Origin of the sequence: Burkholderia sp. BCC1996, from assembly GCF_905339955.1 — a bacterium.
Lineage (GTDB): Bacteria > Pseudomonadota > Gammaproteobacteria > Burkholderiales > Burkholderiaceae > Burkholderia.
Genome location: NZ_CAJPHM010000036.1, coordinates 1 through 57,671 on the forward strand (window position 1 = coordinate 1; position 57,671 = coordinate 57,671).

Annotated in this window: 50 protein-coding genes (1 of these 50 running past the window's edge); 36 read left to right on the forward strand and 14 right to left on the reverse strand. The window is 64.3% G+C overall.

Annotation, left to right across the window (positions count from 1 at the left end; all coding sequences use genetic code 11):
• The 5 genes from U4Z64_RS33385 to U4Z64_RS33405 form a co-directional block, all read right to left on the reverse strand.
• Positions 1-363: acetyl-coenzyme A synthetase N-terminal domain-containing protein (locus U4Z64_RS33385; protein WP_415750617.1), on the reverse strand; the 363-nt coding region annotated here is incomplete at its 3' end.
• Between the two features lie 207 nt (positions 364-570).
• Complete coding sequence (locus U4Z64_RS33390) at positions 571-2,460, reverse strand: sigma-70 family RNA polymerase sigma factor (protein WP_415750618.1); 1,890 nt, start codon at positions 2,458-2,460, stop codon at positions 571-573.
• Complete coding sequence (locus U4Z64_RS33395) at positions 2,444-2,761, reverse strand: high-potential iron-sulfur protein (RefSeq protein WP_321803630.1); 318 nt, start codon at positions 2,759-2,761, stop codon at positions 2,444-2,446. Before U4Z64_RS33395 ends, U4Z64_RS33390 begins: the two co-directional genes overlap by 17 nt.
• Before the next feature lie 75 nt (positions 2,762-2,836).
• Positions 2,837-4,093 carry a c-type cytochrome gene (locus U4Z64_RS33400; RefSeq protein WP_321822226.1) on the reverse strand — a complete coding sequence of 419 codons (1,257 nt, stop codon included), beginning with the start codon at positions 4,091-4,093 and terminating at the stop codon, positions 2,837-2,839.
• Between the two features lie 82 nt (positions 4,094-4,175).
• Positions 4,176-5,903, reverse strand: coding sequence for a methanol/ethanol family PQQ-dependent dehydrogenase (locus U4Z64_RS33405; protein WP_321822227.1), 1,728 nt, complete (start codon positions 5,901-5,903; stop codon positions 4,176-4,178).
• 652 nt (positions 5,904-6,555) lie between these two features.
• Between U4Z64_RS33405 and U4Z64_RS33410 the strand changes: the two genes are divergently transcribed.
• From U4Z64_RS33410 to U4Z64_RS33425, 4 genes are all read left to right on the forward strand, one after another.
• Entirely contained in the window at positions 6,556-7,437 is an 882-nt protein-coding gene (locus tag U4Z64_RS33410) for an energy transducer TonB (protein WP_321822228.1), read from the forward strand.
• Positions 7,438-7,447: 10 nt separating this feature from the next.
• Positions 7,448-8,161: a MotA/TolQ/ExbB proton channel family protein gene (locus U4Z64_RS33415; RefSeq protein WP_321822229.1), complete on the forward strand. Its 714-nt coding sequence runs from the start codon at positions 7,448-7,450 to the stop codon at positions 8,159-8,161.
• The gene (locus U4Z64_RS33420; RefSeq protein ID WP_321822230.1) at positions 8,158-8,586 is read left to right on the forward strand and encodes a biopolymer transporter ExbD; all 429 of its coding nucleotides are present in this window, start codon (positions 8,158-8,160) and stop codon (positions 8,584-8,586) included. Before U4Z64_RS33415 ends, U4Z64_RS33420 begins: the two co-directional genes overlap by 4 nt.
• A gap of 89 nt (positions 8,587-8,675) precedes the next feature.
• Positions 8,676-10,976: a TonB-dependent receptor gene (locus U4Z64_RS33425; RefSeq protein ID WP_321822231.1), complete on the forward strand. Its 2,301-nt coding sequence runs from the start codon at positions 8,676-8,678 to the stop codon at positions 10,974-10,976.
• Here U4Z64_RS33425 and U4Z64_RS33430 read toward each other — a convergent pair.
• On the reverse strand, positions 10,961-11,956 hold the full coding sequence (locus U4Z64_RS33430) for an alpha/beta fold hydrolase (protein ID WP_321822232.1): 996 nt from the start codon (positions 11,954-11,956) through the stop codon (positions 10,961-10,963). The genes U4Z64_RS33425 and U4Z64_RS33430 overlap by 16 nt on opposite strands.
• 323 nt (positions 11,957-12,279) lie before the next feature.
• On the opposite strand from U4Z64_RS33430, the gene U4Z64_RS33435 reads away from it, so the two are divergent.
• The 6 genes from U4Z64_RS33435 (at position 12,280) to pqqE (ending at position 17,779) form a co-directional block, all read left to right on the forward strand.
• Positions 12,280-14,298 (forward strand): sigma-54-dependent Fis family transcriptional regulator, encoded by a 2,019-nt coding sequence (locus U4Z64_RS33435; protein ID WP_321822233.1) that lies wholly within the window; start codon positions 12,280-12,282, stop codon positions 14,296-14,298.
• A gap of 292 nt (positions 14,299-14,590) precedes the next feature.
• Positions 14,591-14,665 carry a pyrroloquinoline quinone precursor peptide PqqA gene (pqqA, locus tag U4Z64_RS33440; protein WP_006410019.1) on the forward strand — a complete coding sequence of 25 codons (75 nt, stop codon included), beginning with the start codon at positions 14,591-14,593 and terminating at the stop codon, positions 14,663-14,665.
• A 64-nt stretch (positions 14,666-14,729) separates the two neighbouring features.
• Positions 14,730-15,653, forward strand: coding sequence for a pyrroloquinoline quinone biosynthesis protein PqqB (gene pqqB / locus U4Z64_RS33445; RefSeq protein WP_321822234.1), 924 nt, complete (start codon positions 14,730-14,732; stop codon positions 15,651-15,653).
• A gap of 2 nt (positions 15,654-15,655) precedes the next feature.
• Complete coding sequence (pqqC, locus tag U4Z64_RS33450; RefSeq protein WP_124523765.1) at positions 15,656-16,375, forward strand: pyrroloquinoline-quinone synthase PqqC; 720 nt, start codon at positions 15,656-15,658, stop codon at positions 16,373-16,375.
• Complete coding sequence (gene pqqD / locus U4Z64_RS33455) at positions 16,372-16,653, forward strand: pyrroloquinoline quinone biosynthesis peptide chaperone PqqD (RefSeq protein WP_044849078.1); 282 nt, start codon at positions 16,372-16,374, stop codon at positions 16,651-16,653. The genes pqqC and pqqD overlap by 4 nt, the downstream gene beginning before the upstream one ends.
• Positions 16,654-16,660: 7 nt before the next feature.
• Positions 16,661-17,779 (forward strand): pyrroloquinoline quinone biosynthesis protein PqqE, encoded by a 1,119-nt coding sequence (gene pqqE, locus U4Z64_RS33460; protein ID WP_321822235.1) that lies wholly within the window; start codon positions 16,661-16,663, stop codon positions 17,777-17,779.
• A gap of 28 nt (positions 17,780-17,807) precedes the next feature.
• On the opposite strand, the gene U4Z64_RS33465 is transcribed toward pqqE, so the two are convergent.
• Positions 17,808-18,872 (reverse strand): DNA topoisomerase IB, encoded by a 1,065-nt coding sequence (locus U4Z64_RS33465; RefSeq protein ID WP_321822270.1) that lies wholly within the window; start codon positions 18,870-18,872, stop codon positions 17,808-17,810.
• A 475-nt stretch (positions 18,873-19,347) separates the two neighbouring features.
• Here U4Z64_RS33465 and U4Z64_RS33470 point away from each other — a divergent pair, with 475 nt between their 5' ends.
• From U4Z64_RS33470 to yjfF, 4 genes are all read left to right on the forward strand, one after another.
• A complete protein-coding gene (locus U4Z64_RS33470) occupies positions 19,348-20,310 on the forward strand; it encodes an ABC transporter substrate-binding protein (RefSeq protein WP_321822236.1) in 963 nt (320 codons plus the stop codon).
• Positions 20,311-20,378: 68 nt separating this feature from the next.
• A complete protein-coding gene (locus tag U4Z64_RS33475) occupies positions 20,379-21,893 on the forward strand; it encodes a sugar ABC transporter ATP-binding protein (protein WP_321822237.1) in 1,515 nt (504 codons plus the stop codon).
• Positions 21,890-22,930 carry an ABC transporter permease gene (locus U4Z64_RS33480; protein WP_321822238.1) on the forward strand — a complete coding sequence of 347 codons (1,041 nt, stop codon included), beginning with the start codon at positions 21,890-21,892 and terminating at the stop codon, positions 22,928-22,930. The genes U4Z64_RS33475 and U4Z64_RS33480 overlap by 4 nt, the downstream gene beginning before the upstream one ends.
• Positions 22,927-24,054 carry a galactofuranose ABC transporter, permease protein YjfF gene (gene yjfF, locus U4Z64_RS33485; protein WP_321822239.1) on the forward strand — a complete coding sequence of 376 codons (1,128 nt, stop codon included), beginning with the start codon at positions 22,927-22,929 and terminating at the stop codon, positions 24,052-24,054. The genes U4Z64_RS33480 and yjfF overlap by 4 nt, the downstream gene beginning before the upstream one ends.
• A gap of 3 nt (positions 24,055-24,057) precedes the next feature.
• On the opposite strand, the gene U4Z64_RS33490 is transcribed toward yjfF, so the two are convergent.
• On the reverse strand, positions 24,058-24,222 hold the full coding sequence (locus U4Z64_RS33490; protein ID WP_321822240.1) for a hypothetical protein: 165 nt from the start codon (positions 24,220-24,222) through the stop codon (positions 24,058-24,060).
• 133 nt (positions 24,223-24,355) lie between these two features.
• Positions 24,356-25,504, reverse strand: a complete 1,149-nt coding sequence (locus U4Z64_RS33495) for a porin (protein WP_415750620.1) — start codon at positions 25,502-25,504, stop codon at positions 24,356-24,358.
• Between the two features lie 1,773 nt (positions 25,505-27,277).
• Between U4Z64_RS33495 and U4Z64_RS33500 the strand changes: the two genes are divergently transcribed.
• Positions 27,278-28,321, forward strand: a complete 1,044-nt coding sequence (locus tag U4Z64_RS33500) for a GlxA family transcriptional regulator (RefSeq protein ID WP_321822242.1) — start codon at positions 27,278-27,280, stop codon at positions 28,319-28,321.
• Positions 28,322-28,389: 68 nt separating this feature from the next.
• Here the strand turns inward: U4Z64_RS33500 and U4Z64_RS33505 are convergent, their stop codons facing one another.
• Positions 28,390-28,851 carry a GDP-mannose mannosyl hydrolase gene (locus tag U4Z64_RS33505; protein ID WP_321822243.1) on the reverse strand — a complete coding sequence of 154 codons (462 nt, stop codon included), beginning with the start codon at positions 28,849-28,851 and terminating at the stop codon, positions 28,390-28,392.
• A gap of 705 nt (positions 28,852-29,556) precedes the next feature.
• Between U4Z64_RS33505 and U4Z64_RS33510 the strand changes: the two genes are divergently transcribed.
• The 16 genes from U4Z64_RS33510 (at position 29,557) to U4Z64_RS33585 (ending at position 49,821) form a co-directional block, all read left to right on the forward strand.
• Positions 29,557-29,814, forward strand: a complete 258-nt coding sequence (locus U4Z64_RS33510; RefSeq protein ID WP_321822244.1) for a hypothetical protein — start codon at positions 29,557-29,559, stop codon at positions 29,812-29,814.
• Between the two features lie 657 nt (positions 29,815-30,471).
• Complete coding sequence (locus tag U4Z64_RS33515) at positions 30,472-31,446, forward strand: GlxA family transcriptional regulator (RefSeq protein WP_321822245.1); 975 nt, start codon at positions 30,472-30,474, stop codon at positions 31,444-31,446.
• An 89-nt stretch (positions 31,447-31,535) separates the two neighbouring features.
• Positions 31,536-33,053, forward strand: coding sequence for a mannose-1-phosphate guanylyltransferase/mannose-6-phosphate isomerase (locus U4Z64_RS33520; protein WP_321803591.1), 1,518 nt, complete (start codon positions 31,536-31,538; stop codon positions 33,051-33,053).
• Between the two features lie 45 nt (positions 33,054-33,098).
• Positions 33,099-34,478 (forward strand): undecaprenyl-phosphate glucose phosphotransferase, encoded by a 1,380-nt coding sequence (locus U4Z64_RS33525; RefSeq protein WP_321822246.1) that lies wholly within the window; start codon positions 33,099-33,101, stop codon positions 34,476-34,478.
• A gap of 165 nt (positions 34,479-34,643) precedes the next feature.
• Positions 34,644-35,762: a polysaccharide biosynthesis/export family protein gene (locus U4Z64_RS33530; RefSeq protein ID WP_321822271.1), complete on the forward strand. Its 1,119-nt coding sequence runs from the start codon at positions 34,644-34,646 to the stop codon at positions 35,760-35,762.
• A 121-nt stretch (positions 35,763-35,883) separates the two neighbouring features.
• Entirely contained in the window at positions 35,884-37,002 is a 1,119-nt protein-coding gene (gmd, locus tag U4Z64_RS33535) for a GDP-mannose 4,6-dehydratase (RefSeq protein ID WP_321822247.1), read from the forward strand.
• A gap of 4 nt (positions 37,003-37,006) precedes the next feature.
• Entirely contained in the window at positions 37,007-37,978 is a 972-nt protein-coding gene (locus U4Z64_RS33540; RefSeq protein ID WP_321822248.1) for a GDP-L-fucose synthase, read from the forward strand.
• A gap of 146 nt (positions 37,979-38,124) precedes the next feature.
• Positions 38,125-38,598 carry a low molecular weight protein-tyrosine-phosphatase gene (locus U4Z64_RS33545; protein ID WP_321822249.1) on the forward strand — a complete coding sequence of 158 codons (474 nt, stop codon included), beginning with the start codon at positions 38,125-38,127 and terminating at the stop codon, positions 38,596-38,598.
• Positions 38,599-38,686: 88 nt separating this feature from the next.
• Positions 38,687-40,921 (forward strand): polysaccharide biosynthesis tyrosine autokinase, encoded by a 2,235-nt coding sequence (locus U4Z64_RS33550; protein WP_321822250.1) that lies wholly within the window; start codon positions 38,687-38,689, stop codon positions 40,919-40,921.
• Positions 40,922-40,976: 55 nt separating this feature from the next.
• Positions 40,977-42,287 (forward strand): hypothetical protein, encoded by a 1,311-nt coding sequence (locus U4Z64_RS33555; protein ID WP_321822251.1) that lies wholly within the window; start codon positions 40,977-40,979, stop codon positions 42,285-42,287.
• The gene (locus U4Z64_RS33560) at positions 42,262-43,410 is read left to right on the forward strand and encodes a glycosyltransferase (RefSeq protein WP_321822252.1); all 1,149 of its coding nucleotides are present in this window, start codon (positions 42,262-42,264) and stop codon (positions 43,408-43,410) included. Before U4Z64_RS33555 ends, U4Z64_RS33560 begins: the two co-directional genes overlap by 26 nt.
• Positions 43,407-44,636: a polysaccharide pyruvyl transferase family protein gene (locus tag U4Z64_RS33565; RefSeq protein ID WP_321822253.1), complete on the forward strand. Its 1,230-nt coding sequence runs from the start codon at positions 43,407-43,409 to the stop codon at positions 44,634-44,636. The genes U4Z64_RS33560 and U4Z64_RS33565 overlap by 4 nt, the downstream gene beginning before the upstream one ends.
• Positions 44,633-45,844: a glycosyltransferase gene (locus tag U4Z64_RS33570; RefSeq protein WP_321822254.1), complete on the forward strand. Its 1,212-nt coding sequence runs from the start codon at positions 44,633-44,635 to the stop codon at positions 45,842-45,844. Before U4Z64_RS33565 ends, U4Z64_RS33570 begins: the two co-directional genes overlap by 4 nt.
• Before the next feature lie 24 nt (positions 45,845-45,868).
• Entirely contained in the window at positions 45,869-47,230 is a 1,362-nt protein-coding gene (locus U4Z64_RS33575; protein WP_321822255.1) for an O-antigen polymerase, read from the forward strand.
• An 88-nt stretch (positions 47,231-47,318) separates the two neighbouring features.
• Positions 47,319-49,352 (forward strand): hypothetical protein, encoded by a 2,034-nt coding sequence (locus U4Z64_RS33580; RefSeq protein ID WP_321822256.1) that lies wholly within the window; start codon positions 47,319-47,321, stop codon positions 49,350-49,352.
• Entirely contained in the window at positions 49,345-49,821 is a 477-nt protein-coding gene (locus tag U4Z64_RS33585) for a hypothetical protein (RefSeq protein WP_321822257.1), read from the forward strand. The genes U4Z64_RS33580 and U4Z64_RS33585 overlap by 8 nt, the downstream gene beginning before the upstream one ends.
• Positions 49,822-49,853: 32 nt before the next feature.
• Here U4Z64_RS33585 and U4Z64_RS33590 read toward each other — a convergent pair whose 3' ends face one another.
• Positions 49,854-51,029: a glycosyltransferase family 4 protein gene (locus tag U4Z64_RS33590; RefSeq protein WP_321822258.1), complete on the reverse strand. Its 1,176-nt coding sequence runs from the start codon at positions 51,027-51,029 to the stop codon at positions 49,854-49,856.
• A gap of 262 nt (positions 51,030-51,291) precedes the next feature.
• On the opposite strand from U4Z64_RS33590, the gene U4Z64_RS33595 reads away from it, so the two are divergent.
• Together U4Z64_RS33595 and U4Z64_RS33600 are read left to right on the forward strand one after the other, a co-directional pair.
• Positions 51,292-51,852: a putative colanic acid biosynthesis acetyltransferase gene (locus U4Z64_RS33595; protein WP_124571941.1), complete on the forward strand. Its 561-nt coding sequence runs from the start codon at positions 51,292-51,294 to the stop codon at positions 51,850-51,852.
• Positions 51,849-52,679, forward strand: coding sequence for a glycosyltransferase family 2 protein (locus U4Z64_RS33600; protein ID WP_321822259.1), 831 nt, complete (start codon positions 51,849-51,851; stop codon positions 52,677-52,679). The genes U4Z64_RS33595 and U4Z64_RS33600 overlap by 4 nt, the downstream gene beginning before the upstream one ends.
• 92 nt (positions 52,680-52,771) lie before the next feature.
• Here the strand turns inward: U4Z64_RS33600 and U4Z64_RS33605 are convergent, their stop codons facing one another.
• The 3 genes from U4Z64_RS33605 to galU all read right to left on the reverse strand — a co-directional run bounded on the left by U4Z64_RS33605 (position 52,772) and on the right by galU (position 55,765).
• A complete protein-coding gene (locus tag U4Z64_RS33605) occupies positions 52,772-54,007 on the reverse strand; it encodes a glycosyltransferase WbuB (protein WP_321822260.1) in 1,236 nt (411 codons plus the stop codon).
• Positions 54,008-54,200: 193 nt separating this feature from the next.
• The gene (locus tag U4Z64_RS33610) at positions 54,201-54,779 is read right to left on the reverse strand and encodes a phosphatase PAP2 family protein (protein WP_321822261.1); all 579 of its coding nucleotides are present in this window, start codon (positions 54,777-54,779) and stop codon (positions 54,201-54,203) included.
• Between the two features lie 101 nt (positions 54,780-54,880).
• A complete protein-coding gene (gene galU / locus U4Z64_RS33615; protein WP_321822262.1) occupies positions 54,881-55,765 on the reverse strand; it encodes a UTP--glucose-1-phosphate uridylyltransferase GalU in 885 nt (294 codons plus the stop codon).
• A 401-nt stretch (positions 55,766-56,166) separates the two neighbouring features.
• On the opposite strand from galU, the gene U4Z64_RS33620 reads away from it, so the two are divergent.
• From U4Z64_RS33620 to bcsD, 3 genes are all read left to right on the forward strand, one after another.
• Positions 56,167-56,364, forward strand: coding sequence for a flagellar transcriptional regulator FlhD (locus U4Z64_RS33620; RefSeq protein WP_321803553.1), 198 nt, complete (start codon positions 56,167-56,169; stop codon positions 56,362-56,364).
• A gap of 723 nt (positions 56,365-57,087) precedes the next feature.
• Positions 57,088-57,321, forward strand: a complete 234-nt coding sequence (locus tag U4Z64_RS33625) for a flagellar transcriptional regulator FlhD (protein ID WP_124668008.1) — start codon at positions 57,088-57,090, stop codon at positions 57,319-57,321.
• Positions 57,322-57,602: 281 nt separating this feature from the next.
• Positions 57,603-57,671, forward strand: partial view of a cellulose biosynthesis protein BcsD gene (gene bcsD / locus U4Z64_RS33630; protein ID WP_321822263.1) — the 5' portion only. Its footprint extends 387 nt past the window's final position; only the first 69 of its 456 coding nucleotides appear in the window; the start codon lies at positions 57,603-57,605; its stop codon lies off the right edge, out of view.

Here is a 57,671-nt window from a genome sequence, read left to right on the forward strand (position 1 = left end):
CACGGCGACGCGCTCGCCGTTGCCGGCTTCGACGTGGCGGTCGAGGCAGTTGTACGACGCGTTGAGTTCGCCGTCGTCGAACCACTTGTAGAACGGCGCGTCGCTCTCGTCGAGCACCTTCGTGAACGGCTTGTGCCAGCTGAGGCCCTCGCGCGCGAGACGCGCCCAGAAGCCTTCGTAATCCTGCTCGGCCTCGGCGGCCAGTGCACGGTAGGCCGGCATGCCGGAGATGTTGGCGCGCTCGCGTGCGTCGGCCGACGGTTCGAAGATTCGGTGTTCCTGCAGGATCGATACGAGGGCAGTCAAGGTGTTCTCCGTGGAAATCGTTGGTGTGCGGCCTGACTGTTGAAACGCAACTTGCATGCCAGTCGCGCGGGTATTCGGCCGCAGCGGCGTGCGTGCGCGTTGCAGTGCGGTTCACGCAGATCGATATGCAGTGCAAAGCATAAAAAGACCGGGAACTCGGTGCACTTGCCGGCCTGCGCGTTGCGTCGAAATGCAGCAGCGGGTGTTGCAGGCGTCAACACGGCACACGATGCGCGGCGTGCACGCCGCTGGCCGGACGCCGCGCTACGCGATGAACGACCGGAGCGTGCCGAGCGCGTCGGATGCGCGAAGCCGCGCGAGCGCCGACGCCTCGATCTGCCGCACGCGTTCCGCGGACAGGTTCAACTGGCGGCCGATGTCGCGCAGCGAGCAGCCTTCGTCCGCGTGCAGTCCGTAGCGCAACCGCAGGACCGTCGCCTCGCGCGGCGGCAGCCGGTCGATCGCGGCAGCGATCGTATGGCGCAACTGGGCGGCGCCGGCCGCGTCTTCGGGTGACGGCGACGACAGGTCCGGCGCGACGTCGGCGAACGTCATGTCGCCTTCCGGCGAGACCGGCAAGTCCGCCGACACCGGCTCCTTCACGATCGCCATCAGGTCGCGCACCTTGTCGACCGGCTCGCCCATGTGGACGGCCAGTTCGGCCGGCGTCGCGGCCGTGCCCACGCGTTGCCGATGTTCGCGCGCGAGCCGCGACAGCTTGTTCAGCGCGTCGACCGTATGCGTCGGCACGCGGATCGTGCGGCCGAGGTCGGCGAGCGCATGCGTGATCGCCTGCCGGATCCACCAGGTCGCGTAGGTCGAGAAGCGGAAACCGCGCCGGTAGTCGTAGCGCTCGATGGCCTTCAACAGGCCGATGTTGCCTTCCTGGATCAGGTCGGCGAACGGCAGCCCGCGATCGGGATAGCGCTTTGCGATCGACACGACGAGGCGAAGGTTCGCGTCGAACAGTCCGGTCCTCGCCGGCTGCATCGCGCGCTCGATCGCAGCGAGCCGCGCATCGAGCGACGCGGTCGCACCGGGCGGCAGTGCCGACGTCGGGGCATCGCGCACGATCGCGGCGCGTGCGTCGACGAACTCGGCCGCGCGCCGCGTCAGCGTCGGCCCGCAGGCCGGACGGGCGGCGATGCACGACGCGAGCCAGCCCGCGTGGTCGTCGTCGGTCGACCGTGCAAACGACGGCGGGACGCCCACGTCGGCCAGCATCCGCGCCAGCCGGCCCCGCAGCGCGCGCTGCCGGCACGCGCGCTTGCGCAACGGTTCGCTCATCCGTTCGAGTGCGCGGGCGGACAGGCTCACCGTGCCGAGCAGCGCCGCGACGTCGCGGACTTGCGCGCGATACGCGGCGGAAGCGGTGCCGCCCGACAGCAGCGCCGCGCGCATGCCGCCGGCGAGCGCGTCGATGCGGGCGAGCCGTGCCACCACGGCGTTGCGCCAGGCCGAATCCTCCGGTGGCGTTTCGTCGTCGCGTGCGGGTTCGCCGGTGGAAGCGGGCGAAGCGTCCGCATCGACTCTGTCCGCCGGTCGATCGTCGCGCGGGCCGTCGGCGAGAAAGATCACGTAGGTCGATGCGGCGGTCCGGCATTCGGCGATCTCGGTGCGGATCGACACCAGCGCGTCGAGTGCATCGGGATCGCCGCACAGCACCGCGACCGACGCCGCGCGGCCGCGCTCGATGCGCTGCGCGTACGCGAATTCCTCGTCGCGCGTGAGGAGCGGTGTCGTGCCCATCTCGCGCAGGTACAGCCGGACCGGGTCGGTCGTGCGCGGCGTGAGCAGGTCGGCCGCGGAGAGCGTGCCGGCGCCGTCGGCCCATGCACGCGCGGGCGGCGCGGGCCGGAAGTAGCGGTCGAGCGTCCAGCCGCTCGCGGTATCGGCGCTGTCGCACACCGCGATGCCGAGTTCGGCGAGCATCGCGGCGGCGGCATCGATGCCGCTGTCGCCCGCATCGTCGTCGGGCAGCGCGTCGATGATGTCGCCGCGCGTGACGAAGCCGCGCGACAGGCCGGTCGCGATCAGCGCGTGCAGATGCGCGACGGCGTGCGGCGGCGCGCCGTCGTCGATGCCGGCCGCGGGCGCCGGTGCGTGCCGCGCCGCCGGCATCCCGTCGCGCGACGCGTCACGCGCGCTTCGCATACACGTTGCACCAGCCGTCCGCCGCGACCAGCTTGCCGCCGAACATCGGACACGTGCCGGCGGCATCCGCCGCTTCGCCCTTGTAGAAGCGGCAGTTGACGCAGCGCTGGCCGGCCTGGTATTTCGGGAACTGCGCGGCGTCGACGCTGGACGCATGCGCACGATAGCCGAGCGTCTTCGCGGCGGCGTCGTTCTCGTCGACGAGCGGTGGCGCCGCGAGTGCCGTGCGTGCGGCGGCGAGCGTCGCGCACAGGCCGATGGTATGGATGATGAAGGTTCTGCGGGAGGTCGGGTACGTCACGGTCGTTTCCTGGTGAAGATGAAATCGTGGGGAAGGGCGCGGCCCGCATCGCGTGGCGGAGCCGCTGGCCCGGTGTTACTGGCTCGCGTCCTTGTGCGCCGCGGGACCGGCGACGAGCGGCGCGGTCGACGCGTGGGCGGTGTCCGCTGTCAACTTGCTCTTGCCGGCGGCATAGCCGTTCGACGCGAGCAGGAAGGCCATCAGGTCCGCGTAGTCTTCGTCCTTCAGCTTGCCGGGCTGGTCCGCCGGCATGTTGGTCGCCATGTAGCCGAACACGCCGCCGATCGTCAGGTGCGAATGCGACAGCGGCGCGAACGACGGGCCGCTCAGCGCGGGCGCGGTGTTGCCTTCGAGATCGGCGCCGTGGCACTTCGCGCACGCATTGCCGTAGATTTCCTTGCCGTGTGCGACCTGGACGGCGTCGAACGTCGGCGCGGCGTCGCCGGTGCTCGCGGCGACGCGGATGAAGCCGCCTGCGGGCACGTTGCGCGCGCGCAGCAGGCTACCGGGCGCGCGGCCTGCGCTCGCCGTCGCGCCGTCGAGGAAACGCGACGGCGTGCGCGACTCGTGTGCTTCGAGCGCGCTGCCGGGCAGCGCCCACTTGCGGGTCAGCGCGGCCAGCCGGCCGTTGTCCTTCATCTGCGTGAGTGCCGCGTCGATCCGCTGCTGCAACGCGGCCGAGCGCGGCGCGAACGCGAACGTGAGCTGCCACTCCGCATACGGCGACGAGGTCGCGCCGATGCGGAACGCCTGTTTCGGATGCGCGGCCTGGTACGCGACGACCGCCGGATACCAGACGATCGCGCGATGCGCGCGGCCGCGGGCGAGCGCGTCGATCGTTTGCTCGGACGTGTTCTCGAGATCGAAGCGCGCGTTCTTCTGCTGCACCGCGATCAGTTGCGCGGGGCTCGCGTAGGTGGCCGCGACGATTTCCCGGCCGGCCGCCGGCGTGCCGGCATCGCGGCGCGTGACGCTCACGTAGCCCGAGCGCAGGTAGCCCTGCGAGAACAGCAGCTTCGTGTCGGATGCGTCGGCGATGGCCGAGCGCGGGAAGCCGGCGAGCACGTCGCAATCGCGTTCGAGGATGCCGGCGAGTTCGTGTGCGGATACGCCGTCGTCGTCGCTGCCGCCTGCGTCGTGTGCGGCGAAGCTGGCGGCGATGCCGGCCGTGCGGAACACGTCGCGGGCGACGGCCTTGTCGAGCGCGACCGTCGGTGTGCCGGGCAGCGAGCAGACGCGTACCGCCGTCGCGGCCGTGGACGGCACCGGGGTCAGCGCCGTGCCTGCCGCGAGCGCACTGGCCACGGCGAGGCGGGAAAGTCGGAGGTTCATGATCGTACGCTCGGTTGAAAAGGAGAAGGGAGGCGGCACCCGCGCCGGCGGCGCGGGTGCGATGCGGTTGAACGGACGTCGGTCAGCCGCGGTCGAGGGCGAACACGTACAGCGTGCCGCCGCGCGGCACGTCGTCCGCCGCCTTGGCCATCGGGCCGCCCCAGATCGGGTTGGCGCCGCCGTAGCCGGCGAGCACTGCTACGTACTCCTTGCCGTTGACTTCGAAGACGGACGGCTGCGCGATGATCCCGCTCGCGAGCTTCGGGCTCTCCCACAGCACCTTGCCGGTCGACACGTCGAACGCGTACAAGTGGCCGTCGAGCGAGCCGCTGAACGCGAGGCCGCTCGCGGTCGTCGCGACGCCGCCGTTCCACGGCAGCTTGCTCCAGTGGCTCCACACCTTCTTGCCGGTGTTCACGTCGATCGCCTGGAGTTCGCCGTAGCCTTCGCTGCCCGGCTCCGGCTTGATCTCGAAGCCTTCGCCGAGATACGGCAGCCCTTCCATGTAGTTGACCGACTTGCCCGACAGGCTCATGCACGCATGCAGCGCCGGGACGATCGCGAGATGGCGCACGGGGTCGTACGACATCGACCACCAGTTCTTGCCGCCGAGGAAGCTCGGGCACGTGTCGATCGTCGTGCCGACCTTCGGATACTTCGCGGGATCCTGGATCGGCGCGCCGTCTTCCGTGTAGCCGGTGACCGACGTCGCCTTCACGAACGGCTCCGCATAGATCAGCTTGCCGGTGTCGCGGTCGATCGCATGGAAGTAGCCGTTGCGGTCGGCATGGACGATCGCGTCGTGTTCCTTGCCCTTGTACTTGATCGTCGCGAGCACCGGCGTGTTGACGCCGTCGTAGTCCCAGGTGTCGTGCTTCGTGTACTGGTAGTGCCACTTGAGGTCGCCGTTCTTCGGATCCAGCGCGAGCAGCGAATCGGAGTACAGGTTGTCGCCCGGCCGCAGGTCCGCGAGCCACGGCCCCGGGTTGCCGACGCCCCAGTACAGCGTGCGCGTCGCGGCGTCGTAGGTGCCGGTCAGCCAGGCCGGTGCGCCGCCGTGCGCCTGCATGCCGTCGGGCCAGGTATCGGCGTGCTTCTCGCCCTGGCCGGGGATCGTGAAGCGCTTCCACAGCAGCGTGCCGTCGTTCGGGCTGAGCGCCGCGATGAAGCCGCGTGCGCCGTATTCGCCGCCCGAGCTGCCGACCACGATCGCGCCGTCGAGCGCGAGCGGGGCGAGCGAGAACGCGTAGCCGAGCCCCGGCTCGAACATCTGCTTCTTCCACACGAGCGCGCCGGTCTGCGCGTCGAGCGCGGCCACCTCGCCGCTCAGCATCGCGACGTAGACGTTCTTGCCGTACAGCGCGACGCCGCGGTTCACGACGTCGCAGCAGGCCGTCTTGAACGATTCCGCGCCGAGCTTCGGTTCGTATTTCCACAGCTGCGCGCCGGTGGCCGCGTCGAACGCGTACACGTTGTCCTTCGGCGTGGTCACGAACAGGTAGCGGCCGTTGACGATCGGCGTGGCCTCGAAACCCTGCTTCAGCTCGGCCGGAAACTTGTAGCTCCACGCCTGCGTGAGCTGCTTCACGTTCGACGCGTCGATCTGCTTGAGCGGCGAATGCGCCTGGCCGCTGTACGTGCGGTAGTAGGTGAGCCAGCCCGGATCGCGTTGCGCATCCGTGAGCCGCTGGTACGTGACGGCCGGATAATCCGCGGCAGCGTCCACCAGGCCGGGATTCAAGGCGATCGCGGCAGCCGCCGCGATGCCGATCGTTGCCAGTCGGCTCGTCGAAGCCGAGAGTTTTTTCATGGTTGTCTCCTGAGTCATTGTGGTCGCACCGCGGCCAACACATGGCCGGGCCGGCAGGGTGGGGATCCGGGTCCAGTGCGCAGCCATTCACGCAAATCGCATGCCACTGCGGCGCGCGCCTTGCCGCGCAAGGCGCAGCGGCCGATTGCGCGCGTTGCGGCGACGTGGGCGGCGCGGCGCGGGTGATCCGCGGGTGTTGCGTTCGGGGACAGCCGCGGGCCGAGTGTTGCGAAACATGACAACGCCGTGAGCGGACGGGAGCCGCGTGCATGCGATACGTGGCGCACGGCCAATCGCGGCGGTCATGCGCGAGGGCATGCCTGAATGGATGACGGTGCGGCGCAGGGACGGCGATCGTCGTCGACTGTGTGAGTCGATGGCGCGCCGTTACCCGGTGCGACGCACGCATGCAACGGACCGCGCGCCCGCGGCGGCGCGCTCGATCCGAACGACGCTCGCGCATACGACTGCGCGAGCGCCGTACCGTTGATCCAAATTGACACAGGTGCAACAGCGGTGGCACGAACTGCAACAGGTCGGCGGTTGCATATCGACGCGTGGCGGCTCCGACCGGCGCCGGCCGGGCGATGCGGGTATCGGCATGCTTCTTGCCGTTCGAACCGGCAACGATTCCGCGCAGCGAGAAACCACCATGCCTGTCCCGATGCCGTTCGATGCCGACCGCAGGTCCGACCGCCGCCGCGTGGTCGCGCTCGCATACGGTATCGAGCCGGTCGGCACGGACGCGGCGACGAGTGCGGTGTCGCAGGCCGCGCGCGCACGCGAACCGCTGCACGCGGTTGCGCTGGCGGTATTCGCCGTCCATGCGGCCATCACGATCGCGCTGTGGCATGCGTGGGTGCCCGCTGCACGCCCGACGCTGCCTCGTCCGCTCGCCGTCGAGGTGGACGCGAGCGAATCCGCGCGGGTGGCCGTACCGGGCGAGCAGCGCCGTACGGATCGCGCAACACCGGTTCCTCCCGTGCACGGGCCTTCGCATGCGCGCCGCGAAACGGTCATGCCTCGGGAGATTCGGCCGAACCCGACGGTGCCGCGTCGGGTCGATCGCACAAGTCCTTCGCGCCGGCCCCCGGCCGCAACCGCCGTGGCGCGGCCGGACGGCGAATTGCAGCGAGCCGGGGCGGTACCGGAACCGGCGTCGCCGGCCGCCGCACACGCATCGGCCGATACCGCGACGGTGCCTGCGCACGCGGCGCCCGCCGCACCATCGGCAACCGCGCCCGAACCCGTTACCGCACCGCGGTTCGCGGCGGCGTACCTGCGCAATCCCGCGCCCGACTATCCGGACGTCGCGCAGCGGCGCGGCTGGGAAGGCACCACATTGCTGAACGTGCATGTGCTTGCGAGCGGCCGGCCCGACCAGGTCCTGCTGTCGGCGAGCAGCGGACACGACGCGCTCGACGAGGCGGCCGTCGCGGCGGTCACGGAATGGCGCTTCGTGCCGGCGAAACGCGGCACGGAATCGATCGACGGCTGGGTCAGGGTGCCGGTCGTGTTCAAACTCGGAAACTAGGGAGTCCTTCATGCCTGACTACATCCACTACGCGGTTGTCAGTGCGTTTGCGCTTCTTGCGGTGCTGTCGGCGCTCACCTGGACGCTGATCGTCGTCAAGGCGCTGCTGTATGCGCGCGTCGCGCTCGGCAATCGCCGCTTTGCCACGGGCTGCGGCAAAGCGGCACTGTCGATGCCGACGGACGACGAGGCGGCCGCCAGCTCCAACGCGCGCCTGCAGCGCGCCGTGTGCGCCGCATTGCGCGATCTCGACGCACCCGAGCCGCACGCCCCGGCCACATTGGTTGCGTGGGACCGCCGCGACCTGCTCGAACGCACGCTCGCGCGCGCGATCCGGCGCGAGCGGCGGCCGCTCGAGCGCGGGCTCACCGTGCTCGCGTCGATTGCGAACGTCGCGCCGTTCGTCGGACTGTTCGGCACCGTGTTCGGCATCGTCCACACGTTGCAGTCGATGACGGCGTCGGCCACGAACGGCATCGATGCGATCGCGGGGCCGATCGGCCAGGCGCTGGTCGCGACCGGGATCGGGATCGGCGTCGCGATTCCGGCGGTGCTGGCTTACAACCTGTTCCTGCGGCAGCTCAAGACCGTGACGGCCGGGCTCGACGAGTTCGGGCAGGACCTGATCGCGCTGGCCGAACAGCGCCGCTTCCGGATCGACGCGCCGGTGCATGCCGCGCTGCCGGCAGCGAACGGTGCGGGCGCGCGCCGGGCGGCCGTATGAGAACGGACGAGCGCGAAGCCGACGCGGGCGAACCGCTCGGCGAGATCAACGTGACGCCGCTCGTGGACGTCGTCCTCGTGTTGCTGGTGATCTTCATGGTCGCTGCGCCGCTGATGACGCATGCGATCCGCGTCGATCTGCCGAAGGCAGCCGCGCCCGCGCGCGACCCGCGTGCAGCGACCGTCACCGTGACCGTCGACGCGCACGGTGCGATCCGGATCGACGGCACGCCGGCCACGCCGGCCGAGGTCGAAGCGGTGCTGGCACGCCGCGTCGCGCACGACCCGCAGACGAGCGTGAGCCTGCACGCGGACCGCAACGAGCCGTTCGGCACCGTGGCCGGCGTCATCGCGTCGATCGGACGCGCGCGTGTCGCGCATGTCGCGATCGCGACGGCGGACGGCGCTGCGGGGCCGGCGCCATGAAGCGAACGAGGGCGGCGGAGATGAGCGCCGACCTGTCGATACGGACAACGATATAACGACACGACGACAAGAAAATAGGAGACGTGGAGATGAAGGAAACCGATGGTGCGAAGCGCCGCTTCGCCGCTCGGCGCACGGGCGTGACGCTGTGCTTCGGCGGCATGCTCGGCGGCTGGCTCGCGCCCGCGTCGGCGCAGGTCGAACCGGCCGGCAACGCCGATGCGCCGACGCTCGCGCCGATCGTCGTCGTCGGCACGACGCCGCTGCTCGGGATCGGCACGCCGCTCTCGCGCGTGCCGGCCAACGTGCAGACGATTCGCGGCGAGGACCTCGCGCGCCAGCACGACAGCGTGCTGACCGACTACTTCGAGAAGAACGTCTCGAGCGTCGACATCAACGAGGCACAGGGCAATCCGTACCAGACGGATGTGAACTACCGCGGCTTCACCGCGTCGCCGGTCGTCGGCACGCCGCAGGGGCTGTCGGTATTCGTCGACGGCGTGCGCGTCAACGAGCCGTTCGGCGACGTCGTGAACTGGGATCTGATCCCGCAAGCGGCGATCGACACGATGCAGCTGATCCCCGGTTCCAATCCGACCTACGGCCTCAACACGCTCGGCGGCGCGCTCGCGATCACGACGAAGAACGGCAGGACGAGCCCGGGCGGCGCCGCGCAGGTATCGATCGGATCGTGGGGACGCAAGACCGCGCAGATCGAGCAGGGCGGGCGCATCGGCAGCCACCTCGACTATTACGTGACGGGCAACGTCGCGAACGACAACGGCTGGGCCGATCACAACGCGAGCCGCGTGCGGCAGGGCTTCGGCAAGCTGCGCTACACGGACGCCGATACGACGCTGTCGATCTCGGCCGGCGGCGCGGACAACGCGCTGCAGGGCTCGCAGACGATTCCGCGCACGTTTCTCGACAATCGCGCGCAGGCCTACACCTATCCCGACCTGAACCGCAACAGCGCCGCGTACGTCACCGTGGCGGGCGACCATTCGTTCAGCGACCACGTGCAGCTGAGCGGCAACGTCTATTACCGGCACTATCGCAACACCAACATCAGCAGCAACGTGAACGACGATTTCGGCAGCGTCGACGGCAGCGGCGCCACCGACACCGTGCAGGCAGCCAACGCCCGCTCGGTGATCGCGACCGACAGCTACGGCGCGAACCTGCAGCTGACGCTGCTCGGCAAGCTCGCCGGCATGGACAACCAGTTCGTGGCGGGCGCATCCGCCGATCTCGCGAACTCGGGGTTCGAGCAATCGTCGCAGGATGCGATGTTCACGGCCACGCGCGCGACGGTCGGCATCGGCGACTTCACGCAGACGACGCGCGCGAAGACGCGCAACGCGAACTACGGCGTCTACTTCGACGACACGCTCGCGCTGACGCGCCAATGGTCGCTGACGCTGGCCGGGCGCTACAACGTGTCGCGCGCGGCGATCGAGGACGTGAGCGGCCTGCAGCCGCTGCTCACCGCGCGCCATACGTTCGCGCGGTTCAATCCGGCCGTCGGCGTCACGTGGAATCCGGCGCCGGGCTTCACCGCATATGCGACGTACAACGAAGGGATGCGCTCGCCGACCGCGATCGAGCTCGCGTGCGCCGATCCGGCCGCGCCGTGCTCGTTGCCGAACGACTTTCTCGCCGATCCGGCACTGAAGCCCGTGATCGCGAAGACGATCGAGCTGGGCGCGCGCGGCCGGGTGGGCCAGGCGACGACGTGGAGCGCGGCCGTCTACCGCACCACGCTCGACGACGACATCCAGTTCATCAGCAGCAACGGCGGCGCGAGCACGCTCGGTTATTTCCAGAACGTCGGCAAGACGCGCCGGCAAGGCTTCGAACTCGCGGGCCATACGCGGCTCGGGCCGCTCGGCATCGGCGTCAGCTACAGCTATGTCGACGCCAGCTACCGCTCGACGTGGACCGAAAACAGCGCGAGCAATTCGAGCGCCGATGCGCGCGGCAACATCGTCGTCCGCTCCGGCGACCGCATTCCCGGGATTCCGTCGAGCACCGTGAAGCTGAGGCTCGACTATGCGGCGACGCCGACGTGGACCGTCGGCACCCGCATCACCTATCGCAGCGGCGTGTTCGCGCGCGGCGACGAGAACAACCAGGATGTGAACGGCAAGGTGCCCGGGTATTTCCTCATCGACCTCGATACGACCTGGCAGGTCACGAAGCAGCTGCAACTGTTCGCGTCGGTCACCAACCTGCTCGACAAGCGCTATGCGAGCTTCGGGATGCTCGGCCGGAACTTCTTCAACGGTCCGAACCATTCGTTCGACGGGCTCAATGCCGTCAACGAACAGTTCGTCGGGCCGGGCGCGCCGCGCGGCGCGTGGGTCGGCGCGCGCTATGCGTGGGACTGAACGGGCGGCTCGGCGCAGTGCGGTGCGGCTGCTGCCGTGAAGTCGAGCATCTTGCGTACCGCGCGAGCGACGCCACGCGCGAGCGCAGCATCGCTCGCGAGATGCCCGGCCGGCACGCGCTCGACGATGGCGGCCGGCACCGCGCGCGCGAGTCGATCGACGTTGTCGACCGGGCACACGCGGTCGCGCGTGCCGTGCACTGCATGTATCGGCACGCCGGCTTGCGCGGCCTGCCGGGCGAGCGCCAGCAAGCGGCGTTCGCCGAGCCAGCAATGGCGTTGCAGGTAGTGCGCCTGGATCCGGTACTTGTCGATCAGCCGGTCGATCGCGGCCTGCGTCGGCCGCGCGCCGCGCGCCGGCCGCCCGGTCAGGATCGCGTCTTCATACGCGTTCCATGCGAGCGCGACCGCGCGCTGCCGCGCCGTGCCGGCGCCCGGCTGGAGACGCCGCGCGCAGCAGGCGATCAGGCGATCGGCGCGCGCGGTGCCGGCGGCGGCCGTCAGGCGCTGCCAGGCCCGCGGCGCGCGTGCGCGTGCACCGACGAACAGGCCGCGCACTTCGCGCGACGACGTGAGGAACAACCCGCGCAGCACGACGCCGGTGACGCGCGATGGATGCCGTCCCGCGTAGGCGAGCGCGAGCGCCGCGCCCCACGACCCGCCGACGACGCCCCAGCGTGCGATGCCGAGCCGCGCGCGCAGCGCGTCGAGATCGCCGATTAGCTGCATCGTGTCGTTGTGACGCAGGCCGCCGCGCGGCGTCGATGCACCCGCGCCGCGCTGGTCGACCAGCACGACGCGTGTGCGCGTCAGGTCGAACAGGCGCAGCACGGCCGGCCGGCTGCCGCTGCCGGGCCCGCCGTGCAGCACGACGACCGGAGCGCCGCGCGGATCGCCGGCTTCGGTCCACGCGATCGTGCATGCATCGCGGGACAGGCGGCGCACGGGGAGGGCGGAGCGGGGGCTGCGTGATGGCGACATGTCGGCCGGGTATAGACGGAGAGGGAAAGGCAATCGCACGATGCGGCCGCGCTCGACCCGTATGAAGCCAGATTCGCGCCGGCGATGAAGATAGGGATTCGTCCGGGTGGCGGCACGCGTGCGTTTCACGTTATCACGTCGATCACGCGCTCGGGACGCCGCATCGACGGCAAGCCAGTGCCGTCATTTCATTTCCCTTTCAATTTCGGTCGGCGCGGCGATGCAACGAAACCAGATCGTGCGCGCATCCCGTCGTGGCCCGATGTTTGCTTGCATCAAGGGCAAAGAGTCCGGCACGACCGGAAGGATCCCCGGAGGAGACAATGCGCGATGACGTTCATCCGACGGCCAACGCACGGGCCACGCATGCGCCCGGCTGGCCGACGCCGACGATCCAGAAGTCCCATGAGCGGTCCGAGACGTTCGGCCTGCAGGCGTCGGCACGTCCCGACTACGACCTGCTGTCCGGCGTCGCGCTGGCGCTCAAGCGCGAGCAGAACCGCGTGCTGTGCGTGCATGCGATGCCCGTGATGGAGACGCTGCACGAGCAGATCGTCAATACGCAGAGCATGATCGTGCTGACCGATGCAGAAGGGCTGATCCTGCATTCGATCGGCGACGACGACTTCCTGCGGCGCGCGGAGCGGGTCGCGCTGCGCCCCGGCGCGAACTGGGCCGAGAACCGGCAGGGCACCAACGCGATCGGCACCGCGCTCGCGGAGCTGTGTCCGATGGTCGTGCACGGCGACCAGCACTTCCTGGCCGCGAACCATTTCCTGACCTGCTCGAGCGTGCCGATTCTCGATCCGTACGGCGACGCGATCGGCGTGCTCGACGTGACGGGCGACCACCGCAGCTATCACCAGCACACGATGGCGCTCGCGAAGATGTCGGTGCAGATGATCGAGAACCACCTGTTCACGACGACCTTCCAGGAGACGCTGCAGGTGTCGTTCCACGGCCGCCCCGAATTCCTCGGCACGCTGATGGAAGGGATCGTCGCGTTCACCGCGGATGGCCGCTTCCTGTCGGCGAACCGCAGCGCGCAGTTCCAGCTCGGGATGCCGCTTGCCGCGCTGCGCGCGCATACGCTCGCGTCGCTGTTCGACGTGACGAGCGCGCAACTGATCGACCGGATGCGCGCGAGCACCGAGCCGCACGTGTCGCTGAACCTCGGCAACGGCGCGGTGGTCTGCGCGCGTGTGCAGTTCCGGCGCGCGTTGCGGGCCGAGGGCAGCCGGCCCGCCGAGGTGCACGACGGCGCCGCTCCCGCCGCGCGGCCGCCTGCCGCGCAGGGCGCGGCGAGCCTGTCGCGCCTCAGCTATCTCGACACCGGCGATCCGCAGGTCGCGGCGGTGATCGCGAAGGTCCGCAAGGTGATCGGCAAGGACATTCCGGTGCTGATCACCGGCGAAACCGGCACCGGCAAGGAACTGCTCGCGCAGGCGATCCACAACGACTCGCCGCGCCGCGACGGGCCGTTCGTCGCCGTCAACTGCGCGTCGATTCCGGAGACGCTGATCGAATCCGAACTGTTCGGCTATGAGGAGGGCGCGTTTACCGGCGCCCGCCGCAAGGGCGCGACCGGCAAGCTGCTGCAGGCCAACGGCGGCACGCTGTTTCTCGACGAAATCGGCGACATGCCGTATCCGCTGCAGGTGCGGCTGCTGCGCGTGCTGCAGGAGCGCATCGTCAACCCGCTCGGCTCGACGAAGGCGATCGGCGTCGACATCGCGATCATCTGCGCGACCCACCGCGACCTGCGCGAGATGATCGCGCAGAACCGCTTCCGCGAGGACCTGTACTACCGGCTCAACGGCCTCGTCGTGCGGCTGCCGCCGCTGCGCGACCGCACGGACCTCGCGGTGGTCGTCCAGAAGATGCTGCAGCGGGAGACGCTGTCGGGGCCCGGCCGCCGGCCGTTGAGCGTCGCGCCCGACGTGATGGCGCTGTTCGAGCGTTGCGCGTGGCCGGGCAACTTCCGGCAGCTCGCGAACCTGCTGCGCACCGCGGCCGCGATGGTCGACGACGACTGCGAGATCCGCTGCGAGCATTTGCCGGACGACTTCTTCGACGACGTGCGGCGCGACAGTGGCGCGGCGGCGCAGGGCGCCGCTGCGCCGCCGCAGCAGCTCGCAGCGGATGCGCCCGCGTTCGCGAACGCGGCCGCGGCCGGTGATGCACGGTTGCAGGACGTCGCCGCATCCGCGATCGCGGCCGCGCTCGCGCGTCATGGCGGCAACGTGTCCGCCGCCGCACGCGCGCTCGGCGTGTCGCGCAACACGATCTACCGCAAGATGCCGGCCGCCGGGCCGGATGCGCTGGAGCCGGACGAACCCTGACGGAAGCCGCGACTGTCACACCGGTGTGTCAGGTTGCAACACCCGGTGTTCAAGGATTCAACACTTGCTCCACCGGCCGCGCGCATCGTGAACCGTCGCTCGACGGATTCTGAAATGTTTATGTCGGTCAATCGTAAGGATTCCGGTGCCGTGACCACCCGGCGGTGGCCGCACGCCTGCGCACACCGCCGCGCGACGCAAATCCAGCCCCGGCACGCTCCTTGCTGAATGGGTATCGGCCGCTCGATCGACGCGGTTTGTTCGACTCACCAACTCAACAAGGAGACACATCATGCAGTGGACCACCCCGGCTTATACCGACCTGCGTTTCGGTTTCGAAATCACGATGTACATCGCCAACCGCTGATCGACGCGCGCAGTGCCGCCCGCATCGACGGACACGATGCGGGCGGCACCCGGAGCACACGCAGATGAAGATCAAGATACTCGGCTCGGGCGCCGGCGGCGGGCTGCCGCAATGGAACTGCAACTGCGGCAACTGCCGTCGCGCGCGGGCCGGCACCGACGGCATCGTGCCGCGCACGCAATCGTCGATCGCCGTCAGCGGCGACGGCAGCGACTGGGTGCTGGTGAACGCGTCGCCGGACATCCTCGCGCAACTGCGCGCCGCCCCCGACCTGCAGCCCGCCCGCGCGATCCGCGACAGCGCGATCGTCGCCGTCGTGCTGTGCGACGCGCAGATCGATCACGTGACGGGCCTGCTGATGCTGCGCGAACGCACGTCGCCGCTGCCGCTGTACGCGAGCGCACCGGTGCTCGACGACCTGTCGACCGGGCTGCCGCTCGTGCCGCTGCTCGGCCACTACTGCGGGGTCGACGTCCACCCGATCGCGCCGGGCCAGCCGTTCGCGATCGCGGGCGCCGGCGGCCTTCGCTTCACCGCCGTGCCGGTCGACAGCAAGCCGCCGCCGTATTCGCCGCGTCGCGAGGCGAGCGTGCCGGGCGACAACATCGCACTCCTGATCGAAGATACGGCGACCGGGCGGCGGGCGTTCTACGCGCCGGGGCTCGCCGATGTCGACGACGGCGCACGCGCGGCGATGCGCGACGCCGATCTCGTGCTGGTGGACGGCACCTTCTGGACCGGCACCGAGATGATCGACCTCGGCCTGTCGTCGAAGCACGCGGCCGACATGGGACATCTCGCGCAGTGCGGCGACGCGGCGCGGCCGGGGATGATCGAGCAGCTGCGGCAGTTGCCGGCGCACACGCGCAAGGTCCTCACGCACATCAACAACACGAATCCGATTCTCGACCCCGGTTCCGCGCAGTGCGCGCAGTTGCGCGAGCACGGCATCGAGGTCGCCCACGACGGCATGCAATTCGAGGTCTGACCATGAACGCACCGATTCCCGCCGCGGCGCTGCACGCGACGCCCTGGAGTGCGCAGGAGTTCGAGGCGCGCCTGCGCGCGCTCGAATCGCGCTACCACATCCATCATCCGTTCAACCGGCGCTTGAACACCGGCGCGTGCTCGCCGGCGCAGATCCGCGGCTGGGTCGCGAACCGCTTCTACTATCAGGTCAGCATTCCGCTGAAGGACGCGGCGATCCTGTCCAACTGCCCGGACCGCGACACGCGCCGGCTGTGGGTCGAGCGGATTCTCGACCACGACGGTCACGGCGGCCAGGAAGGCGGGATCGAGGCCTGGGCGCGGCTCGGCGAGGCGGTCGGCATCGAGCGCTCGGAACTGTGGTCGCTCGCGCACGTGCTGCCCGGCGTGCGGTTCGCGGTCGACGCCTACGTCAATTTCGCGCGGCACGCGCCGTGGCAGGAGGCCGTGTGCTCGTCGCTGACCGAGATGTTCGCGCCGCAGATCCACCTCGACCGGCTCGCGGGCTGGCCGTCCCACTATCCGTGGATCGAGGCGGACGGGCTGCAGTATTTCCGCAGCCGCGTGCCGCTCGCGCAGCGCGACGTCGAACACGGGCTCGCGGTGACGCTGAGCCATTTCACGACACCGGACGCGCAACGGCGCGCGCTCGACATCCTGTCGTTCAAGCTGGATGTGCTGTGGTCGATTCTCGACGCGATTGAAAAGGCGTACCCCGCATGAACTCCAACGAAGCCGTCAGCGGCGTGCCGCTGCGCCCCGCGCTGAGGGGCATGTACCGCCTGCAGTGGGAGGCGGCCCAGGATGCGTACGTGCTCCTGTATCCGGAAGGCATGGTCCGGCTCAACCCGAGCGCGGGCGAGATCCTCGCGCGCTGCGACGGCAAGCGCGAGCTCGACGACATCATCGACGAGCTCGAGCGGCTGTTCAGCACGTCGGATCTCGCGTCGGACGTCTATCGCTTCCTCGATCATGCGCGACTGCGCGGCTGGCTCGACTGACATGGACATGACACCGCCTCCGAACCGCCCGAGCGCCCCGCTGTGGCTGCTCGCCGAGCTCACGTACCGCTGTCCGCTGCACTGCGCGTTCTGCTACAACCCCGTCGACTTCGCGACGCACGGCGCGGAGCTCGACACCGACGCGTGGCGCACGGTGATCAGCGACGCGCGCGCGCTCGGCGCCGCGCAGATCGGCTTTTCCGGCGGCGAACCGCTGCAGCGCGACGATCTGGAGGTGCTGGTCGAGCACGCGCGGTCGCTGGGTTTCTATACCAACCTGATCACGTCGGGCGTGGGCCTGAATGCCACGCGCATCGGCCGGCTCAAGGCGGCCGGGCTCGATCATGTCCAGCTGTCGCTGCAGGATTCGACGCGCGAGCTGAACGACTTCCTGACCAGCACGCGCACCTTCGACCTCAAGCGCGGCGTCGGGCGGCTGATCAAGTCGCATGGCTATCCGATGGTGCTGAATTGCGTGCTGCACCGGTACAACCTGCCGCACGTCGGCCAGATCATCGAGATGGCGCTCGACCTCGGTGCGGATTTTCTCGAGCTTGCCAACACGCAGTATTACGGCTGGGCGATGCTGAATCGCGACCAGCTGATGCCGACCGCCGAACAGCTGCGCGAAGCGGAGGAAACGGTCAACCGCTACCGGAAGCTCGTCGGCGAACGGTGCAAGATCCTGTTCGTCGTGCCCGACTACTTCGAGCAGCGGCCGAAGGCCTGCATGAACGGCTGGGGCTCGGTGTTCCTCGGCGTCGCGCCGGACGGCACCGCGCTGCCGTGCCATGCCGCGCGCGGGTTGCCGGGCCTCGCGCTGCCGAACGTGCGCGACCGGTCGCTGCAGGAGATCTGGTACGACAGCGACGCATTCAACGCGTTTCGCGGCGACGGGTGGATGCGCGATCCGTGCCGCACCTGCGACGAGCGTCACACGGATCACGGCGGGTGCCGGTGCCAGGCGTACATGCTGGCCGGCGATCCGGCGCAGGCCGATCCGGTCTGCGCGAAGTCCGAACATCACGGCCGGGTCGAACAGGTCGTGCAGTTCGCGCGGCGGGCAGCGCGGGAGGACGAGCGGCCGCTGATCTTTCGCAGTATTGCGAATTCGATCGCGAGTTGAGCTGCAGCGGGCGGCACGTCGGTGAGCCTCACTTGTTCGATCGCTTGACCGCTTGCCGCGCCGCCTGCTCGAGCAGCGCCGCGAACGCCGCTTCGTCGACGCGCAGCCCCCTCGGCGTGCGGCGCACCTGCAGCGCCGCGAGCATCCCGGCCTCGAACGTATCGAGCACCACCGGATGAATGTAGCAGCGCCGGCACACGGCCGGCGTGTTGCGCAAGACCTCGGCGACGGTGCGCACCGTTTCGACGATCTGCTTGCTGGCGTGCGCGACGTCCTGCTGCGGGATGCGCCGCAGCAACGCCAGCGCCTGCACGCTGCCTGCCCATGTCCGGTAATCCTTGGCCGTGAACGCCGCGCCCGCTGCGTCGCGCAGATAGTCGTTCACGTCGCACGAGCCGACCGAATGGCGCGTGCCGTCTTCGTCCAGATACTGGAACAGCTCGTGTCCCGGCAGCTCTGCGCAACGGCGCACGATGCGGCCGACGCGCGGGTCGTCGACCGTCACGTCGTGCTCGATCCCGCTCTTGCCCGTGAAGCGCAGCCGCACCTGTCCCGGACCGATCGTCACGTGGCGCTTGCGCAGCGTCGTCAGCCCGTACGATGCGTTCTCGCGCGCATATTCGGCGTTGCCGATCCGCGCGAGCGTCGTGTCGAGCAGCCGGACGACCGTCGCGACGATCTTCGCGCGCGGCATGCCGGGCAGCGCGAGATCGCGCGCGACGCGTGCGCGGATGCGCGGCAGCGCGCGGGCGAATTCAGCCATCCGTGCGTACTTGTTCGCGTCGCGCGTCTCGCGCCACTGCGGGTGATAACGATACTGCTTGCGTCCGCGCGCGTCGCGCCCCGTCGCCTGCAAATGGCCGCGCGGGTCCGTGCAGATCCACACGTCGGTGTAAGCGGGCGGAATCGCGAGCGCGTTGATGCGGGCGATCTCGTCGGCGTCGCGGATCCGCGTGCCGTCCGGCGCGTAGTACGCGAAGCCGTTGCGCAGCCGCCGGCGCGTGTAGCCGGGGCGCCGGTCGTCGACGTGGCGCAGCGGCGCGGCGGACATGTCCGCGTCCGGAGGTGCCGCGCGGGGCGTGCGCGTCTTCATGCTGCGATGCGTCGATCGACGCGCGCGGTCGATCCGCGCATCGGCGGTGCGGGTTCCGCTCGTCGCTGCTGCGGGCATCGTCTTCTCCTTGTCGTTCGCGCGATTCGGAGCGTGACAGCAAGAAGCGTGCGCCGTGCTTTCGGCGCCATGCCGTTACCGTTGCGCCGGCCGATCATGGAGAAAAACAATCCGTGTGGCGTTCTCGTTGATTGCCCCGAGTTCATTTCACGACGCGGCTCCGCCCGCTTAGGTGTTTATACGTATGCCGATACCGATATCGCTTCAATCCAATATTTCATTGGAAGGTTATCGGACTTGTTCCTAGACTGATCCGGGGCGTACATCTCGGGCCGGCCGCAACGGCCGGGCCGCATCGCCCCGAACCGCGCCCGTGCCACGCAGAACCACAACAGCACGACACGGCACCGCGCCAGGCCGGCGCCGCGGCATACAACGACACCATCGGAGACGGACCATGACATTCATCAGGAAGCTGGCGGCCGGCGCGATCGTCGCCGCGGCGACGGTGCTGGCCACCGGCGCGCACGCGCAGCAAAAGCCGATCACGCTCGGGTTCTCGCAGGTCGGCGCGGAAAGCGCGTGGCGCACCGCGAACACCGTGTCGGTGAAGGGCGCGGCGAAGGACGCCGGCATCAACCTGAAATTCTCGGACGCGCAGCAGAAGCAGGAGAACCAGATCCGCGCGATCCGCTCGTTCATCGCGCAGAAGGTCGACGTGATCGCGTTCTCGCCGGTCGTCGAGTCGGGCTGGGAGCCGGTGCTGACCGAAGCGAAGGCGGCCCGTATTCCGGTGATCCTGACCGATCGCGGCGTCGACGTGAAGGATCCGTCGCTGTACGTGACGATGATCGGTTCGGACTTCCTCGAGGAAGGGCGGCGCGCGGGCCACTGGCTGGAAGAGCGCTACAAGAACGACGCGGGCCCGGTCAACATCGTCGAGCTGCAGGGCACGGTCGGCTCGGCGCCCGCCAACGACCGCCGCGCGGGCCTGCTCGAAGTGATCAAGAACAATCCGAAGTTCAAGGTGATCGCGTCGCAAAGCGGCGACTTCACGCTTGCCGGCGGCAAGCAGGTGATGGAAGCGTTCGCGAAGACCTACGGCAAGCAGATCAACGTCGTCTACGCGCACAACGACGACATGGCGCTCGGCGCGATCCAGGCGATGGAAGAAGCCGGCATCAAGCCCGGCAAGGACGTGAGCGTCGTGTCGTTCGATGCGACCAAGGGCGGCTTCCAGGCGATGGTCGCCGGCAAGATCAACGTCGACGTCGAATGCAGCCCGCTGCTCGGCCCGCAGCTGATGACCGCGGTGAAGGACGTGGTCGCCGGCAAGCAGCTGCCGAAGCGCATCGTCACGAACGAGACGGTGTTCCCGATGAGCGTCGCGGCGCAGGTGCTGCCGACCCGCAAGTACTGAATCCCGGCGCACGCGGACGGCGGCGCGTTCGCCGCCGTCCGGCCGCCGCTTCGAATCGAGGGCGATCCATGACGAGTCCGCCGGTGGTCGAGATGATCGGCATCGACAAGGCGTTTCCGGGTGTCCACGCGCTGCAGCGCGTGAACTTCCGGCTGTTTCCGGGCGAGATCCACGCGCTGATGGGCCAGAACGGCGCCGGCAAGTCGACGCTGATCAACGTGCTGACCGGCGTGCACGCGCACGACGCGGGCGAGATTCGCGTCGGCGGCGCGCCGGTGAGTTTCGCCGCGCCGCGCGAGGCCGAGGCGGCCGGGATCCAGACGCTGTACCAGGAAGTGAACCTGTGCGCGAACCTGTCGGTCGCCGAGAACATCTTCGCGGGCCGGCAGCCGATGCGGCGCGGCGCGATCGACTGGAAGACGATCCACGCGCGGACACGCGATGCGCTCGCCGAGCTCGACCTGTCGCTCGACGTCACGCGTTCGCTCGACGCGTATCCGATCGCGGTGCAGCAGATGGTCGCGATCGCGCGGGCCGTGTCGGTCGACGCGCGCGTGCTGATTCTCGACGAACCGACGTCGAGCCTCGACGACGGCGAGGTCGCGCGGCTGTTCGACGTGCTGCGCCGGCTGAAGGCGTCGGGCATCGCGATCCTGTTCGTCACGCACTTTCTCGAACAGACCTACGCGGTGTCCGACCGGATCACCGTGATGCGCAACGGCGAGCGCGAGGGCGAGTACCTCGCGCGCGACCTGCCGGTCGACCTGCTGGTCGCGAAGATGACCGGCCGCGAACCGATGTCCGGCACGCTGCAGGCGGGCGCGGCGGCCGTGCAGCGCGATGCCGATGCGGCCGCGCCGTTCCTGTCGATGCGGCAGGTCGGCCGGCGCGGGATGATGAGCCCGCTCGATCTCGACGTGCGGCCCGGCGAAATCGTCGGGCTGGCCGGGCTGCTCGGCTCGGGGCGCACGGAGACCGCGCGGCTCGCGTTCGCGGCCGAGCGCACCGACACCGGCGCGATCGAGATCGACGGCGCGCGCAAGCGGCTCGCGTCGCCGCACGACGCGGTCCGCAACGGGATCGCGTATTGCCCGGAGGATCGCAAGAAGGAGGGCATCGTCGCCGCGCTGTCGATCCGCGAGAACATCGTCCTCGCGCTGCAGGCGCGGCGCGGCTGGTGGCGGCTGATCAGCCGTGCGCGCCAGCGCGAGCTCGCCGACACGTACATCGCGCGGCTCGGCATCAAGGCGCGCGACGCGGAGCAGCCGATCGGGCTGCTGTCGGGCGGCAACCAGCAGAAGGTGCTGCTCGCGCGCTGGCTCGCGACGGAGCCGAAGCTGCTGATCCTCGACGAGCCGACCCGCGGCATCGACGTCGCCGCGAAATTCGACATCATGGAGCGCGTGCTCGCGCTGTGCGCGCAAGGGCTCGCGATCCTGTTCATCTCGTCGGAGATCAGCGAAGTGGTGCGCGTGAGCCACCGGATCGCGGTGCTGCGCGACCGCCGCAAGGTCGCCGAACTGACCGGTGCCGACGCGTCGGAGGAACACGTATATCAACTGATTGCGGGAGGCCGGTCATGATGCGGCTCCGTGCCTTGCTTCGTCATCCGCTCGTGTGGCCGGTGCTGACGCTCGCGCTGCTGTTCGCGCTCGACGTCGCGCATCGGCCGGGCTTCCTGTCGATCGCGCTGCTCGACGGTCACCTGTTCGGCGCGCCGGTCGACATCCTGACTCGCGCGGCGCCGCTCGTGATCGTGTCGCTCGGCATGACGCTCGTGATCGCGACGCGCGGGATCGACATCTCGGTCGGTGCGATCGTCGCGATCGCGGGCGCCGCCGCGGCGATCGTGCTCGACGGCGATCCGACGCGAGTCGGCACGGCGCTCGCCGCCGCGCTCGGCGTCGGCTTGCTCGCCGGCGCATGGAACGGCGTGCTCGTCGCGTTCGTCGGGATGCAGCCGATCATCGCGACGCTGATCCTGATGGTTGCCGGACGCGGCATCGCGCAGCTGCTGACCGGCGGGCAGATCATCCCAATCGGCGCGCCCGGCTACCTCGCACTCGGCGGCGGCTATCTCGCGGCCGTGCCGTGCGCGGTCTGGATCGCGCTTGCGACGATCGCGGCGAGCGCGCTGCTGGTGAACCGTACGGCGCTCGGCCTGTTCATCCGCGCGATCGGCGTGAACCCGGTCGCGACGCGGCTCGTGGGCTTGCGCGCGGGGGCGGTCGTGTTCGGCGTGTATCTGTGCTCCGGCGTGATGTCGGCGCTCGCCGGCATCCTCGCCAGCTCGAACGTGCGCAGCGCCGACGGCAACAACGCGGGGCTGCTGCTCGAGCTCGACGCGATCCTCGCGGTGACGCTCGGCGGCACGTCGCTGCTCGGCGGCCGCTTCAGCCTCGCCGGCTCCGTGCTCGGCGCGCTGATCATCCAGACGCTCACCTACACGACCTATTCGATCGGCGTGCCGCCGGAGGCGACGCTCGTCGTGAAGGCGATGGTCGTGATCGTCGTGACGCTGATCCAGTCGGACGCGGCGCGCGCGCTGGTCGTCCGGCACGCGTCGCGGCTGCTGCCTTCCGCGCGTTCGCGCGCCACCACCGGAGCGACGCCGCGATGAACCGATTCCTCGCACGGCTCGCCGACCCGCGCACGCTGCCGATCGTCGTGACGATCGTGCTGTTCGCCGCGCTGTTCGGCTTCGGATCCGTGATGTATACGGGTTTCTTCTCGATGCAGGTGCTGACCGGGCTGCTCGTCGACAACGCCTTCCTGCTGATCGTCGCGATCGGGATGACGTTCGTGATCGTGTCGGGCGGCATCGACCTGTCGGTCGGCTCGGTCGTTGCGCTGACAACGATCTTCTGCGCGGTCGGCGCCGAACGATGGCACTGGCCCGTCTGGGCGATCGTGCCGCTCGTGCTCGTGTTCGGCGCGCTGTACGGTGCGGCGATGGGCGCGCTGATTCATTACTTCCGGCTGCAGCCGTTCATCGTCACGCTGGCCGGGATGTTTCTCGCGCGCGGCGCGTGCTTCCTGATCACGACGCAGTCGATCACGATCAACGAGCCGACCTTTCATGCGCTCGCGGGCATCAGCGTGCCGGTCGGTGGCGGGACGCTGAGCGCGGGCGCGCTGATCGCGCTCGCGACGCTGGCCGCCGCGATCTACGTCGCGCATTTCACGCGCTTCGGCCGCAACGTGTATGCGATCGGCGGCAACGAGCGCTCGGCGCTGCTGATGGGGCTGCCGGTCGCGCGCACGAAGGTCGGCGTGTATGCGCTGAGCGGCTTCTGTTCGGCGCTCGGCGGCGTGGTGTTCACGCTGTACGTGCTGTCCGGCTACGGGCTGCAGGCGCAGGGAATGGAGCTCGACGCGATCGCCGCGACCGTGATCGGCGGCACGCTGCTCACGGGCGGAGTTGGGTACGTGATCGGCTCGGTGTTCGGCGTCGGCATCCTCGGCACGATCCAGGTGCTGATCACGTTCGACGGCACGCTGAGCTCGTGGTGGACGCGGATCGTGATCGGCGCGCTGCTGTGCGTGTTCTGCCTGCTGCAGCGGATCATCGAGCGGCATGCGGCGCGGCGGCGGAGCGGCGGCACCGGGCTCGATCCGAAACGGCGCAAGCGGGAAGTCGCGCAGGCCGGGTCAGCCGCGCCGGGTGACGATGCGGCGCTGGTGTCGACGATGCGGCGGGTGTGGCGGGTGTGGCGCTTCACGCCGTCGGCGGCGCGCCGGTGACGGTTATGCAGGTTCGGGTATATCCATATCTGGTTCGGCGTTGAACGGCTTATGTTTCGACGCATCGGCGATGCCGATGTGTTTCAGCAACGCGGTCAGCCGCTCGACCGCGTGCAGGTGCAGCGCATCGAGCGGCTCCCGTACCGCCTGCACGATCGCCGCATGCATGCTCGTCGAGCCATGCCACGATATCGGCAAGGCGGCCGTTGCCGGCGAGCACGGCCGGTTCGTCGGGCGCCGCGCCGGCCGTCACGAGTGTTTGGGGACGACCGCCGGACATGCCGGCGCCCCGAAGTGACGATCAGAACCGATGACGCAGCCCCAGATTGACCAGGGCCTGCTTTTTCGTGCCGTTGTAGCCGTATGAACCGATCGACGCCTGTGCCGGCACCGCACCGCCGGCACCGTTCGCGGTATTCCCGCTTGCGTGCTGATAAGCGGCCGTCATGTAGACATCCGTCCGCTTCGACAGGTTGTAGTCGGCACCGACGGATGCCTGGTGGTAGTTCGCCGCGGTGTCGCCGCCCGACTTCGTGAAGCTGTAGCCGACCCCGACGAGCAGCGCCGCGGACGCCTGATAGTTCAGGAAGCCCTGGGCGGTGTTGTAGTGTTCGTTCTTCGCGAACACCGATGCGCCGTCGCGTCGATACTGGGCGTTGCTGTAGCCGGCGCCCACGGTGAACGCACCGATCACATACTGACCGGCCACGCGAGCGATGCCGATGGAATGGGCCGTCTGGTAGCCGGTATTGATCGCGCCGTCGAACGTGCCGTCCGACGTGCTCGACCATGTCGTGCGATTGCCCGTGACGGGATTCGCGTTGGCAGCATAGAAGTAGCCGCCGGCGAGGCTCAGCGGACCGTTGGCGTACGACACGCCGGCCGAATACGATTGCTTCGAGCCGGTGCTGCCCGCGACACCGCCCAGCGAATACATCGCCTCGAACTGGAGCCCGGCGATGACGGGCGACGTGTATTTGACCGCGTTGTCGACGCGGAAGCTGTTGTCGTAGTTGTCGACATCACCGGCGGTGGCGAACACGCTGCCGAAGTAGTTGTCGGCGGTAATCGGCTGCACGAGGTCGATCAGCGGATCGTATTGGCGACCGAGCGTGAGCGAGCCATACTGGTTGCTGGTCAACCCGACATAGGCCTGGCGGCCGAAAATGCGGCTGCCCTGACCGAGGCCGCCCGTACTCGGATTGAAACCGTTTTCCAGCTGGAAGATCGCCGCCAGGCCGCCGCCGAGATCTTCCGAACCCTTGAGCCCCCAACGACTGCCCGACAGATTGCCGGCGCTGCTGTTGCCGAGCGCCCAAAGGTTCTTGCCGCCATCGGCGTTGCGCACGTACGTGAGCGACGTGTCGATCGTCCCGTAAAGCGTCACGCTCGACTGCGCGTGGGCTACGCCGCCCATCGCGACCGACGCGATCGCAAGGACAGGAAAAATGCGTGTTTCATGGTCTCTCCTTTTGCAAGCATGCCTGCGTTCAAATGAACGGAAGCAGACTACATCGAGAGATTTTTAGTGCGAAATTAAAATGGCGAGGTGTCTCCAAAAAATAACGGAGAGTGATGCATTTCGGTTCGTGCAGGCTGGTCGAATTGACGATGTCTTTGATCGAAGTGGCGTGTGCGGAGAGGACGGAGGGTGACTTCTTCGATGAATAAATGAGGGTGCAACGGGCTAACATAGTCGTGATACGCCAATGATTTGATTTAATCGGACTTCATGGATTTTTCGGAGTGTTTTTCGATTTTATTATTGGCGGGTCCGGGGCGAGCGGGCGGCGGATTCGGCACTCTCGTTCGTCGTGCGGCCTCATCGTCCGGGGTATGTGCCGACGCTTCGGGAATCCGTGCCGAGCGTATCGAAAGATCCGGAGCGAGACGTGCGCGGGGTCGGACCGGCAAGGAAACCGCATCGAGTGATGGCGGTGCCGACACGCTCATTTCCGAGGCTGGCGTGCAATGCATTCTGCATGCTTGGTCTACAGGCGTTGCGGTATTAACTCATGGTTGCTCCGCGAGCGACATCATCGGGGAAAGAAGGCGTTTTCAAGCTGCGTGCACATTGGGAAATTCCGGTTATGGGCGTTGCAGACGCAGGAATCAATGGCCGGAAAATTCGAAGGCGATGGCGAACCGATAATCGCTGCAGGAAGAGTGAGATCGATGTGCGGGTCGACCATGCGATTGAATGGCGTACGTAAGACCTGTTCGACGACGCTTCGCAGTGAGAGCAATCATCGCGCCCGAAGTCATGTCGGCAGGAATTCGATTCCCGAGCGTGATCGGTTGAGGAGAGCGCCGCCAAGCATCGGATGTCAACGCGTACGTCGTACGATTACATCCGTGACAATTCGTTTTCCTTAGCGATTGGCAGAACGATATCTCCGCTTCGCGTGTTGCCGCATGCGTTATCGGACGCCGTTTGGGCATTGCGACGCGCATTGTCCACGGCCTGACGAGCGCACGCGAAGGGTGTATGTCTCGGACAGGGACCTCCGCGCGGAACGAAGCGCCGTTTCAAAGGCGGAATGCGCTTCGTACGATCGACGACCCGGCAAGTATCGCGATCGGCGGCAGAGTCGCATGTTCCGGAAACCGATGGCCGTAGTGGAGTGAGGCCCAGGCCCGGGCGCACATCGGGTTCGATGTTACGAAATATTCGAGGATTCCCGTCCGCGCCGATTTGTATGATGGAATTCGGCTCTCATCGATCTAATATTTTTGAGGGCTTATATAAGAATTTGCTTAATATTGCAAGCGTTAAAACGTTTGCCATTTATGATTTTTTCGTATTGCGCTTATGTGGGAAAGTTTGCAAGGTAATATCGCCTCTTGCAGAGGGACGCATTGCGCTTGTTTTTTTCTCCTCCCACCCTGGCCGTCGAGGCGGCGGACACGGCGAACGCTGCGATTCCTTATGACCATACGGTTATATTTTGTAACGAGTTGAACGCGTGTTCTATTTCCAGGATGAAACACGCGCTGTTTGTGTTGCAAAAATGTTACGTCAATGATCTGGATCAAGGTTTCGTGACTTTGGGCCATCACGCCAGCCCCTATTCCTGATTATCAACAAATAATTGGTTCCATATCATCGCCTTGACTGATTCCGTCAACAATGAGGCGAGATCGGACACCGATGGAACGGCCGACGATTTAGCCGCATATGATGCGCTGCAGAAAATGCAAAAAATTGTTAAGAGGCCGAGAGATGATGCAAATAGCGCCGAACGAAACGACTACGGGGTTCAGAGTGAGTGGTGACCGGGGAAGAAACGTCGGTCGTCGGCGGGACAGCGTCATCATCCTGCTGCTCGACGGATTTTCGATTATGCAAATGGGCCGGCTGGCCGCGGTATTCGAGCTTGCAAATCAGCTCGAAGGCGTGAACGTCGCGTTTGCCGATCGCTATGAATTGCGGCTTTATTCCAGTCACGGCGGTGCTGTTCGTTCGTCGTCGGGTGTACAGATCTGGACGGAAGCGGCTCGTCCGCTCGATGCGAGCAGTGTGCAGGCCATGTTCGTGCTCGGTGGACAGGGCCGGGCAAGCGGCCTCGACGATGCGTTCATCAGCTGGTTGCAGCATGCTCATCAGCGCGCTCGCGTGGTCAAGGGCGACAATGCCGGCGCCGAAATGCTGACGGCGATTCGCCTGAACCAGAAAGTTCCGGAAGTCGTACCGCAGGCGGTGCTTGCCGTTGGCGGTACGGGCGAATCGGGGCCATCCGACGACGATGGCGAAGGCATGTTCGCGGCCGCGTTGTCGATCGTCGTGCGTGACGCCGGCTACGAAGTCGCGCAAGAGATCGTTTCGTACATGATGCCGGGGGCGAACAGGAAATTTGCGAGCGTCCTGTTTGGGGCTCAGGAGGCGCGAGCCAGTGAATTGATTCGCGCGGCCGCTCAGCATCTTCGGGCCAACAGTGCGAATCGCATCTCGATCGCCAATGCAGCGCAGGCCGCTGCGATGAGCGAGCGGAATTTCCTGCGGCGCTTCAAGAACGAAATCGGCGTGACGCCAACCGAATTCGTGCTGCGGGTGCGGCTCGAAAAGGCGTGCTCCATGCTGGTCGAGACGGATTTGCCCGCCGACAAGGTCGCGCGGCGGGTCGGTCTCGGCAGTGGAGACCGGCTGGCCAAGCTGTTCCGCCAGCATCTGTCGATGTCGCCGACGGAGTATCGCGCGGCCGCTCGGGACAGAATGTTCGCGTCGGTTGGCGGCTCGGACATGCGCAACGGTACATCGTCGCTTTGATGCCCGCGCCGGGCTAACGACCGGCGTCGGGTAGTCGATTCGTCCGCGGGAGCAGCGCTCGCCCGATTTCAGGCGGACTTGCCGAAGTAGGTTCGCGTATTCGAATGCACGGTTTGGTCGGCGACGATCTCGTCGGCGGTCGCCCATCGGTAGGCAGTGTGCTGGGCATTCGGCAGCGACACGAGGTCGAACGTGCCGCGGAGCTTGTATCCCATCACCACATAGTGCGTCGAGATGCCCGGTTCGCCGCCAAAGTTGTCGTCGTAGAGATGATCGTAGATGCCGATCAGTTCGGCATCCGCACGTTCCAGGCCGCTACACCCGAGTTCGTCGCGCGCGATGCGATTGAACGCATCGTCGAGACGCTCGTTCTTGCGAATCCGGCCGCCCGGCACGAACCAGAAACCCTGCGCGGGACGATTGACACGGTGACCGAGCAGATACGCGCCGTCGCCGTTCGAGATGATCAGGTCGATCGCAACGAGCGGGGTTGCGTCGACGACGCGCAAGAAAGTGTCCAGCGGAAGCATGGCGGATGGGCTCCTGGAAGTCTGTCGAAGTGCATCGGCATCGTTGCGCGTTCTAGGCGAATCGGTCACGACGATGACATGCCGGCTTCGTCGATGAGCGAACGTCGGATGTCCGTCTGCACGCATCTCATCATGGCCAGTCGAGGTTGCGCTCGTCGGCCAAAACACCGAAGCAATCCGCCAATTGCGGAAAGCGGAGCGGGCGTGACGGTGCAATTCCCGTCGAGAAACGTGTGCGCGTGCATCGATACATTTTCATTCGGCCATGATCGTGGTCCAAGCCGCCATCTCGTTTTGAAACGATCGATTCGACGTTACGCTTTTGTCTGGCCTTTCGAGGAGACGCGTTCACCCCGGAACTCTCCTCGGAATTTTGCCTGCGTGCCGTGTGGCACGCAGGTCTTTTTTTTCATCGCGGGTCGAGCTGCACGTACGGAGAATGTCTGTCGTCGTCGTTCGAGTCGTGGATCCACAAGACGATATGTGTCGCGTGGCTTCGAACATTGCGAAGCAGTGCGAACATTGTTGCGCCGACGTGGTGCTTCGCGTCGCGCGCCATCCGGCGGAAAACATACGGTAATCGGTTGGCGGAATCGTTGGATCAATTGTCATGTCCGGCATGCTGCATTGCAATGTACGCTATCGGCATCGAACCGCGCGCCCTCTGATGCGCGGGATTTTTGCCGAAAACGGAGCATCGCCGCCATGAACGTCGCGCTTCTGATCTTCTCGAGGATCTGTTTCGTCTGGATTCTCGTCTACCTCGTCTTCAGCACCGCGTCGGGTCTTTGGGCCGGCGCACGACATGGTCAGGGGCTGCTGCTGCTCGAATTTCAGTCGCGCCGGGCCCGCGGCTCGCGTGAGGTGGCACGAGCTCGAATGCTGAAAAGGATGGCGCTGTCGGCGCTGTTCGCGCTACCCGTGGCGATTGCGTCGCTCGTCGCGAGTGCGGTGATGTCGTAGGCGCCCGGCTCGCGTGTGCGTCGTCATGCGGCTGGAGCGAGTGCCAGCCGGCTCGAACTCGAAAAATACAAGGAGCTGAAGGAGACGGGTTGCTGCGTCGCGTCGTCAGCGCATTTCGCCAGGCGCCGGGATGGCGGATCCGGGCTAATCGGCTATGCGCGGCACCCGTGGCCGAATACGACGCATCGATGCAGGCTGATCGTCAACGATGCCGATCGCGTTGCGCCACCGTACTGTCGAATTCCAGGGCCGAATCGACTGCTCCACGACGATGCCCGCCTGCACGTGATCATGTCGCACCACATTGCTTGCCGTCGTGATTCATGCACGAAGGCGCTCCGCACCTTGCCGAACGCCTGACCGCCCGTGGGTCGCACCACGACGCTTCGATCACCGAACGACTGCCGTCGGATATCACCCGCTCGTCATGCGAGCGCCGCTGTTTCCGCAAGCTCTTCGTCATCCGTTTCGCGGCGGCGAGGTAGTCGAAAACCGCCAACATTTGGCCGATCAGGGAATTCCCGCAGACTAATCCGACGACTGTTTGTTCGAATCGGCCAGTGTTTAAACGCCATTCGGCGCCCTCGGTATGATGCGTCGCAACGGAGTAAAAAACGACGACCGAAGTTGAGTGGACTGATTGTCCGAGAGCACGCCATGACGCACACGAGTGTCGATCATTCGGGAGATGAAGCGGCAGCAGATGTTGGGGGAAAGCGGTCACGCAGGAATCGGGATATCGGCGTTGTCGTCTTCGACGGGTTCTCGTTGTTTGCGGCGGGCGCGGTATTCGAGGTGTTCGAAGTAGCCAATGAAATCTATGCGCCGCGCGCGACAGGGCTTCCGCTGTACGACATTCGCTTCTATTCGTCGAAAGGTGGAAACATCGTCTGGTCGTCGGCCATCAGCGTGCGGACATTCGCATGCGATGCGGGCTCGGCGCACGCATTCGATGCGCTCTTCGTCGCGGGTGGCGAAGGTGCGCGGCGCGCGTCGCGCGACGCCCGGGTGATCGACTGGTTGCGGGTCGTGCTGCCGAAGGCGGGCATGGTCGAGACGATCGGCGAAGGCAGGATGTTGATCGATGCGGCGCTGAATGGCTCGCACGTGATCGATGCAGTGGATGCGGTGCGCGTGGGTCGCGGCGGCTACGAGCCGGCAAGAGCTGCATTGGCGCTCATCGAACGTGACCTGGGTGGCGACGCGGTGCGAGGCATTGCGGCGCGGCTCGCGCTGAGCGACGCATTCGAGCCGGCCGAGCAGGAGGGTGAAGTGCGCAATGGCACGCCTGCTGATCGGATCCGCACGACGGCGAGCTGGTTGCGCAAGAACTGTGGGAGAGCCATATCCGTCAGCGATGCAGTGCGGGTTGCTGCAATGAGCGAACGGAACTTCCTGCGGCATTTCAAGCAGGAAATCGGCGTGACGCCGTCTGAATTTCTGCTGCAGGTTCGCCTGGAGCGCACGCTGCAGATGTTGACGGAAACCGACTTGCCGATCGGCACGATCGCGCGGCAATGCGGGTGGGGGAACGGTGATCGCCTGGCCAAGATTTTTCGGCGACACCTCGACGTGACACCCTCGGAATACCGGTTCCAGGCGCGCTCGAGCCAGACGGAACTGGAGTTGTAGAGAAGGCTGAATCAGCTTCGGCGAAGGGACGGAGCTCATTCCCGGATTTTCAGATCGAATTATTGCCTGAGAGAATAGGAGTGCAGATTATGTCGGCATCCATCGAAACAGAGGGCGGCGAAACAGGACCGGTCGGCTCCGGTCGCGGCGACGCAGTCGACGTGAAGGTCAGCGTCGCGCCCGTCGTTCTCGCGGGCGGATCGGGGTCGCGCTTGTGGCCCATGTCGCGCGAACAGTATCCGAAGCAGTTGATCGGTGTACTGGGTGCGGATTCTCTGCTGCAGGCAACCGTCCAGCGCATGACGGGTTTTTCGATCGAAGCAGGCGATGTAGCGGCGCCCATCGTCGTTTGCGGCGACGAGCATCGTTTCGTCACGGCGGAGCAGCTTCGGGCCAGCGGGCTCGATGCCCGCGTCATCGTCGAGCCGGCCCGGCGCGATACGGCGCCCGCACTGACGCTGGCGGTCGCTGCCGCCAGTGCGGACGGGAAGGACGCGATCGTCGTCGCGATGCCGGCCGATCACGCCATTGCCGATACCGCCGCGTTTCATCGTGCGATTGCACTCGCGGTGGAGCATGCGCGGCGCGGCGCGATCGCGACGCTTGGCGTGCCGCCGACCCGGCCCGATTCGGGGTTCGGCTACATCAAGATCGGCGAGGCCCTTGGTGCCGGTGCGCACCGCATCGAGCGATTCGTCGAGAAGCCGGCCGCCGAACTCGCGGCGCAGTACGTCGAATCGGGCTCGTACTGGTGGAACAGCGGCATTTTCGTCGTGCGCGCGAGCGTCTGGCTCGACACGTTGCGCACGCTCCAGCCCGATATGCACGCCGCATGCCTCGCGGCACATGTGGACGGCAAGCACGATGGCCCTTTCTTCCGGCCGCATGAGGATGCCTTTCTCAAGTCGCCGTCTGATTCGATCGACTACGCGGTGATGGAACGCCTCGTGTCCGACACGAGCCTGGTGGAGGGCGTGGTCGTGCCGCTCGATGCGGGCTGGTCGGATCTCGGCTCGTGGGATGCGGTTTGGGAGGCGCTCGACAAGGATGCGGACGGCAACGTCGGGCGCGGCAAGGTCGTGTTCGAAGGTGCGACGTCGAGCTTCGTGCATTCGGAAGGGCGGCTCGTCGCATGTGTCGGCATGACCAATGCGGTGGTGGTCGAAACCGCCGACGCGGTGCTGGTGGCGGACCGCTCGCGCGTCCAGGACGTGAAGGGCCTCGTGAACCGGATCCGCGCGCAACAGGCGCCGGAAGCCGACACGCACCGGAAGGTGCGCCGCCCGTGGGGCTACTACGACTCGATCGATCACGGCGCCCGATTCCAGGTGAAGCGCATCGTCGTGCATCCGGGCGGACGGTTGTCGCTCCAGCTGCACCACCACCGTGCCGAGCACTGGATCGTCGTGAGCGGAACTGCGCTCGTTACCCGCGGCGACGAGCAATTCATGCTCGGCGAAAACGAGTCCACCTTCATTCCGCTTGGTGTTACGCATCGGCTCGAGAACCCGGGAAAGTTGCCGCTCGAGCTCATCGAAGTCCAATCGGGATCGTATCTCGGCGAGGACGACATCGTGCGGTTCGACGATACGTACGGGCGTGCGTAATGCCCCGATTCGACTGTGATCGTTGGCGTCAGACGGGAGATTGAAATGTTCGGTCTACAAGGCTTGATGGCTCGACTCGTGGATATCGCGTTGATCGTCGCCGGCTCGTTGCTTGCGTCGCAATTTCGCTATCAGACGGTTTCCGAGGGGCACTTCGACAGCGCACTCGTCACGTTCGCGATCGCGTTCACGCTGGTGCTGTTTCCGGTATTCGGCGTGTACGAATCGTGGCGGGGACGGTCGATGCTGAGGTTGAGCGGGAAGATCTCGCTCGCGTGGCTCGTCGTGCAGGCGTGCGGGATCGTGTTGATGTTCTCGCTCCATCGCTCGGACGTGATTTCCAGGCTGTGGTTCGTGTACTGGACCGCGATAACGGGGGGCGCACTGATCGCGTCGCGAATCGGCACGCATCTGTTTCTGCGCAGCGTTCGTCATGCGGGCATCAACCTGCGCAGTGTCGCGGTTGTAGGACACGCTCAGCACTGCCAACAGGTGGTTCGAAACATCGAGGAGTCGCCGGCGAGCGGATTCCGGCCGGCGGCTGTATTCGACCTGCGCCCCGTTACGGCGAATGCTTCGCATCGCTTGCCGGTATTCACGGAGCTCGATGCGTTCGCGCAGTTCGTCCGGGAGAACGGTGTCCAGGAAATCTGGCTCGCGCTGCCTTTGTCGGAGGAGGCGACCGTTCTGCGGTTCGTCAATACGTTCGGCGACGATCTCGTGAACATCCGCTTCATTCCCGACGTGCGCAGCGTCGCGCTGTTCGACGGCGCGATGATCGACCTCATCGGCGCGCCGGCGATCAATCTCGTGGCGTCGCCGCTGCCGCGTCATGCGATGTGGCAGAAGGAGGTGTTCGATCGCCTGTTCGCCGCAGTCGCGCTGGTGGCGCTGCTGCCGCTGATGGTGCTGATCGCCATCGCGGTGAAGGTGTCGTCGCGCGGGCCGGTGTTCTTCAAGCAATACCGCAAGGGTGCGGACGGGCGCAAGTTCCAGATCCTGAAGTTCCGCACGATGCGCGTGCACGCCGAACAGGCTGGCGTGGTCACGCAGGCGACGAAGAGCGACTCGCGTATTACCCGTGTCGGACGCTTTCTCAGGCGAACCAGTCTGGACGAGCTGCCGCAGTTTCTTAACGTGCTGCGCGGGGAGATGTCGGTGGTCGGGCCGAGGCCGCATGCGATCGAGCACGATCGGCTTTATCAGAAAGTCGTCGACGGGTACATCCATCGTTATCGGATCAAGCCGGGGATCACCGGATGGGCCCAGGTGAACGGGTATCGCGGGGAAACCGATCGGCTCGAGAAGATGCAGAAGCGGGTTGAGTATGACCTTTATTACCTGCGGAACTGGTCGTTCGCGCTGGATATGCGGATCGTGTTGGCGACGGTGGCGAAGGGGTTGGTGAATGCGAATGCTTATTGATCTGATATCCCGGGGTTCGCGCGTTCAGATGGTTTCGAAATTTTCAACGTGCGTTGTGCAACGACGTGCGTCCAGGGCAAACGGATGAAACTTGCGGAAAGTGTTTTGATGATGACGGCAACGAAGCGCAGCGAGCGTGAAAGGAATCGCTATCCGATCGGCCGCATGCCGGCGACGCTCCTGGTCGCATCATGCGCTGCACTGTCGGCTTGCACGTTCGCACCCGGCATGCGGATGCAAGCGCCGGCGTCGATTGCCGTCAGTGCAGCCGACACTCAGCATCCGGCCGCGCGAGCGGACGTACCCGTCACCGAAATTACGGTCGATCTGATCAGGCAGGTCAGGGCGCAGCGTCAGGAGGCTGGCACCCCCGAATATGCCGCGCTTTTTTCGAAGCCTGCCCCCTACCTGATCGGCCCGGGTGATGTCTTGCAAATCACGGTGTGGGATCACCCGGAACTGGTCGAATCACAAGGGCCCCAGCTTTCCACGCCGAGTTCGCGGCCGTTCGATCCCGCCCCGGGACACCTGGTGGATCAGAACGGCGACCTTCAGTTTCCGTATATCGGCAAGCTGCATGTCGCCTCGCTTCAACCTGAAGAGGTTCAGAAAAAGCTGACGGCCGGGCTGGCGAACGTGTTTCGCAATCCGCAGGTGACGGTACGCGTCGCATCGTTCCGGTCGAAGCAGATCTATGTGGACGGCGAAGTGCATACGCCCGGGGCGGTTCCGGTCAACGATGTACCGATGACGTTGTATGAGGCGGTCACGCGGGCAGGCGGATTCAGTGCCACGGCCGACCAGAGTCGAATGGTGCTCGTGCGTGGCGCGAAGTCTTATCCGATCAATCTCACGGCAATGCTCGCCCGCGGGGAGAATCCGGCGCACGTCGTGCTTCGTAACGGCGATCTGCTGCGCGTGCTGCCGCGCGATCAGAACGGCGTGTACGTGATGGGCGAGGTCAACAAGCCGATGACGGCCCTGCCGATGCGGGACGGGTCGCTTACGCTCAGCGACGCGATCTCGCAGGCGGGCAGCATCAACGTCAACACGGCCGACGCCGCCCAAATGTATGTGATTCGCGGCGCGTTGAATGCCGAGCCGCATGTCTTTCATCTCGACGCACGTTCGCCTGTTGCGATGGTTTTGGCCAACCAGTTTCAGCTTCAGCCGAATGACGTCGTCTATGTCGATGGCAACGGCCTGGTTCGCCTGAACCGGGTGCTCAGTCTGCTGTTACCGGCTGTGAATGCCGGACTGACGGCGGCGGTGGTGACGAAGTAATCGACGCGGAGCCGAGCGGATGCGGCGGGCGGTCGCGGCATTTCATCGAGCGAGCGGTTCTGAAATTCAGCAGGACATTTGCAACCCCCCGGGCGACGAACAGGGGATGTGGAGTGAAAACATGACACGCAAGGTAGCGCTAATCACCGGTGTGACGGGACAGGACGGATCGTATCTGGCGGAGCTTCTGCTGGAAAAAGGTTACGAGGTGCACGGCATCAAACGCCGCGCGTCGCTGTTCAATACCGATCGTATCGACCACCTTTACCAGGATCCGCATGTATCGGATCGTCGATTCGTGCTGCACCACGGCGATTTGACGGACTCGACGAGCATCGTGCGCATCGTCCAGCGCGTTCAGCCCGACGAGATCTATAACCTTGCCGCACAAAGCCACGTCGCCGTGTCGTTCGAGGAACCGGAGTACACGGCGAACGCTGACGGTATCGGCGCGCTGCGCGTGCTCGAGGCGATTCGCATCCTGTCTCTCGAGGAAAAGACGCGCTTTTACCAGGCGTCGACATCAGAGCTCTACGGGCTCGTCCAGGAGACTCCGCAGCGCGAGACGACACCGTTCTACCCACGCAGCCCGTACGCCGTCGCCAAGCTTTACGCGTACTGGATCACCGTGAATTATCGCGAAGCCTATGGCCTCTATGCATGCAACGGCATTCTTTTCAATCACGAATCCCCAGTGCGCGGTGAAACCTTCGTGACGAGAAAGATTACCCGTGCACTGTCGCGAATCGCGGCGGGCCTGCAGGATTGCCTGTATCTCGGCAACCTGTCCGCCCTGCGCGACTGGGGGCATGCGCGCGACTACGTCGAGATGCAATGGCTGATGCTCCAGCAGGGGCAGGCGGAAGACTTCGTCATTGCGACGGGAATCCAGCACAGTGTTCGAAAGTTCGTCGAATGCGCGGCGCGCGAATTGGGGATTGTTCTGCGTTTCGAAGGATCGGGTGTCGACGAGATTGCCATTGTGGATGCGGTCGAGAATGCCGATCTCAAGGTCAAGCAAGGCGACGTGATCGTGCGTGTCGATCCGCGCTACTTCCGTCCGACGGAAGTCGAAACGTTGCTCGGCGATGCCACTAATGCGCGAAAGAAACTCGGGTGGACGCCCAAGATTTCATTCGAAGACCTGGTAAAGGAAATGGTCCGTGCTGACTATCAGGCGGCAAAACGCGATGCATTGATAAAACTGGCCGGTTTCACGGCATTCGCATACAACGAGTAACGAAATGGGCGAACACATCAAAGTATTCGTCGCGGGCCACAATGGCATGGTCGGACGTGCGATCGTCCGCCGACTGTCGGCAATGAAATCCTGCACGGTCGTCACTCGCACGCGAGCGGAACTCGATCTCGCCGATGGCGACGCGGTCGAGGCGTTCTTCGAGAGCGAGGCGATCGACCAAGTGTACCTGGCGGCGGCCAAGGTCGGCGGAATCCAGGCCAACGCGGTGTATCCGGCCGATTTCATCTATGACAATCTCATGATCGAGGCGAACGTCATTCATCATGCGTATCGCGCAGCCGTTCACAGGCTGATGTTCTTCGGCTCATCATGCATTTATCCGAAATTCTCCGAGCAGCCGATCCCGGAACACGCCCTGCTTTCCGGGTATCTCGAGCCGACCAACGAACCGTATGCGATTGCCAAGATAGCAGGACTGAAGCTGTGCGAGAGCTACAACCGACAGTATGGCACCGACTTTCGCAGCGTCATGCCGACCAATCTGTACGGTCCGGGCGACAACTACCATGCGGAGAACAGCCACGTGGTGCCGGCGCTGATACGCAGGATGCATGAAGCCAAGACAAGCGGCAGCGCATCGGTGACGGTCTGGGGCAGCGGGAACCCTAAGCGCGAGCTGCTCTACGTGGACGATCTCGCGACTGCCGCCGTGGCCATCATGCAGATCCCGGCGGATCAGTGGAAGCAGGCGAGACGGCCGCCGACCGCGCATATCAACGTTGGCACCGGCGTGGACCTGTCGATCGCCGAGCTGGCTCGGACGATTGCCAAGGTCGTCGGATTCGACGGCGAGATCGTCTTCGACACGTCGAAGCCGGATGGTACTCCCAGGAAGCTTCTTGATGTGGGCGAACTCCATGCGCTCGGAATATGCGCGACGACCGGCCTCGAAGAGGGGCTGGCCATCGCGTACGCGGATTATCAGGCGAGATACGCAGAATTCGCGACGTCGTAAAGCGCAGCGTGCGGCCAGCGTGCCGGGATGGCCAGGGTCGCGTGACATCGTGCGCCTCCGGCTGCCTCGGAGCATTTCCATCGTGATGTATCTGACGTGTCGCAGTGGGCGTCCAGCGTAACTCAGGACGATACCGGGAAATATCGATGATTCGGTCCATTTTGGTTGTCTGTATCGGAAATATATGTCGCAGCCCGATGGCCGAGGCCATGCTGGCGAGCGAGCTACCGGATTGCATCGTGCAATCCGCGGGTGTAGGTGCGCTGGTCGGGGAGCAGGCGGACCCAGTCGCCAGGGAATTGATGCGGGCGAGAGGCTTTGACATCGAAGGTCATCGTGCAAGGCAACTATTGCGCTCGCATTGCATGCACGCCGATCTGGTGCTCGTTATGGACATGGAGCAGAAGCGCTATGTCGAAAGATTGAATCCCCTGTCGAGAGGGCGGGTGTTTCGCCTGGGGGAATTCGGCGGTGCCGATATTCAAGATCCGTTCAGGCGCGGTCGGGAAGCGTTCGAGACGGCACTCGGCTCGATCGAACAAGGCGTGAGCGAGTGGTCGGAAAGGATTGCGACTTCCGGCCGGCGCGTCACGGAACCGGATGCACTGCAGACGCGCTGAGCGGCTGGCATCCCGGCAAGGCCGGTGAAGGGAATGAAAGGCCCCGATCCGGACACGTTTCAGCAACTCAACCAATTGAACCAAGCCCATGCAAGAAGCAGATGAATTCCTGTCCAAGCAACGCAGTTCCTCAGCCGAGGAAAGCACGAGTCTCGGCGAGCACCTGGCCGCGCTGCTGGAATATAGGAACGTAATTCTCGCGTTCGCGCTCGGTGCAGCGTTGCTGGGCGCCGTGTATGCGTTGATCACGAAACCTACCTACGAGTCGAACATCCTGGTGCAGGTCGAAGAGAACGGCAATTCGATCGGGTCGGCTCTGGGCGATCTGGCGAGCATGTTCGAACTGAAGACGGCTGCTACGACTGAGATCGAGATTCTGAGGTCGCGCATGATCCTCGGTCCTACCGTGGATGCAGTACATCTGGATATCGACGCGAAACCGATCTATTTCCCGCTGTTCGGCCGTTTCCTCGCGTCACGGGTGCCGGCGCCTGTCGAGGGAGCGCCACGCCTGAACCTGCCTTCCTTCGCATGGGGGAACGAGGCAATCGAAGTCACGCAGATGGAGGTGCCGTCGCAGTACAACGGTCGCATCTGGACGGTGACTGCGCTGCCGAACGGCCAGTACAGCCTACGTTCGCCCGACGACGAGGCGGTGGTTGATCATTGCGACGTCGGCAAGGTGTGTCGTGCGTCGATCCCGGGCGGCGTGGTCGCGGTGACAGTCGAGCGCCTCGTCGGCCGGCCGGGGACGCGATTCCAGCTGATTCACTCGAAGCGTCTCGATGTCATCACGCGACTTCAGAAGTCTCTCAACATCTCGGAGCAAGGGAAAGATTCCGGCATCATCAGCACGGTCTGGCGCAGCGACGATCCGCATAAGACCCAGGCGGTGCTGAACGAGATTGCGCGGCTGTATGTCAAGCAGAACGTCGACAGAAAGTCGGCGGAAGCCGACAACATGATTCGGTTTCTCGACCGCCAGTTGCCGGGGTTGAAGGACAATCTGACGAAGGCCGAAACGAAGTACAACAATTACAGGACGAAAAACACCATCGTCGATCTGCCCGTCGAGGCGCAGAGCTTGCTGAATCAGATCGTGCAGGCGGAGGTTCAGAAGAGCCAGCTCGTGCTTCAACGTGACCAGCTGCTTCAGCGTTTCACTCCGCAGCATCCGAACGTCGACGCCGTCAATCGACAGCTCGATACCGTCAACGCCCAGATCGCCGGATTCAACCAGCGACTGAAAGCGATTCCGGCCAATGAGCAGGATACCGTCGGCCTCGCTCGTGACGCGATGGTGGCTCAGGAAATCTATACCACGCTGCTCAACAACGTCGAACAATTGAGGGTGCTGAAGGCGGGCAAGACCGGCAACGTCCGTCTGCTCGACGGCGCGGAGCTGATTACAGTGCCGGTATGGCCGCGTCCCGGCCTGATCATCCTCGTGGCCACGACGCTCGGCATATTCCTCGGGTTGGTCACCGCCTTCGCGTTCAAGGCGTTGCGCAGCGGCATCGAGGATCCGGCCGAAGTGGAAGACAAGTTCGGGATTCCTGTCTATGCGACGATTCCGCATAGTGAGCAACAGTCGACGTTCGGACGAATCGAGAGATCGGGCGGCAGCGATACGCCGTTGCTGGCCAAGGCCGCACCGACCGACCTCGCTGTCGAAGCCATCCGCAGCTTGCGTACCGCACTGCAGTTCGCTCAATTCGACGCCAAAAACAACATCCTCATGCTGACCGGCCCCGCTCCGGGCGTGGGCAAGTCGTTCATTGCCATCAACCTCGCGGCACTGATGGCGAGTACGGGAAAGAGAGTATTGCTGATCGACGGCGATCTTCGTCGCGGCTACCTGCACCGCTACGTCGGGGCGACGCGAGGGCGCGGATTGACGGAATTGATCCGATCAGGTGGGGATGCCGGCGAATTCATTCAGCGCGACACGCTCGTGAAGGGCCTTGACTTCATGCCTACCGGCGAACTGCCTCCGAATGCGGCCGAGCTGCTGCTGCATCCCAACTTCGAAAAAGTGTTGAATCATCTGTCGTCCCGATACGACAACGTCATTGTCGATACCCCGCCGGTGCTGGCCGTCACGGACCCCGCCATCGTCGGCCGCTACGCGGGTGTGACGCTGCTGGTGTTGCGCTTCGGCGCGAATCCGCCGCGAGAAGTGGAAATGGCAATCAAGCAGTTGCGCCAGGGGGGCGGGACACTGAAAGGTGTGATCTTCAACGACCTGCCGCTGAACACCGGGGGGTACGCATACGGGAAATACAAGTACGCGTACCAGTACGAATACGCACCGCGGCAATGATTCCAAGACCGGGCACGGACGACACGCCTTGCCCGGCTATCGATTCGAACCCACCATGTCGGCACAACGCATCATCAAGGCATTTCTCGCTCACGGTCTCGGACAGGCCGTGAGTGTTTTCGCCCAGATCGTATCGGTACCCCTGTTTTTGTCGGTATGGGGCGCAGCGAAATACGGGGAATGGATTCTCATCTCGACGATTCCTACCTACCTCGCGTTGAGTGACCTGGGCTTGTCGACCGTTGCGGCTAACGAGATGGACCAGCGGGCGGCAGTCGGAGATCACGAACGACTTCAGGTGATTTACCGGACGCTCGCTGCCACGGTCGCCATGTTCGTGCTTATCGTGCTGATCGTGTCGGGCGCGGCGTGGTGGATCCTGGGCGCTGGCGGCCACGTGTTCCGGTACATGTCGGGGGACGAGGTCAGGTTCGTCGCGCTGATTCTGATTGGAGACGTATGCCTGAGCGTGATGTATGGCCCCCAGACAGCCGCGTTGCGAAGTGCCAATTGCTATGCGCTGTCCGTCGGTATTCTGAATGTGACGCGCTTTGTCGCGCTGGCGTTCGGGTTGATCGCGCTGGTGATATTCAAGACACCGATCGCGGTTGCCACCGGCATGCTCGTCGCGCGCATTGCCGGCTTCGCCGCGCAGCAGATCGTGAAGAAGCGCTATTGCCCTTGGGCCACGCTGCTTCCATTGACGATCGACTGGGCGTGGCTCAGAAAATCGCTGGTTCCGTCCTTGGCGTTCCTCGGATTCCCGCTCAGCAACGGACTGAATTTCCAGGGAATCCTTTGGGTGATCGGGACGGCACTCGGTCCGGCGCAGGTGGCGGCGTTTTCCACGATGCGAACGCTTACGCGAGTAGCCGTGCAAATGATGAACCTGTTGTCAAACTCGGTCTGGTCGGAAGTGTCGAAGCTTGCCGCCGTCGGCAGAAAGGGCGACGTCATACGTATCAAGCGCAGACTGACGATTGTCACGATGGCTGTCGCGGGCACGGTCGGTATCGCAATGAGCGCGTACGGAGAGCGGTTTTATGCAGCTTGGACGGGCAAGCACGTCGTTTTCGATTCGACGTTGTTCGACATCCTGTTGCTGTCGATGGTCGCGAATTCGCTGTGGCAATCGGCTTCCATCTTCGTGATTGCGATCAATCGCCATATCCGCTTTGCGTTCGCGTATCTGCTCGCCGCCAGCATTGCGATCGTCGCCGGACTGTTCGCCGTGCGCCATGGGGGACTCGTATCCGTCGCGATCTGTCTGCTGGGGCTCGACGTATTCCTGGTTCTCTTCGGCGAATACGAGGTATTTCAAGAGTATCGCGAGAAGGAATATGAAGGTTCTGTTCTTGATCGGTAGCATCGGCGATTACCATACCGCGCGCTTGAACGATGCGGAGCGCCGTCTCGTGCAGGTAAACGTCGATTTTCGCGTGCTGGTGATGAATCGCAAATCGACGGATTACCTGCATCGAGACGCACAGCGCTCCGGATGCGATGCACCGGAAAGCGGCTGGCGGTACGTGTCGAAGGAACGCGCGCGGTACACGCGGCCGCTATTCCTAGCGTGCCTGTTCAGGGAGATCGTTCGTGAGAAGCCGGACATGATCGTGACCATCGGATACAACTTTCCATATTCGATCGTCGGGCTGATCTACCGGTGGTTGGCGCGCCGCACGAAAATCGTGTTTTGCGCCGACAGCAAGTTCGACGACGGTGTGCGCCGGCCGGGCCGCGAGCTGCTCAAGGCCCGGCTTGCGTGTCTGTATGACGGCGCGATCGTGGCAGGGCGCCGGCAACGTCAGTACTTCCAGTTCCTCGGCATCCCGGCGGAGCGCGTCCGCGTCGGTTACGACGTGGTCGACAACAGCCGGTTCACGAAAGCCGCCGCGGCGGCCCGCTTGCGGCCCGACGAGCTTCGCACGCAGATGGGATTGCCGGAAAAGTACATCGTTTGCGTGTCGCGGCTGGTAGCCCGCAAACGTGTCGACAAAGTCATCGACGCGTACGCGCGATCGCGGGCAAGGACGATCGGTGTCTCGCTGCTAATCATAGGCGCCGGTGAACTCGAGGCGTCGCTGCGCGCGCGCTGCGAGCGCCTCGGAATCGCGCGCGACGTCGTGTTCAAAGGGCTGGTTCCCAATCAGGACATGCCGGTTTTCCTGTCGCTTGCCAATTTCATGATGCTCTTGAGTGACTATGACCAGTGGGGACTGTGCTTGAACGAGGCGCTCGCGTGCGGGACGCCCGTATTGTGCAGCGACGGCTGCGGGGCTGCGCACGAACTGGTCCGACACGGCGAGAACGGGTTCGTCACGGATGGAACGGATGCAGACATCGACCGCGGCGTCGCGACACTGCTTGACGACGAGAAGCTGTCCGCGCTCAGGCGAAACTTTCCGTGGAATCTCGATGACTGGAATTTGCAGCGGTTTTCCGAAAATGTGTTGAACTTCGCGAACGGGTTCTCGAAATGCAAGTGAATCATGTCGTTGTGGCCAATGTCTTTGGCGCGGTGAACAAAGGCGATGCGGCGCTCATCGAGGTGTGTATCGACGAAATCCTCGAAGCCTATCCGAACGCATCTCTCAGCGGTATCGCATACCAGCCGTCGACGCAACGCGCCCATCTGCCGCGGGTAACGTGGCACGAGCGGCTCGGGAACTGCGTATCGAAGCACGTGTGGCGCCGCCGTCTGTGCAATGTCGTTCGCCAGGGCATCACGATCTGCTATGTAACGTTGCGGCGACCGTGGCTGCTCGGCCGGCTGATTCCGGTCGAGCAACGACGTGCCATCGATGCGCTCGGTAAAGCCGATGTCGTCGTCAGTTGTCCGGGGGGGTATCTTGAGGATTCCAATCCGTCGTACTACGCCAACCTGATCCAGATCTGGGCGGCTTCGAAATTCGGCGCCACCGTGGTTCTGGCGCCGCAGAGCGTCGGTCCGATCCGCTCCAGGCGCGGCCGGTGGTTTGCCGCAAAGGTGCTCGCGAAAGCGTCCCTCATCTGCGTGCGGGAAAGCGAGTCGTACCATTTTGTCGTCGAGACGCTCGCGTTGCCGGCAGCGCGGGTGGCCAGAACGGGCGATCTTGCTTTTTGGCATGCAGCGACGCCGGCCGCGACCGCATCGATGAAAGCGGAACTCGGAATTGAGCCGGACGAGCCTTATATCGCTGTCTCGGTGATCGAATGGGCGTTTCCGCTCGCCGCTGACCAGGCGCAGGCCAAGGAACGGTATGTGCGCAACTTGTGTGAGTTGCTGAATGTCCTGCACGACACGCTGGGCGTCCGGATCGTCATCGTCAACCAGGTCGCGGCCGATCTGCCGGTGGGCCGCCAGATCGCTGAACGGTGTCCCGGATTCGTCATCCTGGATCAGAAGGATCGACCCGTGGCCGACGTCAGGAGCATCATCGCCGGCGCCTCGGTATTTCTGGGTAGCCGCTTTCATTCATGCATCTTCGGCCTGTTGGCAGGGCGGCCGCTCGTGGCGCTCTCCTACCTGCCCAAAACGAGCGGCATCATGACGGACCTCGGCCTGAGCGCCCGCGTTCACGACATCGACGGGTTCAATGTGAACGAGGTCGCGAGGACGATGATTGCCGACTATCGGGCGCCGTCCCGGGGGCAGGAGGAGATCGACCGTGCGGTCGAGCGCTATCGTCGCCTGTATCCGCGGTTTGCGGATCTCCTGCGGGAGGCCGCGTGACTCGGACGGTCGACCTCCATCATGACCAGGCGCCGGGCCATCAGGTCGGATTCGTAACGGCGTCCGCGTCCAGAACCGGTGGCGGCCTGTTCGACGCGGTACGTGGCCTTGCACTCGCGCTCCCGTCGAAGGGGTTCGTACCGCGCGTATTCGCACTGAACGATGCGAACACCAACAGCGATCTTCCGCAATGGCGGGGGACGCAGGTGACGACCTGCGACGCGGTCGGTCCCGCGATGCTCGGCTACTCGCCGGCCTTGCGTACTTCACTGCTGGCATCCGATGCCGACATCGTTCACACGCACGGAATCTGGATGCACCCGTCGGCGGATGTCGTCGCGTGGAATCGGCGTCGACGCAAGCCCTACGTCATCTCGCCGCACGGCATGCTCGATCAATGGATCCTGAATCGTTCGAAACTGAAGAAATGGATTGCGCTCGCCGCTTATGAACGTAGCCATCTGAATCGCGCTGCCTGCTTTCATGCACTCAATCGGGAAGAGGCGGATGCGATCCGGGCCGTGGGTCTGAAGCAGCCGATCGCTGTCGTGCATAACGGTGTGGCGATTCCGGAACTGGAAAACCCCGGGTTGCCGTCCTGGTGGACCGGTGAACTGGCATCCAGGAAACTGCTGCTCTACTTCGGACGGTTGCATCCCAAGAAGGGCCTGGAGAACCTGCTGACGGCCTGGAAGGATCGCGTCGTGGCGAATTCGATTAATGGCCGTTGGAATCTGATCGTCGGTGGCTGGGGGGATCCTTCCTACATCAGTAAGTTGCGCGGCATGGTCAGCGAGGGCGTGAGCGGCGACGGTGTCCATTTCATCGGCCCGCAATTCGGCCAGGACAAGGAAAAAACCTACGCAGCTTGCGATTGCGTGATCCTGCCGTCATTCAGCGAAGGGTTGCCGATGGTGCCGCTCGAAGCATGGTCATTCCGAAAACCGATCGCGCTGACGCGCGAATGCAATCTGTCGATCGGATTTTCCCGACACGCCGCATTCGAGATTCTCAACTCGGTCGAGGGATTGCGGGCCTTCCTTGACGAACTGTATGCCACCGACGATGCGAGGCTCGTTGCAATGGGCAATGGAGGGAGAGCGCTGGTCGAAAGTCATTTCACATGGAATGTCGTTGCCACACAGATGGCCGACGTTTATGGATGGCTGATGGGGCTTCGCGAGAAGCCGTCTTGCGTGATCGAGTGAGTATGCGACCGGCGAAGAGATGACATGGAAATCATAGGCTATATCGCGGTAATCAATCTACTGTGCTGGGGCATGTGCTTCGCCTTCGTCATGGCGATGCGCATGCCCATTTATCATCCGATTTTCCTTTACCTGATCTATCACTTCCTGGGATATGTCATACGCCCGATCAACATTTATCTGATCGGCAAATCCCTGCTGTGGAACACCATCGGGTTGACACCATCGGACGGAACGCTCTGGCTGACGTGCCTCAATATCAATTGTGCGCTGCTCGCCGCGGTCATCCTGCCGGCGCTTGTGGAACCGCGCAATCTTCGACAGCTGATGATTCCGCCGACCCGCCTCGTCATCACCGACAAGGTACGATTTTTCGCGGCTTTGATCGTTCTCGTTGCGCTCGGCTTGTATTCGACGCACGTCGCGTACGGGACGGCCGGCATCGATTCGGTCCAATCGTTCGAAGTGCAGGTCGATTCGAATGGCGGGCAACGCCTGGTGGGCGTGTCCGGCTATCTAATGGCGTTTGCGGAATTCATTCCGGCAGCGCTGCTGATCCTGATCCTCGCTTATGGCGTGACGCCGCCGATGGTTGCAGGGATCGGCGCATTCGTGCTGTTGCGCATACTGGTTGGCGCACAGCGCCTGTCGTTCGTCATCGTCGTGCTGAGCGCATTGACCATCGGGTTGATGCGGCGTGGTCGCCGCAGCTTCGCGATGAAGACGATCATTATCGGCGTTTGCCTGATCCTCGTATTCGACGTAGTCGGGTCGGATCGCCTCGCGGCGCGCAAGATTCTGACGGGTGACACAAGCATTTCGGAGATCGTGGATCGATATCAGAAGTCGAGAGCGGTTGGTGCCGGAACGAGCGACTTCCAGGAGTTCGACGTGTCGTCGGCAATTTACGAGCTGGTACCGGAAAGAACGGGGTTCAACTGGGGAACGCAGTACCTGCGGCTGCTCGTATGGCCGATTCCTCGCGCGATCTGGCCTGACAAGCCGACGACGACGCAAAGAATCAACCTTCTGAAATATGGGAATTTCTTTGCGCTGACCTGGTCGTTGCATGCCGACCTGTATTCGATATTCGGATTCCCGTCGCTGGTCGGCGGAATGTTCCTGGTTGGTCTGTTCCTGTACCGGTTTCATCACCGTGTCACGTATACGGCGAGTCCGAAACTGTTTGCGTCATACTGGATTTTCAATGGCTATATCTCGACGCTGTTTCGCGATGGCGGCGTGCCGATGGCGTATTTCTTCGGGTTCTCGTTCGTTGCCGTCTATATTCTGGTGACCGCGGGCAAGATCAGAATGGCGCGGATTCGAGCGCCGGCAGCCACTGCGGACACGGTACGCCGGGGCGCGGTCGGTTCGGTGGCATGAAGCGAATTGACCGGTATGAACCGCGAAAAGCGTCGCGTCTGCGAGCATTTCCAGGCATGGTCACGAATCAGATACCGGAGTCGACATCGTGAAGCAATCGAGGCGTGCGTTCCTGAAGCTGATTGCATCCGCCGCGGGCGCGGAAGCGATTCCAGGCGACGCCGGTGCATTCGAACGGCGCCCAGGGCCATCGGTCCGTGAAGTGATCGATGCCGCAGCATACGGAGTATCGGCAGATGCATCCGCGGAACAGAATTCCAGGGGATTACTGCGGATTCGCGAGAAGATGCGGGGCTCAGACACCGCATTCGATCTCATCTTGCCGGACGGGAGGCTGAATATCCTGACCGGCAGGTGGCTGCAAGGTGTCGCGGACGTGCACGTACGAGGTGGAAGAGGCACGCAATTGTGCAATGTCGGGACGTCGCAATCGACGACCGAACGTGTACCGCTCATTATCAACCAGGACTACTTTCTTGATCACGCCGGCTCGATACCCGGCTTCGGCGAGTTCGTCAACGGCGACCGTATCGGATCGGTGGCCGCCGGCACATCGCACGTTCGGCTGTCGAGCGCCGATGCCGCGTCGAAATATCGGGCGGGTATGCCGGTCCTGGTCTACGGCTTCAACCAGGATTCGCAGGGGTACCCGCCGTCGATTCGATATTTCGAGCGAAACACGGTCGCGAAAGTCGGTGCCGACACCGTCGAGCTTGCCGTGCCGCTCCGGAACGCCTACGACGCCCGTTGGGCCGATATCGTGCAGAACGGCGACGAGGCGTATCGTGCGGCCGATGCGACGGGCGCCGCGCGCATCCTGAGCCTGGATAGGGCTGGTTTTCGCGTCGCCACGCGCATCGTGCTCGACGATCTGGAATTCCTGTCCTCGCGCGATCGCCGCGACGCCGATGTCAGTTCCCTCGACGGCAGCCTGTACGCATTTTCGTCAGACCTGATCGTATGCAATCGCGTCCGGGTCAATGGCTATTTCTATCCGTCCGCCAGTGGAACCATCGTCGTCAACGACTCGTACATCCGCTTCGTTGAGAACGACAAACTCGTTGACAGGATCGAATACAACCGCTGCCGGATCGGCTTCTTTTCGAACGGTCCGGCGGTTAACCAGATCGTCGTGAACGATTCGACGATAGAAGAACCCATTCCGATCGTCAGCTGCCGCAACGTCGAGTTCAATGACGTCACGTTCGTTGGAGCGAGACGGGCAGCGAGCGCGTTCGTGACGCTCAGTTTCTCTACGCCGATGGAGTCGGTCGTGTTCAATCGACCCAGGCTGGTTCCCGCCCAGGGCACCCTCATGCCGCTGACGACGGGAGGCGGCGTCGTCAGGGTCAAGGTGACCGGAATGAGATCAGGCGTCTTGTATACCGATTTCTCCGGAATCAACGACCCGGTGCCACGTGGATTGACGATCGGCTCCGTGCTTCGAAACGAAAGCGGTCAACCGCAATTCGATGTGACGGGGATATGGCTCGAGAGCGGCCGCACGGCAATCGGCGTCAAGGCGCGAGACTCCGCGGTGACGGTGCGGGTCAATCAGGTATTGATGGCCAACATCTGCAAGCGTTTGACGATCGTCGATCCGGCTATCGTCGGGGCGCAATCCGATATGGAAGCCCGATTTTCGAGCCCACGAAGTATCTCGGAAGCGTCGTTTGATGTTGCCGTTCAATTGAATGCCGACGACGCGCGCATTCGCGATGCTCACCACGACGATGACGCCATCGACGTCGGATTCGACTTCGGCGGCGGCGCTCGTCAACGTCCATTCGATCTTACGATCCATCGGCGAGCACGCGAGTTGGCCGTAGAGATCGGTGACGCGCATGCGACCGCTGGAAGCGAATCCAGCGCAACGCTCATGCTGACGGGACTGGATTACACCGGCCGCCCGGTGTGGCGAGGTGCCGTCGACATGTCGGCGCCGGGTATACGGACAATCGGTGAGCGCCACGTGCTGGGGATGTCACGCGACCAGCTAACTGCTTTGCCGAACGTCCGAATCGTGCGATTGAGAGTCGTATGCAATACCGGGCGTTCGGCGTTGGCGACGCACGTGAAGATCAAAATTCTGCTGACCGATGAGGTGAATCGAGATGAATGAGGCAAGCGGGATGTTCAACGGACGAAAGGCGATACTGCTTCAGTGCGCCGTGTCGATCGCGGCGGCGGTAATGGCGCCGACAACATCGCTCGCAACCTGTGCGTTGCCCGGGTGTCACGGGCAGCCGGGATCCAGCGGCGCCGAGGCACAGGCACGCGCGATCTATGGCGACCCGGCTGGAGACACGTTGAAAGGAAACTCGGGAAGTTATCGGCAATCCGCATCGGATGCGAGCGAATTGCGGACATTCGCGACGGCGGCCGCCGGCGCGAAGAATCCGTACGCAGCTGACCTGGAGCGGATGGGGTACGCGCGCGGCAGCATGTACTCGGGAATGGGCACCGGTTCGGTATCGAGCCTGCGCTCCGCGCGGAATGCCGGGATGGGGAAGTCGGTCGCCGGCATGCTTCCGGGAGTGCAGGGCTTATCGGTCGGGATTCCCGGCGCCGCATCGAGGATTAGCCGATAGGATCAGCCCATCAATGGTACCGGGCGCAGCCGTCACATGCCTGAACGCACGTCGCGCACCGGCTGGAGGCAGCCGGCATAGACCTGCTGCAACTTGTCGACATACTGGGTCCAGTTGTGCGTGCCGGCTGCCGCGATGCGCGCGTGACGCGAAAGTTCCGCGCGCTTGTCGGGCGAGCCGATCATCTCGCCGATGGCATCGGCCAGCCGTTCGACGGATCCGGAGGAGACGATCGTGCCGCTGCGACCATGCTCGATGATCTCGGCGGCACCGGATTCCCTCGTCGCCACGATCGGCAGGCCGGTCGCGAGCGCCTCACACAGAACGACGGCGAGCCCCTCTTCAAGAGACGGCAGGACGAAAAGATCTGCCGCGTTGTAGTAGTCGTTGAGCTGCGCGTTGTCTACTCGAGGAATGTGGGTGAAAAGGTGGCGGTACGGAGCGAGCAGCGGCTCGACCGTCGGATCGATCTGTCCGATCAACGTGACATGTGCACGCTTGTCGCCGAGCCGATTGACGGCTTCCAGGAGATAGAGCTGACCCTTGCGCAGGCTGACCTGTCCAACGCAAAGGATACCAAAGCGACTTGCATCCATGCCCCGCTGTTCCAACGGACGGAATCGCTTCACATTGGCCGCATAGGGAATCACCTTGATGATGCTCGCGGGAACGCCGTACTGAATGAATGAATCTCGCACGATCGACGACGGTGCCAGGACGTAGTCATAGAGATTTACTTCATCGATCAGCCGCCTTTGTTGCCGATTGATCCGCCGAATGCGTGGCAGTCCGCGCCGGTCCTCTTCTTCCGACAGGAGCCGATCTCGATAGAGTGGATGCGTGTTGACGACCTCCCCGATCACGATCGAGCCTTCGCGCTTCGCCCTGGCGACGATGTGCCGTGAAGTGCCATGTGCCATGACATGCAGAAGCGGTGTCGGCCGCCAGTTGAATTGCACGCCGAACTGCCACAGATCGTGGTATGCCGGGAAAAGCTGATCGCTCAGACAGCCCTTTAACAGCTTCGCGTGAGCCCGAACTGCATATTCCTTCGCCCAGATATTGACCGCCCGGCCACGCGACAGCGAGAACGAAGAGGCACGCGCTTTGTGGGAGTAGTAGAACGTATCCAGGATTCCGAGCTCGTCGAGCCGATCGATATAGTTGTGGAAGTGAAACCGGCCGCATACCGCAACGCTAACCTTCATGATTCGGCTCTCGGAAAAATTGAAGCGCGTCGAAACGTAATTCGATCGATTCGATGATAGCCTCGCAGCCCGCGAGGACCGGGAGCAATGTGCGTGAACAACTAGATTTTGGCGGAATGATGCGACTTGAACGGGCACGCGCGGCGGTAGACTTACGACTCGGCATGTTCGTCCCGGTGGCTGTTGGCGGCAACAGAGCGCCGACGTGATTTGTTCCCGTGCCGATCGGCGCGGATTCGCCTCTCGCTCATTTCTCGATCGTATGATTATTGACGGTAATGATCCCTTCACCGAGCCGTCGTTCAACCTCTCGAATCGGCTGCGTCGTGCTGTCTGGGGCGTGGCCTATGTCTTGCTGTTCAGGTTCAGTCCCAGGCCGCTGCATGGGTGGCGATCGCTGTTGCTCAGATCGTTCGGCGCAAAACTGGGCCCGCATGTTCATGTGTATCCGCGCGTCAGGATCTGGGCGCCGTGGATGCTGGAAATCGGTTCGCATGTCGGCATCGCGGATGGCGTGACTCTCTACAACATGGCCAATATCAAGATCGGGAGCTATGCCGTGATTTCGCAAGGCGCGCACCTGTGTGCCGGTTCGCACGATATCAATTCCCGCAATTTCCAGCTCGTGACGCGTCCCATTACAGTAGGTGATCACGCGTGGGTCTGTGCCGAGGCTTTTCTTGCGCCGGGGGCGGTCGTACCCGAGGGTGCCGTGGTGGGGGCGAGGGCCGTCGTGTCGCGGCCGCTCGAAGAGCAGTGGGCAGTGTATGCCGGTATGCCTGCCCGTCGAATCAATTCGCGCGTGCGCAGAGGTGCGGAATGACATACGGATTCTCGGTCCTGATCCTGACGAAGAACGAGGAATCGGACCTGCCGGGATGCCTGAAGAGCATCGATGGCGTGGACGACATCTGGGTCCTCGATTCGATAAGCGAAGACCGCACCGTGCAAATCGCAACCGCGTTCGGTGCGCATGTCGTGACGCGGGAATTCGACGGTTTTGCCGCGCAACGTAACCACGCGTTGCGGAATTTCGGCTTCAAGCACGAATGGCTGTTGATCCTGGATGCGGATGAGCGACCCTCCCCGGAACTGCTGGATGAACTTCGTCGCTTTGTTTCCGATGTGCCCGACGGGATCGGTGCGGCCAGGATGCGACGTAGAGACTACTTCCTGGGTCGATGGTTGAAGCATGCGCAAATCTCGCCATACTTTATTCGATTCGTGCGTCCGTCGCGTGTGCACTACGAACGCGAGGTCAACGAGGTTCTGATCGTTGACGGCGATATTCACGAACTGGCCGGGCCGCTGGATCACTTTCCCTTCTCGAAAGGCATGGCTCACTGGATCGGCAAGCACAACGTCTATTCGTCGATGGAAGCCGGCGAGCTGCTTCGCCGGCAGCAGGCCGATTTTTCGGTCGTCAAGGCGCTGTTCGACCGCGACTTCAATGTTCGACGATTTCATCAGAAGGCGCTGTTCTACAGAATGCCGTGTCGGCCCTTGTTCAAGTTTTTCTACATGATGGCTGTCCGCCGATCGTTTCTCGACGGGCGCGCAGGATGGCATTACACGTTCCTGCAATGCGTCTATGAATATCTGATATCGGTGAAAGCCGTCGAGCTTCACCGGGTAGACTCGCGTCGTTGAGCATGCTGCCGCATGGCGCGCCGGAAGCCGGGTATCGCGAGCGGCCGGCAATCGCGGCGGCACGGGCGCAGCCGCCGTTGCCGGTCAAGCGGTCAGGTGCCGGGCGACGTTCGACGCAATGCGGTCAATTTCGCCTCGAATTCGCGCAATACCGCTTCGCGTGACAGGACGGCCTCTGCGAAATCCCGCCCCGCGCGCCCTAGATACGTCCGCTGCCTTGCATCGGCAGCGAGCGCATCGATGGCGCTCGCCAATGCTTCCGGGTCGCCAGGCGAGACCAATACCCCGCGCTGGGATACTACGTCGTGCAGCTCCGTGCCCGCATTGGCCATCGCAATGACTGCCCGGCCACTCGCGAACATGCCGGTCAGCTTCGATGGCATGACGAGATCCGCGGCGTCGGCGCGTTGGGGGAGTACGTGTATGTCCGCCAGATTCAGCAGTTCGTTCAGTCGATTGGCGGGCTGCAGATTCATGAATCTGCAGTTTCGCAGCTTGCTGCAACGTGCGATGAGGTCGTCACGCACCGGGCCGTTGCCACAGAAGACGAACACGAGGTTGTCGCGTGATTCAAGTCTTTGTGCAGCATCCGCCAATACGTCGAGCCCCTGCTTCGCGCCCATGTTGCCGGAATAAAGCACGACCGTCGCGTCGAGGGAAATATTGAGCGCGGCGCGCAGCTCGCTTGGGCGCCCCAGCGGATAGATTGAGCGCGTGTCGGCCCAGTTTGAGAAATGTACGAGCTTGGCGGGCGGAATGCCCTTATGCATCGCCCGTTCGACCATTTTCCCGGAGATCGTCGAAACGGTATCGAAGCGCTTCATGAGCATCCGTTCGAATGCGAGCGCCGCGCGTCGTAACAGCGAGCCGTCGAGCATGCCGAGATTGAATGCCGCATCAACTTCGTAATCCTGAATGTGAAGCCAAGCATGTGCACCGCTCAGTCTGGCCGCGAGCCAACCGCCGGGCGCGTTCAGCAAGCTGGGCGCGACGCAGATGATGGCGTCCGGCCGCCAGAGAGCGTGGCGCAGCATGAGCGGAAAGCTCGTCAGCGCGAAGCTGGCGAGGTGCACGATGCGCAGGGCGCCGCGCGGCCGACGCGGGACCCACAGCGGTGCTCGCCACAGCCTGACCCCGTTGCGTTGCTCGGTCGCATACCGCGCCGAGTGATATCCGTTTGCTACGCGCCATTCCGGGTAATACGGTGGCGCACAGACTACGCGTACCGAGTGACCTTTGGCGGCGAGCGTTTCGGCCATTTCCGCCGTGTACTTGCCGATGCCGGTCAGTTCGGGGGCATAGTTGATTCCGTAGACAAGGATTTTCATCGAATTGACGCGTGATTTCGGGGGAAATGGTGCGGTGCGCAATAGCAGCATTGTGCGGATTGCTCGTCGAATCGGTCCGACAGAATGTTGGCGCGCGCCGCCACGCGGGTGTGTCGGGCGCAACGCGTACGCGGCGGCCAGATACGGCGATAGCCCCACGATCCCGACGTCGGCGTACAGGTGCGCCGGCACCTCATCGAAATGCCGTGCACAGGAACGGCGAGTAAGTCTCGATCGCGGCCTGGATCGGTGAGCAGTATCCGTAGGCGATGCTCGAGACGGCAAGCATCGACGCGGCCGCGGGCGATCGGCGCCAGGGAAGCAGTACGGGTGCGGCTTTCCAGCGCAGCAGCGTCACCATGATGAGCATGCCGATGATCCAGCCGACGGCCACCTCGGATACGGTGTGCGCATGATCGAACACGCGGGCTGTCGCGACGGCCGCCGCGAGTGCCAAGCCGGGCAGCAACGCGATATGGGCGCGGACATGCCAGCCATCGTGCAGCGCGAGCAGGAAGGCCATCGGCCATACCGATGCGGCGAGCATCGTGTGCCCGCTAATCACGCGAAAATGGATCGTACGGATCTCGATGCCGCAGCCCGCATACAGAACCTTGGTCAGGCCGACCGCCAGCATGCCGCCGCCGAGCAGCATCAACCACGATGCGGCGATCCGCCAACCGTGCATCGACGTAGCGAGCCATGCGCCGCAAACCGCAGCCAGCGGGACGGTCAGTGCCGCGTCGCCGAGGCGGCTAATCGATGTCCACATGCCGGGCGCCGCCTGTTCGTATGGGCAGGACGGGCGCCGTCATGCGCTGCAACGATCGCATCGGCAGTGTAATTGAGGCCGATCGTCGTCTCGCGTTCATGTCATGCGACCATTGCCTCGGAGAGGCGCGCAAGCAAATACCGCTCGAAGTCCGCCGCAACCTCCGGATGCCGCAGCGCGAACTCGATCGTCGCCTTCAGGTACCCGAGCTTGCTGCCGCAATCGAAGCGCGTGCCGTCGTAGCGATACGCGAGCACCTGTTCATCGGTGAGCAGCGACTGGATCGCGTCGGTCAGTTGCAATTCGCCGCCCGCGCCGGGTTTGAGCCCGCGGAGATGCTCGAAGATCTTCGGTTTCAACACGTAACGGCCGACGACACCGAAGTTCGACGGCGCATTCGCCGGTTCGGGCTTCTCGACGATGCCGGACAGCTTGAAGAGATCGTCTTCCCAGCGCTTGCCGTCGATCACGCCATAGGATTTCGAATCTTCAGGAGCGATTTCCTCGACCCCGATGACCGACGCGTGATAGTGATCGAAGACGTCGATCATCTGGCGTAACACCGGCTTCGGGCCATCGAGCAAATCGTCGGCGAGAATCACCGCGAACGGATTGTCGCCGACGAGCTTCTCCGCGCACAGCACGGCATGGCCGAGCCCGAGCGCTTCGGCCTGGCGCACGTAAAAGCAGTCGACATGGCTCGGCTTGATGCTGCGCACCAGCGACAGCAGCTTGTCCTTGCCGCGTGCCTCGAGTTCGGCCTCGATCTCGTACGACTTGTCGAAATGATCCTCGATCGCGCGCTTGCTGCGTCCGGTCACGAAGATCATCTCCGTGATGCCCGCTTCGATCGCTTCCTCGACCGCATACTGGATCAATGGTTTGTCCACGACCGGCAGCATTTCCTTGGGACTGGCCTTGGTGGCCGGCAGGAACCGCGTGCCCAGGCCGGCGACCGGAAAGACGGCTTTCGTCACTTTCAACATAGTGGTAATTCCATGAGTTCGGAATGAGGAGCAGACAACGTCGAGGTGCGATGTCGGTGTCCGGACGCAACAAGAGATTCGAAGTCGCACAGCACGCAATTGCCTGGCCGCGCACGTGCGATTCGGGAAATCCTAATGTGTTCGGAAATAAAGCGGCGACTGAATCTTGGACGAATCCGACAGGTTGATTGCGAAACCATACGTTGGCGCAAGAATTATTTTGAAACAGTGTGCAAATGGCCGGCTCGGCGTTATATAGCGGATGACGGCTGTCGTTTGTCGACAGGCGTTCGCTTGGTTGGGATACGGTTCGAAGCGAAAGCCCGGAACCCGGTCGGATTTTGCAGATGCGAGTGTGTGCCGATGCATCGCGTTCACGGGCATGTCTTTAGGAGAGCGTGATGACGGAAGAGGATGATATTTGCCGGGCGTTGGGCGCACTCGATCCTGCCTATCTCGAACTGATGCAGCAGATGTTGAAGATCGATTGCGAGGTCGCGGCACGCGAGTTGGGCATCTCGAATCAGATCGCGTCACGGATCATCGCGCTGACACCGGCCGAGATCGAAGCGCTGGTCGGCCGCGAATCGCAGCCGTAGATGGCAACGCTGGCGTCGTCCCGTCGCAACACCTGCTGGCAAATGTGCGGACCGGATTGCGATGGTGGCCCCGTGGCCGGGAGCCGTCGAGTTTCCGGCATGCGTGGACGAAAGCGTGCCACGGTCCCGCTATATGCGAAGGAAGAAAAAGAATCGAACGAAATATGTTTAGCGTTGAAACGCAATTGCCAAACAGAAGGGCGAAAGTGGAGTCACCATGACGCATTCGACCATAGACACCGTGACGATATCCGAACAACGGCAGCGCACCGGCTGGGCTGGTGTCTGGCTTCCATGCACCGATCCTCCCGCGGAACCGATGTGGTGTGAGGGCCGATGGCCGGGACATCCATACGGCTTTCCCGTGTATTGGGACGGCACCAAATGGTGCAGCAAGATTTTCGGCGCCCGCGGGGATTTCTGGCGCGAGCGCGTGATACGCGCTGCATAGCAGGCACTGACGGCGGCGCTGCGCGTTCCGGTAAGCATTTGGGTGGACCGTCCATCGCCGCATGACTTTATCGAACCGCATGCCGCCGCTCCGTCGTGTCGTGCTTTCACGAACGGAAATACGAGCAACCCGCGAGGTGGCGGATTACCGCTAGGTTTTGTCCGCTCGCCGCCGTGCGCGACACGTAGAGTGCGGGGCCAAAACTCCGCGTATTGCCAATACGCGCGCTGCGGCCGGCTGAATGCAATCACCGTCCAAAATCAGGAACGCCCATGCCCGAACAGGACGACATCTTCGACGCGATTGCGGAATTCAACCGTTCGTATCTGACGCTTGCCCAGCGCTTGCTGCAAGCGGATCGCGAAGCGGCGAAACAACAACTGGGCATGTCGGACGAGACGGCTGCGATCGTCGCCGCATTGACGCCGGCACAGATCGACGAACTCGCCGAGCGTCGCGAACTGTTCTGCGAATTCCGCGCGGAATCCTCGCCCGGCCGGGCCTGATACGGCGGCCTTTCCAACGTTTCATGCGGCGCGTCGCGCACTAGCCTGGCCGTATACCGGCTTGACTGTACACGACCGATCGCAGCTCGGCTGCCGCCGAGGCCGCAGCCGTCAATTGTCGGCGGTGGCCGATAGTTTGGCGTTTTTCGGCTAGATGTCGAATCCCATTCGTCTAATTGGATTCGCTACGATGCGCAAAAACGCTGTTGCCACGATGTCCGCACGCGAAGCACACGATGCGGCCACGCCGATAATTGTCTTTCACCGGGGATTCGTCGTCCATGCAGGGAATGTTGGAGCATCTACTCGAGCGCCAAGTATCGATCCAATGGCGCGGCTTCCTGGAGGCA

Excerpts from the sequence above, each read along its gene's own strand:
- U4Z64_RS33430 (WP_321822232.1), bottom strand. The coding sequence starts at position 11,956 with ATGTCGCCATCACGCAGCCCCCGCTCCGCCCTCCCCGTGCGCCGCCTG.
- U4Z64_RS33500 (WP_321822242.1), top strand. The coding sequence starts at position 27,278 with ATGATGCAAATAGCGCCGAACGAAACGACTACGGGGTTCAGAGTGAGT.
- U4Z64_RS33400 (WP_321822226.1), bottom strand. The coding sequence starts at position 4,093 with ATGAACCTCCGACTTTCCCGCCTCGCCGTGGCCAGTGCGCTCGCGGCA.
- U4Z64_RS33545 (WP_321822249.1), top strand. The coding sequence starts at position 38,125 with ATGATTCGGTCCATTTTGGTTGTCTGTATCGGAAATATATGTCGCAGC.
- U4Z64_RS33575 (WP_321822255.1), top strand. The coding sequence starts at position 45,869 with ATGGAAATCATAGGCTATATCGCGGTAATCAATCTACTGTGCTGGGGC.
- U4Z64_RS33540 (WP_321822248.1), top strand. The coding sequence starts at position 37,007 with ATGGGCGAACACATCAAAGTATTCGTCGCGGGCCACAATGGCATGGTC.
- U4Z64_RS33515 (WP_321822245.1), top strand. The coding sequence starts at position 30,472 with ATGACGCACACGAGTGTCGATCATTCGGGAGATGAAGCGGCAGCAGAT.
- yjfF (WP_321822239.1), top strand. The coding sequence starts at position 22,927 with ATGAACCGATTCCTCGCACGGCTCGCCGACCCGCGCACGCTGCCGATC.
- pqqE (WP_321822235.1), top strand. The coding sequence starts at position 16,661 with ATGACACCGCCTCCGAACCGCCCGAGCGCCCCGCTGTGGCTGCTCGCC.
- pqqD (WP_044849078.1), top strand. The coding sequence starts at position 16,372 with ATGAACTCCAACGAAGCCGTCAGCGGCGTGCCGCTGCGCCCCGCGCTG.
- U4Z64_RS33590 (WP_321822258.1), bottom strand. The coding sequence starts at position 51,029 with ATGAAGGTTAGCGTTGCGGTATGCGGCCGGTTTCACTTCCACAACTAT.
- U4Z64_RS33560 (WP_321822252.1), top strand. The coding sequence starts at position 42,262 with ATGAAGGTTCTGTTCTTGATCGGTAGCATCGGCGATTACCATACCGCG.
- U4Z64_RS33410 (WP_321822228.1), top strand. The coding sequence starts at position 6,556 with ATGCCTGTCCCGATGCCGTTCGATGCCGACCGCAGGTCCGACCGCCGC.
- U4Z64_RS33555 (WP_321822251.1), top strand. The coding sequence starts at position 40,977 with ATGTCGGCACAACGCATCATCAAGGCATTTCTCGCTCACGGTCTCGGA.
- U4Z64_RS33425 (WP_321822231.1), top strand. The coding sequence starts at position 8,676 with ATGAAGGAAACCGATGGTGCGAAGCGCCGCTTCGCCGCTCGGCGCACG.
- U4Z64_RS33470 (WP_321822236.1), top strand. The coding sequence starts at position 19,348 with ATGACATTCATCAGGAAGCTGGCGGCCGGCGCGATCGTCGCCGCGGCG.
- U4Z64_RS33610 (WP_321822261.1), bottom strand. The coding sequence starts at position 54,779 with ATGTGGACATCGATTAGCCGCCTCGGCGACGCGGCACTGACCGTCCCG.
- U4Z64_RS33585 (WP_321822257.1), top strand. The coding sequence starts at position 49,345 with ATGAATGAGGCAAGCGGGATGTTCAACGGACGAAAGGCGATACTGCTT.
- U4Z64_RS33530 (WP_321822271.1), top strand. The coding sequence starts at position 34,644 with ATGCCGGCGACGCTCCTGGTCGCATCATGCGCTGCACTGTCGGCTTGC.
- pqqC (WP_124523765.1), top strand. The coding sequence starts at position 15,656 with ATGAACGCACCGATTCCCGCCGCGGCGCTGCACGCGACGCCCTGGAGT.
- U4Z64_RS33465 (WP_321822270.1), bottom strand. The coding sequence starts at position 18,872 with ATGAAGACGCGCACGCCCCGCGCGGCACCTCCGGACGCGGACATGTCC.
- U4Z64_RS33620 (WP_321803553.1), top strand. The coding sequence starts at position 56,167 with ATGACGGAAGAGGATGATATTTGCCGGGCGTTGGGCGCACTCGATCCT.
- galU (WP_321822262.1), bottom strand. The coding sequence starts at position 55,765 with ATGTTGAAAGTGACGAAAGCCGTCTTTCCGGTCGCCGGCCTGGGCACG.
- U4Z64_RS33390 (WP_415750618.1), bottom strand. The coding sequence starts at position 2,460 with ATGCGAAGCGCGCGTGACGCGTCGCGCGACGGGATGCCGGCGGCGCGG.
- U4Z64_RS33550 (WP_321822250.1), top strand. The coding sequence starts at position 38,687 with ATGCAAGAAGCAGATGAATTCCTGTCCAAGCAACGCAGTTCCTCAGCC.
- U4Z64_RS33490 (WP_321822240.1), bottom strand. The coding sequence starts at position 24,222 with ATGCATGCGGCGATCGTGCAGGCGGTACGGGAGCCGCTCGATGCGCTG.
- U4Z64_RS33480 (WP_321822238.1), top strand. The coding sequence starts at position 21,890 with ATGATGCGGCTCCGTGCCTTGCTTCGTCATCCGCTCGTGTGGCCGGTG.
- pqqB (WP_321822234.1), top strand. The coding sequence starts at position 14,730 with ATGAAGATCAAGATACTCGGCTCGGGCGCCGGCGGCGGGCTGCCGCAA.
- U4Z64_RS33525 (WP_321822246.1), top strand. The coding sequence starts at position 33,099 with ATGTTCGGTCTACAAGGCTTGATGGCTCGACTCGTGGATATCGCGTTG.
- gmd (WP_321822247.1), top strand. The coding sequence starts at position 35,884 with ATGACACGCAAGGTAGCGCTAATCACCGGTGTGACGGGACAGGACGGA.
- U4Z64_RS33520 (WP_321803591.1), top strand. The coding sequence starts at position 31,536 with ATGTCGGCATCCATCGAAACAGAGGGCGGCGAAACAGGACCGGTCGGC.
- U4Z64_RS33435 (WP_321822233.1), top strand. The coding sequence starts at position 12,280 with ATGCGCGATGACGTTCATCCGACGGCCAACGCACGGGCCACGCATGCG.
- U4Z64_RS33510 (WP_321822244.1), top strand. The coding sequence starts at position 29,557 with ATGAACGTCGCGCTTCTGATCTTCTCGAGGATCTGTTTCGTCTGGATT.
- U4Z64_RS33625 (WP_124668008.1), top strand. The coding sequence starts at position 57,088 with ATGCCCGAACAGGACGACATCTTCGACGCGATTGCGGAATTCAACCGT.
- U4Z64_RS33475 (WP_321822237.1), top strand. The coding sequence starts at position 20,379 with ATGACGAGTCCGCCGGTGGTCGAGATGATCGGCATCGACAAGGCGTTT.
- U4Z64_RS33405 (WP_321822227.1), bottom strand. The coding sequence starts at position 5,903 with ATGAAAAAACTCTCGGCTTCGACGAGCCGACTGGCAACGATCGGCATC.
- U4Z64_RS33595 (WP_124571941.1), top strand. The coding sequence starts at position 51,292 with ATGATTATTGACGGTAATGATCCCTTCACCGAGCCGTCGTTCAACCTC.
- U4Z64_RS33420 (WP_321822230.1), top strand. The coding sequence starts at position 8,158 with ATGAGAACGGACGAGCGCGAAGCCGACGCGGGCGAACCGCTCGGCGAG.
- U4Z64_RS33600 (WP_321822259.1), top strand. The coding sequence starts at position 51,849 with ATGACATACGGATTCTCGGTCCTGATCCTGACGAAGAACGAGGAATCG.
- U4Z64_RS33505 (WP_321822243.1), bottom strand. The coding sequence starts at position 28,851 with ATGCTTCCGCTGGACACTTTCTTGCGCGTCGTCGACGCAACCCCGCTC.
- U4Z64_RS33605 (WP_321822260.1), bottom strand. The coding sequence starts at position 54,007 with ATGAAAATCCTTGTCTACGGAATCAACTATGCCCCCGAACTGACCGGC.
- U4Z64_RS33415 (WP_321822229.1), top strand. The coding sequence starts at position 7,448 with ATGCCTGACTACATCCACTACGCGGTTGTCAGTGCGTTTGCGCTTCTT.